52 protein-coding genes and 1 tRNA gene (2 of these 53 running past the window's edge) are annotated in these 56,526 nt (G+C 66.9%); 15 read left to right on the forward strand and 38 right to left on the reverse strand.

The genetic code is table 11. The annotated features are described in order from the left end of the window. Window positions 1-2,012: the 5' portion of a spermidine synthase gene (locus E7T10_RS10260; protein WP_137721709.1), read on the reverse strand. 277 nt of this gene lie to the left of the window's left edge; only the first 2,012 of its 2,289 coding nucleotides appear in the window; it begins with the start codon at window positions 2,010-2,012; its stop codon lies beyond the left edge, outside the window. Window positions 2,013-2,052: 40 nt separating this feature from the next. On the opposite strand from E7T10_RS10260, the gene E7T10_RS10265 reads away from it, so the two are divergent. Beyond that, on the forward strand, window positions 2,053-2,541 hold the full coding sequence (locus E7T10_RS10265) for a CinA family protein (RefSeq protein WP_168189923.1): 489 nt from the start codon (window positions 2,053-2,055) through the stop codon (window positions 2,539-2,541). 59 nt (window positions 2,542-2,600) lie between these two features. Continuing rightward, window positions 2,601-2,789, forward strand: coding sequence for a sulfurtransferase TusA family protein (locus E7T10_RS10270; protein ID WP_371275446.1), 189 nt, complete (start codon window positions 2,601-2,603; stop codon window positions 2,787-2,789). On the opposite strand, the gene E7T10_RS10275 is transcribed toward E7T10_RS10270, so the two are convergent. Then, entirely contained in the window at window positions 2,746-3,594 is an 849-nt protein-coding gene (locus E7T10_RS10275; RefSeq protein WP_371276306.1) for a YihY/virulence factor BrkB family protein, read from the reverse strand. The two genes, E7T10_RS10270 and E7T10_RS10275, sit on opposite strands and share 44 nt — an antisense overlap. Before the next feature lie 297 nt (window positions 3,595-3,891). On the opposite strand from E7T10_RS10275, the gene E7T10_RS10280 reads away from it, so the two are divergent. Then, entirely contained in the window at window positions 3,892-5,199 is a 1,308-nt protein-coding gene (locus E7T10_RS10280) for a diguanylate cyclase domain-containing protein (RefSeq protein ID WP_168189924.1), read from the forward strand. Window positions 5,200-5,205: 6 nt separating this feature from the next. On the opposite strand, the gene mfd is transcribed toward E7T10_RS10280, so the two are convergent. Further along, window positions 5,206-8,655, reverse strand: a complete 3,450-nt coding sequence (gene mfd / locus E7T10_RS10285; protein ID WP_137721714.1) for a transcription-repair coupling factor — start codon at window positions 8,653-8,655, stop codon at window positions 5,206-5,208. Continuing rightward, the gene (locus E7T10_RS10290) at window positions 8,655-8,996 is read right to left on the reverse strand and encodes a succinate dehydrogenase assembly factor 2 (protein WP_052689526.1); all 342 of its coding nucleotides are present in this window, start codon (window positions 8,994-8,996) and stop codon (window positions 8,655-8,657) included. The genes mfd and E7T10_RS10290 overlap by 1 nt, the downstream gene beginning before the upstream one ends. 146 nt (window positions 8,997-9,142) lie before the next feature. Between E7T10_RS10290 and recG the strand changes: the two genes are divergently transcribed. Next, on the forward strand, window positions 9,143-11,230 hold the full coding sequence (gene recG / locus E7T10_RS10295; protein WP_137722609.1) for an ATP-dependent DNA helicase RecG: 2,088 nt from the start codon (window positions 9,143-9,145) through the stop codon (window positions 11,228-11,230). Here the strand turns inward: recG and E7T10_RS10300 are convergent. From E7T10_RS10300 to E7T10_RS10320, 5 genes are read right to left on the reverse strand one after another with little or no spacing between them, the layout of a single operon-like run. After that, a complete protein-coding gene (locus E7T10_RS10300) occupies window positions 11,227-12,021 on the reverse strand; it encodes an MBL fold metallo-hydrolase (RefSeq protein ID WP_137721715.1) in 795 nt (264 codons plus the stop codon). The genes recG and E7T10_RS10300 overlap by 4 nt on opposite strands. After that, the gene (locus tag E7T10_RS10305; RefSeq protein WP_137721716.1) at window positions 12,018-12,800 is read right to left on the reverse strand and encodes a TatD family hydrolase; all 783 of its coding nucleotides are present in this window, start codon (window positions 12,798-12,800) and stop codon (window positions 12,018-12,020) included. Before E7T10_RS10305 ends, E7T10_RS10300 begins: the two co-directional genes overlap by 4 nt. Further along, complete coding sequence (locus E7T10_RS10310) at window positions 12,800-13,789, reverse strand: DNA polymerase III subunit delta' (RefSeq protein WP_137721717.1); 990 nt, start codon at window positions 13,787-13,789, stop codon at window positions 12,800-12,802. The genes E7T10_RS10305 and E7T10_RS10310 overlap by 1 nt, the downstream gene beginning before the upstream one ends. Then, complete coding sequence (tmk, locus tag E7T10_RS10315; RefSeq protein WP_137721718.1) at window positions 13,786-14,418, reverse strand: dTMP kinase; 633 nt, start codon at window positions 14,416-14,418, stop codon at window positions 13,786-13,788. The genes E7T10_RS10310 and tmk overlap by 4 nt, the downstream gene beginning before the upstream one ends. A gap of 49 nt (window positions 14,419-14,467) precedes the next feature. Further along, window positions 14,468-15,316 carry a septal ring lytic transglycosylase RlpA family protein gene (locus E7T10_RS10320; RefSeq protein ID WP_168189925.1) on the reverse strand — a complete coding sequence of 283 codons (849 nt, stop codon included), beginning with the start codon at window positions 15,314-15,316 and terminating at the stop codon, window positions 14,468-14,470. A gap of 105 nt (window positions 15,317-15,421) precedes the next feature. On the opposite strand from E7T10_RS10320, the gene E7T10_RS10325 reads away from it, so the two are divergent. Then, a tRNA-Ser gene (locus tag E7T10_RS10325) sits at window positions 15,422-15,511 on the forward strand. Window positions 15,512-15,584: 73 nt separating this feature from the next. Then, window positions 15,585-16,904 (forward strand): Hsp70 family protein, encoded by a 1,320-nt coding sequence (locus E7T10_RS10330; RefSeq protein ID WP_137721720.1) that lies wholly within the window; start codon window positions 15,585-15,587, stop codon window positions 16,902-16,904. A 10-nt stretch (window positions 16,905-16,914) separates the two neighbouring features. On the opposite strand, the gene E7T10_RS10335 is transcribed toward E7T10_RS10330, so the two are convergent. From E7T10_RS10335 to E7T10_RS10375, 9 genes are all read right to left on the reverse strand, one after another. Then, window positions 16,915-18,033, reverse strand: a complete 1,119-nt coding sequence (locus E7T10_RS10335) for an acyl-CoA dehydrogenase family protein (protein WP_137721721.1) — start codon at window positions 18,031-18,033, stop codon at window positions 16,915-16,917. A 4-nt stretch (window positions 18,034-18,037) separates the two neighbouring features. After that, window positions 18,038-19,219 (reverse strand): acyl-CoA dehydrogenase family protein, encoded by a 1,182-nt coding sequence (locus E7T10_RS10340; protein ID WP_137721722.1) that lies wholly within the window; start codon window positions 19,217-19,219, stop codon window positions 18,038-18,040. Between the two features lie 131 nt (window positions 19,220-19,350). Further along, complete coding sequence (gene rodA, locus E7T10_RS10345) at window positions 19,351-20,505, reverse strand: rod shape-determining protein RodA (RefSeq protein WP_137721723.1); 1,155 nt, start codon at window positions 20,503-20,505, stop codon at window positions 19,351-19,353. Then, on the reverse strand, window positions 20,502-22,532 hold the full coding sequence (gene mrdA / locus E7T10_RS10350) for a penicillin-binding protein 2 (protein ID WP_137721724.1): 2,031 nt from the start codon (window positions 22,530-22,532) through the stop codon (window positions 20,502-20,504). Before mrdA ends, rodA begins: the two co-directional genes overlap by 4 nt. Further along, window positions 22,529-23,047: a hypothetical protein gene (locus E7T10_RS10355; RefSeq protein ID WP_137721725.1), complete on the reverse strand. Its 519-nt coding sequence runs from the start codon at window positions 23,045-23,047 to the stop codon at window positions 22,529-22,531. The genes mrdA and E7T10_RS10355 overlap by 4 nt, the downstream gene beginning before the upstream one ends. After that, window positions 23,044-24,189, reverse strand: coding sequence for a rod shape-determining protein MreC (gene mreC / locus E7T10_RS10360; protein WP_137721726.1), 1,146 nt, complete (start codon window positions 24,187-24,189; stop codon window positions 23,044-23,046). The genes E7T10_RS10355 and mreC overlap by 4 nt, the downstream gene beginning before the upstream one ends. 151 nt (window positions 24,190-24,340) lie before the next feature. Further along, on the reverse strand, window positions 24,341-25,381 hold the full coding sequence (locus E7T10_RS10365) for a rod shape-determining protein (protein ID WP_017504801.1): 1,041 nt from the start codon (window positions 25,379-25,381) through the stop codon (window positions 24,341-24,343). A gap of 220 nt (window positions 25,382-25,601) precedes the next feature. Beyond that, entirely contained in the window at window positions 25,602-26,057 is a 456-nt protein-coding gene (locus E7T10_RS10370; RefSeq protein ID WP_168189926.1) for a hemerythrin domain-containing protein, read from the reverse strand. A gap of 72 nt (window positions 26,058-26,129) precedes the next feature. After that, window positions 26,130-26,843, reverse strand: coding sequence for a TVP38/TMEM64 family protein (locus E7T10_RS10375; RefSeq protein WP_137721728.1), 714 nt, complete (start codon window positions 26,841-26,843; stop codon window positions 26,130-26,132). Window positions 26,844-26,965: 122 nt separating this feature from the next. Between E7T10_RS10375 and E7T10_RS10380 the strand changes: the two genes are divergently transcribed. Further along, on the forward strand, window positions 26,966-28,171 hold the full coding sequence (locus tag E7T10_RS10380) for a pyridoxal phosphate-dependent aminotransferase (protein WP_137721729.1): 1,206 nt from the start codon (window positions 26,966-26,968) through the stop codon (window positions 28,169-28,171). 44 nt (window positions 28,172-28,215) lie between these two features. On the opposite strand, the gene E7T10_RS10385 is transcribed toward E7T10_RS10380, so the two are convergent. The 9 genes from E7T10_RS10385 to serS all read right to left on the reverse strand — a co-directional run bounded on the left by E7T10_RS10385 (window position 28,216) and on the right by serS (window position 36,307). Next, window positions 28,216-28,491 carry a hypothetical protein gene (locus tag E7T10_RS10385; RefSeq protein WP_017504798.1) on the reverse strand — a complete coding sequence of 92 codons (276 nt, stop codon included), beginning with the start codon at window positions 28,489-28,491 and terminating at the stop codon, window positions 28,216-28,218. Between the two features lie 87 nt (window positions 28,492-28,578). After that, a complete protein-coding gene (gene secF / locus E7T10_RS10390) occupies window positions 28,579-29,568 on the reverse strand; it encodes a protein translocase subunit SecF (protein WP_137721730.1) in 990 nt (329 codons plus the stop codon). Then, window positions 29,568-31,160, reverse strand: a complete 1,593-nt coding sequence (secD, locus tag E7T10_RS10395) for a protein translocase subunit SecD (RefSeq protein ID WP_137721731.1) — start codon at window positions 31,158-31,160, stop codon at window positions 29,568-29,570. Before secD ends, secF begins: the two co-directional genes overlap by 1 nt. Window positions 31,161-31,196: 36 nt before the next feature. Beyond that, entirely contained in the window at window positions 31,197-31,508 is a 312-nt protein-coding gene (gene yajC, locus E7T10_RS10400; RefSeq protein WP_017504795.1) for a preprotein translocase subunit YajC, read from the reverse strand. Window positions 31,509-31,610: 102 nt separating this feature from the next. Next, complete coding sequence (locus E7T10_RS10405) at window positions 31,611-32,690, reverse strand: peptidoglycan DD-metalloendopeptidase family protein (protein ID WP_137722610.1); 1,080 nt, start codon at window positions 32,688-32,690, stop codon at window positions 31,611-31,613. 117 nt (window positions 32,691-32,807) lie between these two features. Then, complete coding sequence (locus tag E7T10_RS10410; protein WP_137721732.1) at window positions 32,808-33,206, reverse strand: OmpA family protein; 399 nt, start codon at window positions 33,204-33,206, stop codon at window positions 32,808-32,810. Window positions 33,207-33,242: 36 nt separating this feature from the next. After that, entirely contained in the window at window positions 33,243-33,887 is a 645-nt protein-coding gene (locus E7T10_RS10415) for a protein-L-isoaspartate(D-aspartate) O-methyltransferase (RefSeq protein ID WP_045810751.1), read from the reverse strand. Further along, window positions 33,884-34,678, reverse strand: a complete 795-nt coding sequence (gene surE, locus E7T10_RS10420) for a 5'/3'-nucleotidase SurE (protein ID WP_137721733.1) — start codon at window positions 34,676-34,678, stop codon at window positions 33,884-33,886. Before surE ends, E7T10_RS10415 begins: the two co-directional genes overlap by 4 nt. 174 nt (window positions 34,679-34,852) lie before the next feature. Beyond that, window positions 34,853-36,307: a serine--tRNA ligase gene (serS, locus tag E7T10_RS10425; RefSeq protein WP_137721734.1), complete on the reverse strand. Its 1,455-nt coding sequence runs from the start codon at window positions 36,305-36,307 to the stop codon at window positions 34,853-34,855. Window positions 36,308-37,073: 766 nt separating this feature from the next. Between serS and E7T10_RS10430 the strand changes: the two genes are divergently transcribed. After that, window positions 37,074-38,804, forward strand: coding sequence for a patatin-like phospholipase family protein (locus E7T10_RS10430; protein ID WP_137721735.1), 1,731 nt, complete (start codon window positions 37,074-37,076; stop codon window positions 38,802-38,804). A gap of 1 nt (window position 38,805) precedes the next feature. On the opposite strand, the gene E7T10_RS10435 is transcribed toward E7T10_RS10430, so the two are convergent. Together E7T10_RS10435 and E7T10_RS10440 are read right to left on the reverse strand one after the other, a co-directional pair. Further along, window positions 38,806-40,611 (reverse strand): aminopeptidase P family protein, encoded by a 1,806-nt coding sequence (locus tag E7T10_RS10435; protein ID WP_137721736.1) that lies wholly within the window; start codon window positions 40,609-40,611, stop codon window positions 38,806-38,808. A gap of 9 nt (window positions 40,612-40,620) precedes the next feature. Beyond that, window positions 40,621-41,484: a 50S ribosomal protein L11 methyltransferase gene (locus E7T10_RS10440; protein ID WP_039243620.1), complete on the reverse strand. Its 864-nt coding sequence runs from the start codon at window positions 41,482-41,484 to the stop codon at window positions 40,621-40,623. 184 nt (window positions 41,485-41,668) lie between these two features. On the opposite strand from E7T10_RS10440, the gene E7T10_RS10445 reads away from it, so the two are divergent. From E7T10_RS10445 to E7T10_RS10460, 4 genes are all read left to right on the forward strand, one after another. Beyond that, window positions 41,669-42,271: a hypothetical protein gene (locus E7T10_RS10445; protein ID WP_137721737.1), complete on the forward strand. Its 603-nt coding sequence runs from the start codon at window positions 41,669-41,671 to the stop codon at window positions 42,269-42,271. A 245-nt stretch (window positions 42,272-42,516) separates the two neighbouring features. Further along, window positions 42,517-44,082, forward strand: a complete 1,566-nt coding sequence (locus tag E7T10_RS10450; RefSeq protein ID WP_137721738.1) for a DEAD/DEAH box helicase — start codon at window positions 42,517-42,519, stop codon at window positions 44,080-44,082. Window positions 44,083-44,192: 110 nt separating this feature from the next. Further along, window positions 44,193-45,242 carry a GGDEF domain-containing protein gene (locus E7T10_RS10455; protein ID WP_091746499.1) on the forward strand — a complete coding sequence of 350 codons (1,050 nt, stop codon included), beginning with the start codon at window positions 44,193-44,195 and terminating at the stop codon, window positions 45,240-45,242. 37 nt (window positions 45,243-45,279) lie between these two features. Continuing rightward, entirely contained in the window at window positions 45,280-46,032 is a 753-nt protein-coding gene (locus tag E7T10_RS10460; RefSeq protein WP_137721739.1) for a 1-acyl-sn-glycerol-3-phosphate acyltransferase, read from the forward strand. Between the two features lie 118 nt (window positions 46,033-46,150). Here the strand turns inward: E7T10_RS10460 and E7T10_RS10465 are convergent, their stop codons facing one another. The 8 genes from E7T10_RS10465 to E7T10_RS10500 are packed head-to-tail and all read right to left on the reverse strand — an operon-like array spanning window position 46,151 to window position 53,040. Next, window positions 46,151-46,540, reverse strand: a complete 390-nt coding sequence (locus E7T10_RS10465; RefSeq protein ID WP_137721740.1) for an iron-sulfur cluster assembly accessory protein — start codon at window positions 46,538-46,540, stop codon at window positions 46,151-46,153. A gap of 13 nt (window positions 46,541-46,553) precedes the next feature. After that, complete coding sequence (locus E7T10_RS10470) at window positions 46,554-46,943, reverse strand: SUF system Fe-S cluster assembly protein (RefSeq protein WP_137721741.1); 390 nt, start codon at window positions 46,941-46,943, stop codon at window positions 46,554-46,556. Between the two features lie 4 nt (window positions 46,944-46,947). Next, window positions 46,948-48,186: an aminotransferase class V-fold PLP-dependent enzyme gene (locus tag E7T10_RS10475; RefSeq protein WP_137721742.1), complete on the reverse strand. Its 1,239-nt coding sequence runs from the start codon at window positions 48,184-48,186 to the stop codon at window positions 46,948-46,950. Then, window positions 48,165-49,187: a Fe-S cluster assembly protein SufD gene (gene sufD / locus E7T10_RS10480; RefSeq protein WP_137721743.1), complete on the reverse strand. Its 1,023-nt coding sequence runs from the start codon at window positions 49,185-49,187 to the stop codon at window positions 48,165-48,167. The genes E7T10_RS10475 and sufD overlap by 22 nt, the downstream gene beginning before the upstream one ends. Then, complete coding sequence (sufC, locus tag E7T10_RS10485; protein ID WP_137721744.1) at window positions 49,184-49,945, reverse strand: Fe-S cluster assembly ATPase SufC; 762 nt, start codon at window positions 49,943-49,945, stop codon at window positions 49,184-49,186. The genes sufD and sufC overlap by 4 nt, the downstream gene beginning before the upstream one ends. A gap of 13 nt (window positions 49,946-49,958) precedes the next feature. Continuing rightward, a complete protein-coding gene (gene sufB / locus E7T10_RS10490; protein WP_137721745.1) occupies window positions 49,959-51,425 on the reverse strand; it encodes a Fe-S cluster assembly protein SufB in 1,467 nt (488 codons plus the stop codon). Next, window positions 51,425-52,564, reverse strand: coding sequence for a cysteine desulfurase family protein (locus E7T10_RS10495; protein WP_137721746.1), 1,140 nt, complete (start codon window positions 52,562-52,564; stop codon window positions 51,425-51,427). Before E7T10_RS10495 ends, sufB begins: the two co-directional genes overlap by 1 nt. Further along, entirely contained in the window at window positions 52,561-53,040 is a 480-nt protein-coding gene (locus E7T10_RS10500; RefSeq protein WP_055753471.1) for an Rrf2 family transcriptional regulator, read from the reverse strand. Before E7T10_RS10500 ends, E7T10_RS10495 begins: the two co-directional genes overlap by 4 nt. Before the next feature lie 158 nt (window positions 53,041-53,198). Here E7T10_RS10500 and E7T10_RS10505 point away from each other — a divergent pair, with 158 nt between their 5' ends. From E7T10_RS10505 to E7T10_RS10515, 3 genes are all read left to right on the forward strand, one after another. Then, window positions 53,199-53,849: an alpha/beta hydrolase gene (locus E7T10_RS10505; protein WP_017504016.1), complete on the forward strand. Its 651-nt coding sequence runs from the start codon at window positions 53,199-53,201 to the stop codon at window positions 53,847-53,849. Window positions 53,850-53,934: 85 nt separating this feature from the next. Next, window positions 53,935-54,747: a transporter gene (locus tag E7T10_RS10510; RefSeq protein WP_168189927.1), complete on the forward strand. Its 813-nt coding sequence runs from the start codon at window positions 53,935-53,937 to the stop codon at window positions 54,745-54,747. Window positions 54,748-54,788: 41 nt separating this feature from the next. Then, window positions 54,789-55,043: a YdeI/OmpD-associated family protein gene (locus tag E7T10_RS10515; RefSeq protein ID WP_137721748.1), complete on the forward strand. Its 255-nt coding sequence runs from the start codon at window positions 54,789-54,791 to the stop codon at window positions 55,041-55,043. A 4-nt stretch (window positions 55,044-55,047) separates the two neighbouring features. Here E7T10_RS10515 and ahpF read toward each other — a convergent pair whose 3' ends face one another. Then, window positions 55,048-56,526, reverse strand: the 3' portion of a protein-coding gene (gene ahpF / locus E7T10_RS10520; protein ID WP_137721749.1) for an alkyl hydroperoxide reductase subunit F. 111 nt of this gene lie beyond the right edge of the window; only the last 1,479 of its 1,590 coding nucleotides appear in the window; the start codon falls outside the window, past its right edge — the gene reads right to left on this strand; its stop codon occupies window positions 55,048-55,050.

The following is a 56,526-nucleotide window of genomic DNA, read 5'->3' on the forward strand; positions in this document are numbered from 1 at the left end:
TTCGACAGATGCAGCACCACGACGCCGTCTGGCGCCAGCAGCCGCAGATAGCCGCGGATCGCCTCGACCGTCAGTAAGTGCGTCGGCACGGCGTCGGACGAGAAGGCGTCGATAACCAGCAGGTCATAGGATCCTGCCGGCTCGCGATCCATCGTCAGGCGCGCGTCCCCCAGAACCGTCCGCAACGGCCCATCGGCGCAGCCGTTGATGAAGCTGAACCATTGGGGGTCGCGCGACAGCCGATCCACCATCGGATCGATCTCGAAGAAGGTCAGTTGGTCCTGGGCGCGCTTGTAGGCCGCCATGGCGCCCGAGCCCTGCCCCACCACGCCGACGCGCGCGCCGTCCAGTCGTCTCGTCTGCATCTGCAGCATCGCCTGCCCCAGCGGCGTCGAGGTCGCATAATAGAGCGTCGGCTGACAGCGGTTCGACGGCGCCTGGGCCTGGGCGCCATGCAAGGTCGTGCCGTGCATCAGTACGTGGACCGGCCCGCCCATCAGCGGATCGTCGATCTTGGCCACCCGCATCACGCCAAAGAAGCTGCGCTCCGACAGGGCCCAGTCATAGCCGCGCGCCAGATGATAGCCGGACCAGACGATAACGGCCAAAACGATCGTGAACATCACCGCCCGATCGCGCACCAGGAAGGCGAACAGGGTCGCGATCCCCAGGATGGCTTGCGCGATCCGCACCAGTTCGGCGTCCGGGATGGCCGCGCGAATGTCGGGCGCATAACGAACCGCCTCCATCGACAGCGGCCCCAGAAGGGCGATGATCACGCCGGCGACGCAGCAGATGATTTCCCACGGCCTGATCTCGCCACGGCTCCACGGCCGCAGCAATCCGGCCGCCACCAGCACCAGCGGATATTCCCACACCATGTCGAAAATGGCTGGCGCGATCAGGCCGTTGAACAGTCCGCCGACTACGCCGCCCAGCGACAGCAACAGATAGAATTCGGTCAGCCGATCCGGCGCCGGCCGCCGCGCCGCCAGCCTTTGGTGACACATAAGCGCTGTAAAGAAGAAGGCCGCCAGATTGACGGTGAACACCAGCAGCCATTCACCAGTCCGGAACGCAATCAGGGCGGCGCAGGCCGCTGCCGCCGCCGCCTGCAAACCAAGGCCGATGGCTGGCGAAACAGCCGGCCGGGTCTGGAACGCGATGACAAACGTCAGCAGATAAAGCGCAAGCGGTATGACCCACAGAAAGGGCGCTGAGGCCACATCCGTCGTCAGGTGCGCCGTCACGCCCAGCATCAGACTGGACGGCGCGGCGGCCAGCATAACCAGCATCCCCTTTTCGCGCCAGGCGATCGGCGGGCTGGCCTCAAGCGGCGCGGGCTCCGCCGACCCGATCTCACGACGCCGCCAGACCTGAACGCCCAGCCCCACGACCATCACCACGAACAGCCCATAGCCGACGCTCCACCCCAGGCGCTGATTCGACAGGCTGGCGAGCGGCTCGATCACCACCGGATAGGCGATCAGGGCCAGGAAGCTGCCCAGGTTCGAGGCGGCGTAAAGAACATAGGGGTTCTGGCCGTCTGCGTGTCCCGCCCGCACGCGCGCATACCAAGCCTGAAGCAGCGGCGCCGTCGCCGACAGCACCGCAAACGGCGCGCCGATGGACACCGCCAGCGTCGCCAGCAGCCACATCGCCGGTTGGGACGGATCGGGATCCCCCAACAGGCCGCTGATCTGCAAGGGCAGGAAAAACGCCGCGACGATCAGCAGGCCCAGATGCACCCCGACCTGCGCGCGCATCGTCGCCAGACGTTGCAGCAGGTGCGCGTAGCCATATCCGGCGAGCAGCGCGGTCTGGAAGAACACCATCGACGCGTTCCACACCGAAGGCGATCCGCCCAACGTCGGCAACAGCAGTTTGGCCGCCATCGGTTGAACGACGAAGACCAGACAGGCCGATGTGAAGATGGCGACGGCGAACAGGATCGGCGCGATGCGATCCGACGTCGGGGCTGCGGGGCGTAACGGATCGATAGCCTCGGTCATGCCTCTGGTTAGAGCGGGGTTCGCGGCCTATGAAAAGACCATGTTTTCCCAAGATATCGCGCAGCTGGCGCAACAGATTGTCGCAACGGCCAGCGCGCGCGGCCTAATGCTGGCGACGGCCGAAAGCTGCACCGGCGGGCTGGTGTCCGCTGCGATCACGGCCATCCCCGGTTCGTCAGCGGTCCTGGATCGCGGCTTCATCACCTACAGCAACGAGGCCAAGATCGAGATGCTGGGCGTGTCGCTGGAAAGCCTGTCCGTCCACGGCGCCGTGTCGCAAGCCGTCGCAGTGGCGATGGCCGAGGGCGCAGTGGCGCACTCTCGCGCTTCTGTGTCGGTATCCGTCACGGGCGTGGCTGGACCGGGCGGCGGATCGGTCGATAAGCCGGTGGGTCTCGTCCACTTCGCGGCGTCAGGCCCACAAGGCGTCGTTCACCGTGTCGAGCGGTTCGGCGACCTCGGCCGCGATGGCATCCGCCAAGCCAGCGTTCGCGTGGCGTTGGAAATGCTGGCGGATCGGCTCGCGTGAGCGGCCCTGTCGTTATCGACGCCAGGGGTCACCGCTGCCCCGTTCCAAGCCTGAAGCTGATGAAGGCGATGGAAACCGCTCCGCCCGGGGCCCGGATCGTGCTGCTGGCCACCGATCCGATGGCCCGGATCGATGTGCCGTTTCTGATGTCTCAGAAAGACGGGCGCGTGCTCGAGATCGAGGACGCCGACGGCCTTCTTCGCATTACGATCGAGACCGGCGCCCGGCCCGACGCTCCGACAGATTGACGACATCGGCCGGCGGCGTGTCGGCGATCGCGCGCGCCTTGGCCGCCAGCTCCATCTCGGTGGCGAAGGCGCCGCCGTAGAAGATGGCGTTGACGTTCCACGACAGCCAGATCAGCAGCACCACCACGGCGCCGACCGATCCATAGGTGGCCCCCAGCGGCGCGATCTGCTCGACATAGATGGCGCACAGCCATGACGACACGACCGACATCAAGGTCGCCACCAGACCGCCCGCCGTGGCCGGCAGCCACGCGACCGGCGCCCTGTGGCTCATGGCGTAGCGGTAAAGCAGCGTCAGCCCGATCACCAAGCCGATCGCGGGCAGTAAGGCGTCCAGCGGCGCCATGCCGATTCGCCCGGGCAGGCCGGCGGCCGACGACGACGCATGCGCCATGATCCGCACGGTCACGACCGCGCCCGACACCACAGTGAACAGCGCAAAGGCGAAGATGGCCACGAAGAAGGCCAGCAGATTGAACTTGAAGAAGCCGTGCGGCTCGGTCTCGTCATGGATCAGGTTCAATCCCGCCAATAAGGCCTTGAAACCTCGATGCGCGGCATAGGCGCCGACGAACAGGGCGAAGGCGCTCTGAGCGGAAACCGTCCGCGCCGATGCGTTGCTCAAACGCGTGATTTCGCCCTGGAAAATGGTCTGCGCCGCTTTGGGCAGCAGGTCCGACAAGGCGGTCGCCTGGGCGCTGACTTCGCTGATCGACAGACCCAGCTTGTAGAAGCCGATTAAGATGGCGATCGCCGGAAACACGGCTAACAGGGCGAAGAAGGACACGCCGCCCGTGTAGAGCATGACGTCGCGCCCCCAACTGCGGGTAAACGCTCGCACGGCCAGCCCACCCCAGAACCCGGGCGCTTTCAGGACCGACCGTGTCAGTTGCTCACTCAAATCAGTCCCCACAACCGTTGCACAGGCGGCGGAACCTAGCGGAATTCGTCTGTGGCGAAAGTCTCATCCGCGTGAGGACGATCATTCGCGATCCGGCCGCATCCCTTTGGCCCGACGACATTGCATCCTTAACACCCTCGTCGCTATGGTCCGCGCGTTTCCGGCCGGCTATTGGCGCGGCGACCTTTGGAGACGATGGGCTTGGCTTTCGACGCGCGCGTATTGATCCTGGCGGCTGACGATGGCCGGATCGGGCCGCTCGCTGCGGGTCTGGATGCGCTGGGCTGGACGACGGTGACCGCCCGCGACGTCGTCTCGGCCGAGATGACGCTTCAGGACTTTCCGCTCGAAGCCGCCGTCATCGACATCAACACCTTCGACGCCGACGTGGCGTCACGGCTGTGCGCCGCCGCCGAGCCGCGCCGCCTGCCCATCGTGGTCATCGGCGCCCGCCCCGATTCGGTGAAGGGTGCGGATCTGACCATGTCCACGCCGCCGCATCCGGCCCAGGCTGCCTTGCGTCTGGAGCAGCTGGGCCGGGCCGCCATCGCCGAGGAAGAATATCGGCTGCGCGTCACCACCTTCGCCACGCGCGGGGTCGGCTTGGACAAAAGGACCGACGACGATGGGCCCTTGCGCGTTCTGGCCGCCGGCGTCGCCGACCGGCGCTTTCTCGCCCTGTCGAACGCCCTGACCGCGGCCGGGGTCGAGGTGGTCGCGGCGCCGACGCCCTACACCGCCTTCGACTATCTGCACGAAAGCCCGTTCGACGCCGCCGTTCTGTGGGGCGCCGAAGACCATGCGCCGGCCCTGTCGATTGCGGCGGGCATGAAGCGCAACACGCGCCTCTATCACATCCCGCTGATGCTCTATCTGCGCGGCAGGAACGAGATCAGCCTGGCCGAACTGTTCAACCGCGGCTTCGCAGACGTCGCCTCCGCCGACACGCCCGAGGGCGAAACGGCCGAGCGGATCCTGGCCCTGGCCGGCGCGCACCGCATCCATCTGGGCATTCGCAAGACTCTGGACTCGGTGCGCAGCCTGGACGTGATGGATCCGGAAACGGGCCTGTTCACGCCGGAACTGTTCGCCAGCCACCTGGGCCGCGTCGCCGAGGCCTCGCGCGCGCGCAAGCGCCCGCTGTCCGTCTGCGTCCTGAGAGTGCGCGAAACCGAGTCCGTCACCTGGGCGCGTCAGGGTGGTTGGCTGGATCGCGCCATGCCGCAGATCGGGGCCATGGTTTCGCGCCTGGTCCGCGTCGAGGACACCCCTGCCCGCCTGGCCAAGGAGGTCTTCGCCCTCGCCCTGCCCGCAACCCACGCTGAACCGGCGCGTCTGGCCGCAGAGCGAATCGCCGCCGTGATCGGCTGCACCGCCTTCGATGCCGGTCCGGACCGGTCGCCCTTCGTCGCCGAGTTCGACGTCGGCGCCGCCGAGATGCGCCCCGACGAAAGCGCCGCCGCCCTTTTGGAACGCGCCTCGGCCGACCTGTTCGAAAAGACGCGCTGAGGGGCTTTACGCCCCCGCCACCCGCGCCAGATCAGCGGTGATCCGCTCGGCCACCTTCAGACGTTCCTCCGCCGTCGGCCAATCGCCAGACACGACGATCTTCTGATCCGGCCGAATTTTCCAGAATGCATGGTTCTTCTGAATCAGCCCGACCAATCCCGCCGGATTGGGGAAGCTGTTGTCGCGCAACGTCAGCACCGCGCCGCGCGGGCCGATGTCGATCTTCTCGATGCAGGCCTTGCGGCAGTTCGACTTGATGCCGACGATCTTCAGCAGTTGCTGCGCCTCATCCGGCAGCGGGCCGAAACGGTCGATCAGTTCGGCGGCCAAGGCTTCGCGATCCTCAGCCTGTTCGGCGTCGGAAAGACGACGATAGAGGCTCAGGCGCACGTTCAGGTCCGGCACGTAATCCTCTGGAATTAGAACAGAAGCGCCGACATTGATCGACGGCGACCAACCGCGATCCACCGTCTGTCCCTCGCCCTTCTCACGCAGCTCCGCCACGGCGTCTTCCAGCATCTGCTGGTACAGTTCGACGCCGACCTCGCGGATGTGGCCCGACTGTTCGTCGCCCAGCAGATTGCCGCCGCCGCGCTGGTCCAGATCGTGGCTGGCCAGCTGGAAGCCGGCGCCCAGATTGTCGAGCGACTGCAGAACCTGCAACCGCCGCTCGGCCGACAGCGTCATCGGCTTGACGGCGTCCGTGGTCAGATAGGCGAACGCGCGCGCCTTGGACCGCCCGACCCGGCCCCGGATCTGATACAGCTGCGCTAGACCGAACATGTCGGCGCGGTGCACGATCAGCGTATTGGCCGTCGGGATATCCAGCCCGCTCTCCACGATGGTGGTGGAGACCAGGACGTCATATTCCCCATCGTAGAAGGCGCTCATCACCTCCTCCAGCTGGGTCGCGCTCATCTGGCCGTGGCCGACCACGAACTTCACCTCCGGCACCTGTTCGCGCAGGAATTTCTCGATGGCGGGCAGGTCCTTCAGGCGCGGCGCGACATAGTAGGCCTGACCTCCGCGATATTTCTCGCGCAGCAGAGCCTCGCGCACCAGGACCGGGTCCCACGGCGTGACATAGGTCCGCACCGCCAGGCGATCGACCGGCGGGGTGGCGATGATCGACATCTCGCGGATGCCCGACAGCGCCATCTGAAGCGTGCGCGGGATCGGCGTGGCGGTCAGGGTCAAAAGATGCACATCGGCGCGCAGCGTCTTCAGCTTCTCCTTATGCTTGACGCCGAAATGCTGCTCCTCGTCGACGATGACCAGGCCCAGATCGCGGAAGCCGACCTGTTCGCTCAGCACCGCATGGGTGCCGACGACGATCTCGACCGAGCCGTCCTTCAGCCCGGCGCGCGTCTCCGCCGCCTCCTTGGCGCCCACCATCCGCGACAACTGACGCACCTTCACGGGCCAGCCGGCAAAGCGTTCGCTGAAGGTCTTGTAGTGCTGGCGCGCCAGCAGGGTCGTCGGCGCAACGATCGCCACCTGCTGCCCCGTCATGGCGACGACGAAGGCGGCCCTAAGCGCCACCTCGGTCTTGCCGAAGCCGACGTCGCCGCAGATCAGGCGATCCATCGGCGTGCCCTTGCCCAGATCTTCCAGCACATCGCCGATGGCGTTCAGCTGATCGTCGGTCTCCTCATAGGGGAAGCGCGCGCAGAACTCGGCGAACAGACCCGGCGGCGGCGTGACCGCATCGGTCTCGCGCAGCGCCCGTTTGGCGGCCAGGGCGATCAGCCCCTCGGCCATGGCGCGCAGACGTTCCTTGGCCTTGGCCTTTCTGGCCTGCCAGCCTGCGCCGCCCAGCTTGTCCAGCTGAACGCCCTCGGAATCCGACCCGTATCGAGTCAGAAGGTCAATGTTTTCAACCGGCAGATAAAGTTTGCTCTCGCCGGCGTAGAACAGTTCCAGACAGTCGTGCGGGGCCTGCTGGATCTCCAGCGTTTTAAGCCCTTCATAGCGACCGATCCCGTGATCCAGGTGAACCACCAGATCGCCCGTCGTCAGGGCCGACGCCTCCGCCAGGAAGTTCGAGGCGCGGCGCTTCTTGCGCGGGCGCGCCAAACGGTCACCCAGGATGTCGGTCTCGGAAATGACCGCCACCTCGTCGGTGACAAAGCCATGCTCGACCGGCAGAACGCCGCGCAGATAGAGGTCTTTCGGGGCCGCCTGAACGTCGGCCCAGTCGCGCACGGCGACGATGTGATCCAGCCCGTGGTCGGCCAGCATGGTCGCCAGCCGCTCCGACGACCCTTCGGTCCAGGAGGCGAACAGCACCCGCTTGCCCTCGGCCTTCAGGCCCGCCGCGTGGGCCGCCACCGCCTCGAACAGATTGACGCTGTCCTGCGCCCGCTCGGCCCCGAAGGTCCGGCCCAGACGTCCGCCGGCATCCTCGCCACCCGTGGAAAAGGGCGTGAAGCGCCGCACGGTGCGACCCGCCAGCGCCTGATTCCAGTCGCCGGCGTCCAGATAGAGCCGCTTTGGCGGCAAGGCGCGATTGGCGCTGGCCTGACCCTTGGCCTTGGCCGCCTCGGCGCGCGCATCATAGGCGTCCGCGACCAGATCCCATCGCTCGGCGCGGGCCGTCTCGACTTGGTTATCGAGGAAGATCGCCGCGTCGTCCGGCAGATAGTCAAACAGGCTGTCCAGCGTCTCATAGAACAGCGGCAGCCACTGCTCCATGCCCTGACGCCGCGCGCCCTCGCTGATCGTCGCATACAGCGGATCGTCGCCCGGCGCGCCGAAAAGGTTCAGATAGCCGGTGCGAAACCTCGAGATGGCCGCCGCATCCAGCAACGCCTCCGACACCGGCGCGAGGGACACGGACGTCATCTGGCCGGTCGACCGCTGCGTTTCGGGATCGAAAGTGCGGATGGATTCCAGCTCGGAGCCGAACATGTCCAGCCGGACGGGCTCCTCGAAGCCAGGCGGATAGACGTCGACGACCCCGCCGCGCACCGCGAACTCGCCGCGCTCCGACACGGTCGAGGCCCGGACATAGCCGTTGGCGGCGAAATACCGCTCCAGCGCCTGGATATCGAGATCGCGGCCGACCTTCGTCTCGAACCCTGCCTGTGTCGTGACCGACTTGGGCGGGGTGCGTTGCATGGCCGCCGACACCGTCGTCACGACCAGAACCGGCGCATCGCCGGGCTTGCGCATCGCCAGCCGCGTCAGCGTCGCCATGCGCTGCGCCGCGATACCCGCCGTGGGGCTCAGACGGTCATAGGGCAGACAGTCCCACGCCGGATAATCCAGGACTTCAATGTCTTTCGAGAAGAACTGAAACGCCTGAACAAAGCTGCCGGACCTCTGAAAGTCGCGTGCGACGAACAGGCCGACACCGCCGCCGGCCTTGAGTCGTTCGGCGACGATCAGCGCGTCCAACCCCTCGGGCGCGCCGCCCAGATCGGCGTCGGTTCGGTATTCGACCTTGGCGTCCATCAGCCGATCCCCTTGCCGACTTCGGCCGCGACGTGGGCGCGCATGAAGGCGCGCACCTTGGCCATCACCGGGGTCTCGAACTCGGGCGGCGTCGGGTCACGCTCGATGATCCAGCCGTAAAGCCACTGATCTTCCTCGTCGATCAGCCGTTCGAACTGGTCCAGTTCCGCATCGGTCAGGGTCGGCGCGACCTGATCGGAAAACGGACCCAGCACCATATCGGCCTCGCGAAAACCCCGCCGCCAGGCGCGGAACTGAATGCGGCCCAGCCGCTGCCTGCGCTCAGGCGTCATCTGCTCAGAGGTCATTTCGCTGTCGGGACGCGCGTCGATTTCGGCCACAAGAATCCTTGCCCGTTAGAAATGCCGATGCGCTCATGCAGCGATCCGCCGCGCGGAGAGCGATAGCGCATCAGGAATGTGAGAAGCGCAGATAGCGTTCCTGAACGGACTTCGCCACCCGTCATGGTCACGCTATGTTCACGGCGATGCGTCCGCAGATTCTCTTTCCCCTGCTCGCCGAGGTCTCGACCCTGAAGGGCGTGGGCCCTCGCGTCCTGCCTCTGGTGCAAAAGGTGGCGGGCCCTCTTGTCCGCGATCTGCTGTTCCTCAGCCCGTCCGGCGTCATCGTCCGCCGCCCTGCCGAGGCCGCCACCGCCGTCGATGGCGAGGTGGGCGTCTTCACCGTGACCATCGACCGCCTCTTCACGCCCAGCCGCCCCGGCGCGCCTCTGAAAGTCCGGGCCAGCGACCCGACCGGTTTTGTTCACCTCGTCTGGTTCGGCGGCTCGCCCCAGCACATCGACCGGCTGTTGCCGCGCGGCGAAACGCGGTTGGTCGCGGGCAAGGTCGAAAGGTTCAATGGCGAGGTCCAGATCGTCCACCCGGACATCGTGACACTCGAAAAGGCCGCCGACATTCCGGCGTCCGAGCCCGTCTATCCGGCGACCCAGGGCCTCAGTTCGCGCCAGTTGCGTAAACTGGTTCAGGTCGCCCTCTCCGCCGCGCCCGACCTGCCGGAGTGGCAGGATCCCGCCTGGCTCAAGAAGCAGAACTGGCTGGGTTGGCGCGCCGCTCTGGACGCTCTGCACGCCCCTACAAGCGAGATGGACCTGTCGCCCGACGCCCCCGCCCGCCAGCGCCTGGCCTATGACGAGTTCTTGGCCCATCAGTTGGCTCTGGCCCGTCGTCGCCGGGCCCGCGAGATCAGGCCCGCACCCGTGATCGCTCCCGGCGCGGCGTCCGAACACCTGCTCCAGGCCCTGCCCTTCCAGATGACCAATGCCCAGGCCCAGGCCGTCGCCGAAATCCGTCGTGATCTGGCGTCGGGCCAGCAGATGGGCCGATTGCTGCAAGGCGATGTCGGCTCGGGCAAGACCGCCGTCGCCGCCCTGGCGCTAGCGGACGCCGCTGCCAGCGGTTTCCAGTCCGCGCTCATGGCCCCGACCGAAATCCTGGCGCGCCAGCATTACGAGAAGCTCGGCCCCATGCTGGACGCAGCCGGCGTCGCCGCCATCCTGCTCACCGGCCGCGACACCCCGGCGCAACGGCGCGAGAAACTGGCAGCCCTGGCCTCGGGTCAGGCCCAGGTCGCCATCGGCACCCATGCCCTGTTCCAGGACGCCGTTCGCTTCGACCGCCTGGCCCTGGCCGTCATCGACGAACAGCACCGGTTCGGCGTGAACGAACGCCAGAAGCTGCAAGCCAAGGGCGACCCGCGCCTGGGCGCCGTGCATCTGCTGACCATGTCGGCCACCCCCATCCCCCGCACGCTGGAGCTGACGCAATATGGCGAGCTGGAGGTCAGTCGCCTGCTGGAAAAGCCGCCCGGCCGCACCCCCGTCACGACCGCCGTCCTGCCCTTGGCCCGCATCGGCGAGGTCGCCGCCCGTCTGAAGACCGCCGTCGAAAGCGGCGCCCAGGCCTATTGGATTTGCCCTCTGGTTGAGGAATCCGAGGCCCTCGACCTGGCGGCCGCCGTCGATCGCGCCGACGATCTGCAGCGCCTGCTGGGCGTAGAGGTCGGCCTGGCCCACGGCCAGATGCCGGGCGCCGAGCGCGAGGCCGTCATGGCCGACTTCGCCGACGGCCGCCTGCCGGTCCTCGTCGCCACCACGGTGGTCGAAGTCGGCGTGGACGTGCCCAACGCCTCGATCATGGTGATCGAACACGCCGACCGCTTCGGTCTGGCCCAGTTACACCAGTTGCGCGGCCGCGTCGGTCGCGGCGCAAAGGCCAGTGCCTGCATCCTGCTATACGGCGGTCAGGACGGCGCCTTGGGCGAGACGGCGAAAGAGCGGCTCGAAACCCTGCGTCGCACCGAAGACGGATTCGAGATCGCAGAGGAAGACTTCCGCCTGCGCGGCGGCGGCGATCCCCTGGGCCTGAAACAAAGCGGTTTTCCCGCCTACCGCTTCGCCGACCCGATCCGCCAGCGCAGCCTGATGCTGGCCGCCGCCGATGATGCGCGGCTGATCATGAACCGCGATCCTGATCTGACGTCGGAACGCGGCCAGGCGGTGCAGGTGCTGGAAGAGCTATTCGACTGGAAAAATCACAAGGCCGGCGCAAGCTAGCCGATCACTCGGCTCCAACCATCAAATCCGACCTCGACGTTTTCAGAAACAAGCGCCGACAAGGCCTTGTAATCCATATCGATGTGCAGGTTCGTCAGCACCGCACGCTCCACGTCTGCGGCGGCGATCCACGCCAGGGCCTGGTCCAAATGGGCATGGGTCGGATGGGGCGCGTAACGCAGCGCATCCACGATCCAGAGCTTGCACCCGGCCACCGCCGCCAAGGCCGCCTCGTCCAGATCGGATACATCGCTGGAATAGGCCACGTCGCCCAGCCGATAGCCGACAGAGCGGATCGGCCCGTGCGCCTGGTCAAAAGTCGTGACCGGGATCGCCCCGCCCGCGCCCTCGACCGACCAGGCCGTGCCATGCGGCGGAATGACCCGCCCGTCCAGAAGCGGCGGATAACCGAACTTGCTCTCGAAGATGTAGTCGAACCGATGCGTCAGCGAACCATGCGTCGCCGCATCCATCCATGCCGGAATGCGCTTTCTCGCCCGCGCGGCGAACGTGCGCAGGTCGTCGATGCCGTGGGTCTGGTCCGCATGATCGTGGGTGTAGAGCACCGCATCCACATGCTTCGTACCGCTGGCCAGCATCTGTTCGCGCAGGTCCGGCGATGTGTCGATCAGGACATTGGTCACCCCCTCCGCGCCGGTCTTTTTCGCCAGCATCGAACAGCGCGTGCGCCGGTTCTTGGGCTCGGCCGGGTCGCAGGCGCCCCAGTCGCCGTCCCCGCGCGGCACCCCGCCCGACGACCCGCTGCCCAGAATGACGACTTCGAAACTCATGCAGGTCTGGGTATCCGGTCAAAGAGGCCGAAGAAGGCCTCGGTCGTGATCCGATCCGCCTCTTCGGCGCTCCAGCCGCGGATCTGGGCCAGCTTGTCCAGCACATGACCAATGTAGGCCGGCTCGTTGCGCCGCCCCCGATGCGGAATGGGGGCCAGATAGGGGCAGTCGGTCTCGACGATGATCCGGTCGCCCGGCATATCGCGGATCACCGCCCGCACGTCCTCGGCCGCCTTGAAGGTCGCGATGCCGGAAACCGAAAACCAGGCGCCCATTTCCGCAGCGATTTTCGCCAGTTCCGCACCACTCGTATAGCAGTGCATCAACATCTTGAACGGCCCTGCGGCATATTCCTCGCGCAGGATCGACGCCATCACATCGTCCGCCTCACGCGTATGGATCACCAGCGGCAGACCGGTTTCGCGCGCCGCCGCCACATGCTGCCGGAACACCGCCGCCTGTACCTCGCGCGGGCTGAGGTCGTAGTGGAAATCCAGACCGCATTCGCCGATCCCGACCACTTTGGGCCGCTGGGCCAGTTCGATCAGGGTCGCCGCCGTCAAATCCGCCGCATCCTTGGCCTCGTGCGGATGGACCCCGACCGTGCACCAGATGTCCTCATTGGCCATGGCGATGCCGTGCGTCGCCTCAAAGGTCGTCAGCTTGTCGGAGATCTCCACCATCAGCCCGACGCCCGCCTCGCGCGCGCGCGCGATCACGGCGTCCCGGTCCTCGTCGAACTGCGGCGCGTGCAGGTTCACATGACTGTCGATCAGCATCAGCCCATCCGCTCCTGCTGGGCCTGGACCCGCTTCAGGTCCGCCAGCGCGCCGGCCAGCACATCGGCCTTATCCAGGTTCAGTCCCGCCGCCCGTTCCGGCAGCGGCTGCAGCCGCTCCCATAATTCAGCCCATCGATTGCCGGCCCCCGGCGCGCTCTGCAAGGCGCGCATCCGCACCGCCGCGATCAGCCGGTCCATCAGGGTCTCGAACCGCTCCTGTCCCTCGGCGCCGCGGAACCGGTCGGCGATGGCCAGGGCTTCGGCCCGGTCCACGTCGCCCTCGACCCATCGCCGCGCCAACTGGTCCATCTCGAACGTCGCGCCGGACGCCAGAGCCAGGGCTGCGCCCGGCGATCCGCCCGCCATGATCGCCGCATGTTCGGCGTCCTCACGCTCCGCGCCTGTCCGGTTGCGCACCAGGGTCTCCAGCCGATCCGGCGTCCAGATCGGAAAGCTCAGCCGTCGGCACCGCGACCGGATCGTCGCCAGCAACCGCCCCGGCGCATGGGTCACCAGAAACAACACGCCGCGCTCGGGCGGCTCCTCAAGAACCTTCAGCAAGGCGTTGGCGGCATTCAGATTCAAGTCATCCGCGGCATCAATGATCGCCACCCGAAACTGGGCTTGAGAAGGGCTCTTGGAAAAGAATTCCGGCAGTTCGCGCGACTGATCGACCGAGATCGACTTCTTCGTCTTGCCCCCTTCGACCAGGCGTTCCAGCACCAGCAGGTCCGGATGCGACTGGGCCGAGATCAGCCGGCTGACCGGATCACCGCGCCGCGCGCCCAGCGGCCCGGATGCCGGATCGGGCGTCGCGCCCAGCAACCGCCGCGCCGCGCGATAGGCGAAGGTGGCCTTGCCCGTCCCCTCGACCCCGCACAGCAGCCAGGCGTGGTGCAACCGCCCCCGTTCCCAGGCGTCCAGAAAAGCCGTCTCCGCCGCGGCATCAGGGATCAGGTCGAACCGGTCACGCGGGTGATCGCTCACAGCAGCCGGTCCTGAACCGCCTGCCAGACCCGCGCCTCGACCTCGTCCAGCGATCCGACGGCGTCGATCAGCACGCAACGCTGGGGATTGGCCTCGACGATCCTCAGAAAGCCCTCGCGCAGGCGCTGATGGAATTCCAGACCCTTGGATTCGAACCGCGTCTCGAACAGGCCGCGCCCGAACGCCCGCTCCAGGCCGACCTCGACCGGCAGGTCGAACACCAGGGTCAGGTCCGGCTGGTCGTTCCCGACCACGCCCGCGTCGATCTGTTCGATGAAGCTTTGCGCCACGCCGCCGCCTGCGCCTTGATAGGCGCGGCTGGAATCGGCGAACCGGTCGCACACCACCCAGTCTCCGGCCGCCAGCGCCGGGCGGATGGTCCGCTCCAGATGGTCCGAGCGCGAGGCGTACATCAGCAGGGTCTCGGTCATGGCCGACCACGGCTCGGCGTCCGTGGCCACCACCAGATTGCGGATCACCTCCGCGCCCTTGGACCCGCCCGGTTCGCGTGTGCGCACGACGTTGCGCTCGCCCAGCACCGTCTGCAGCCGCGCGACCAGCCGCCCGACCTGGGTCGATTTGCCGGCGCCCTCGCCGCCTTCGAAGCTTATGAATTGTCCACGGGTCACACGCCTTCATGGCGCGCCGACGCCGCCTGGCGCAAGCCCGCCCGCGCGATCAGCTGCCGGATATCAACAGGGCGCCCGCATAACCTCGCGCCACGACCGACTGACGCGCCGCCTCGGCGGCATTGGCGCTGTCCCACGGCCCCACCACCACATTGAACCGCCCCGCGCCCCGATCGGCCCGCACCCAGCCGCTCAGGCTGTCGGCGATTCGTCCGGCCTCGACCTGATCCGAGAAACTGCCCGCCTGGACCCAGAAGGTCGTCACCTCCGCAACCGCGACCGGCGCGGGGGCGATAACCGGCGCGCTGACGGGCGGGCCGGCCGGGACCGCGCCTCGCGGCGTCGGCGCCGAAGCCCGCAGCAGCGTGCCCCCGCCCTGCTGCGGCGCCCGGCCGAGGTAGCGCACCCGCACCCGCCCCACGCCCTGCGACAGCATCCCCAGTTCGCTCGCCGCCTCGCGCGACAGGTCGATGATCCGGCTGTCCACGAACGGCCCGCGGTCATTGATCCGCACCACCAGTCGCCGCCCGTTCTCCAGGTTCGTCACCTCGACCAGACCGGGCAGAGGCAGGGTCTTGTGGGCCGCCGTCAGGGCATGCATGTCGAACCGCTCGCCGGTCGAGGTCGGCCGCCCGTTGAAGGCGTCGCCGTACCAGGACGCCATCCCCACCTCTTCGTAATCCGGCTGTTCCTTGGGCGTGTACCAGCGGCCGCGCACCTGATACGGCCGCATCGTCCCCGACACGATCGGCGCCGGATCTTTGACGACCGGCGGACGGTCCTCGCCGCGCCCGGCGACCGTCCCGCGCACAACCGCGCCGCCGACAGTGGAACAGGCGGCCAGCAGCGAAAACAGCCCCAGGATCAGCGCGCCGCGCACTCCCTGTCCAAACGTCATCGACCCGCCTCGCAAAAAATACGAAAACAGGATGACCGAAGACATTTCCGCTTTGGTTAATGACCCGTTCGCCTGCTATGGCGTCCGCCTCCGCTGCGGCGGCAAGGAAGTGTGGCCGAGTGGTTTAAGGCACTGGTCTTGAAAACCAGCGACGGTGAGAGCCGTCCGTGGGTTCGAATCCCACCGCTTCCGCCACTATCCCTCGCTTAGCCCTTGCTATTACCCCGTCTGCCGTTAGGAACCCGGCTCCCTTGCCTGGAGCCCTGCCATGACGGCGACGAAACCGATGACGATCGGGATCGATTTCGGCACGACCAATACGGTCGTGGCCCTGACCGATGCGGATGGCCTCGCCCATCTCGTGACCTTTGACGCGGTCGAGGGCCAGACGACCACCTTCCGCTCGGCGCTCAGTTTCCAGACCCATCCGGGCGTGGACGGCCAGCCGCCCGAGCGTGTGGTCGAGGCCGGGCCCTGGGCCATCGCCGCCTATGTCGAGGATCCGCTGGAGACCCGCTTCATCCAGTCGTTCAAGACCTTCGCCGCCAGCGCCGCCTTCACCGAAACCCGGATCGACAACAAGCGCTACGCCTTCGAGGATCTGCTGGCCGCCTTCCTCTTGCGCCTGCGGCACCATGCCGGCGACGCCCTGACAGACGCCCCGCCCGCCGTCATCGTCGGCCGTCCCGTCACCTTTGCGGGCGGCAATCCGGACGAGACCCTGGCCCTGTCGCGCTATCAGACGGCGTTCCAACGGCTGGGCTTCACCGACATCCGCTATGCGCACGAGCCTGTCGGCGCCGCCTTCTATTTCGCGCGCCAGCTGAAGGCGGACGCCACGGTCCTGGTCGCCGACTTCGGCGGCGGCACCAGCGACTTCTCGATCATCCGGTTCGAACATACGCACGACGGCCTGCGCTCGACGCCGCTGGCCCGCTCGGGCGTCGGCGTGGCGGGCGACGCCTTCGACTACCGGATCATCGACCAGTTGGTCTCGCCCGAACTGGGCAAGGGCGGTCTGTACAGCTCCGTCGGCAAGCAACTGCCGATTCCCCAGCGGTATTATTCCGCCTTCGCCCGCTGGGATCAGCTGGCCCTGCTACGCGCCTCGCGCGACATGCGCGACATTCGCGCCCTGGCCCGCACCGCGCTGGAGCCGGAGAAGATCGAGAGTCTGATCGAGGTGCTGGACGACAACCACGGCCATGACCTGTACCGCGCCGTCTCCACGCTGAAGATGGCCCTGTCGGCCGACGACCAGGCGACCTTCCTGTTCCAGGCCGGCGGCGTCCATATCGAAAAGCCGGTCGCCCGCGCCGATTTCGAACGCTGGATCGCGCCGGAACTGGCCGCCATCGAAGGCGCGGTGGATCAGGCGATGGCTCGCAGCGGCCTGGCGCCCGACGCCATCGACCGCGTCTTCCTGACCGGAGGCACCTCCTTCGTGCCGGCCGTGCGGGCGCTTTTCCAGAACCGCTTCGGCGCCGAGCGGATCGAGACGGGCGGCGAGTTCGAATCCATCGCCGCCGGCCTGGCGCTGATCGGGCGCGAGGCGGATCTGGACCTGTGGAGCGAAAAGGCGGTCTAGAATCCCGACCCTAGAACCCTTGCGCCCGCGCCACCCGTCCGGCGTGAAACCCGGCGTCGCCCAGCAGCTCGTTGAGCACACGCACCCGCTTCATGAACAGGCCGACGTCGAATTCGTCGGTCATGCCGACGCCGCCATGCATCTGCACCGCCTCCTGCACCGCCAGTTCGGCGACCCGCCCTGCCTTGGCCTTGGCGATGGAGGCCGCAAGCGACGCGTCCTCGCGCCCCTCGTCTAGGGCGATCTGGGCGCCGATCGTCGCCGCGCGCGCCAGTTCCAGCTCCGAGAACAGATGCGCGGCCCGGTGTTGCAGCGCCTGGAACTCGCCGATCAGCTTGCCGAACTGTTTGCGGGTCCGCAGATAATCCATCGTCGTCTTGAACGCCTGATCGCCGGCGCCGGTCAGGCTGGAGGCCGCGCAGGCCCGCCCCAGGTTCAGTGCGCCGTCCAGCAGCGCCTCCCCGCCCCCGACCGCGCCGATCACTGCATCGGCGTCGACCGTCACATCGGTCAGCGTGATCCGCGCCGCATTGTGCGCGTCCACCATCACCGTGCGCTCGACCGCGACGCCCGCCGTCGCCGGATCGACCAGGAACAGCGTCACGCCCTCCTCAGCCGTCGCGACGACGATCAGGGCGTCCGCCACATGGCCGTCCAGCACGAAGGCCTTGGCCCCGTTCAGCCTGAAACCATTGCCCGCCCGCTCGGCCCGCGTGGTGATCCGCGACGGCGCGTGTTTCGCGCCCTCGTCCACCGCCAGCGCCAATATCGCCTCGCCCGCCGCGATCCTGGGCAGCCAGGCCTGCTGCGCCTGCGATCCGCCGTCGATCAGCACCTTGGCCGACAGGATCGACGATCCCAGATACGGCGACGGCGTCAGGGTGCGGCCCAGGCTCTCGGCGATCACCCCGGCCTCGACCGCGCCCAGCCCCATGCCGCCCAGCGCCTCGGGGATGATGACGCCGGCGAAACCCATCTCGCCAAAGGCCCGCCACAGGTCGCGCGACACCCCGTCGGCGTCCCGCTCGTCCCGCAGCTTCCTCAGATGCGCGATCGGCGCCTGTTCGTTCAGGAAGCCGTCGGCGGCGTCCTGCAACATCGTCTGTTCTTCGGTCAGGATCAGCGGCATCGTCTCACGCTCCCGGCAGTTGCAGCAGGTGTTTGGCGATGATGTTCAACTGAACCTCGCTGGTGCCGCCCTCGATGGAATTGGCCTTGGTCCGCAGCCAGTCGCGCGCTGCCTTGCCATCGTGCGACCGCTCGCCCTCCCATTCCAGCGCATCAGCCCCGCCCGCCGCCATAAGCAGCTCATGGCGCCGCTTGTTCAGCTCGGAGCCATAGTATTTCAGCATGGAGGCGATGGCCGGATGCGCCTGTTTGGCCTTCACCTGATCGCCGACCCGCTCCATCGCCAGCCGGAAGGCGGCGGCGTCGATCTCCAGGTCCGCGATCCGCGCGCGCAGCATCGGCTCGTCCAACCGCCCCGCGTCGTCGGCGCCGATGGCGTCCAGCGCCACCTGCCCCACCGGCCGCCCGCCGCCGACCTCGCCCATCGCGCCGATCATGGTCCGCTCGTGCGCCAACAGATATTTGGCGACGTCCCAGCCCCGGTTCAGCGTCCCGACTAGGTTTTCCTTCTCCACCCGCACGTCGTCGAAAAAAGTCTCGCAGAAGGGCGACTTGCCTGAAATCAGGGTGATCGGCCGCGTCGTCACGCCCGGCGTCTTCATGTCGAAAAGCACGAAGCTGATGCCCAGATGTTTGGGCGCCTCGGGGTCCGTGCGCACCAGGCAGAAGATCCAGTCGGCCTTGTCGGCGTAGGAGGTCCAGATCTTCTGGCCGTTGACGATCCAGTGGTCTCCTCGATCCTCGGCCCGCGTCTGGATGGACGCCAGATCCGACCCCGCGCCCGGCTCGGAATAGCCCTGGCACCAGCGAACCTCGCCGCGCACGATCTCCGGCAGAAAGCGCTTCTTCTGCTCCTCGGTCCCAAAGGCCAGCAACGCCGGGCCCAGCATCCAGACGCCGAAACTGGCCAGGGCCGGTTGGGCCTTGATACGGCGCAGTTCGGAGGCCAGCACCTTGGCCTCCTCGCGGCTGAGGCCGCCCCCGCCGTATTCCTGGGGCCATTCCGGCGCCGTCCAGCCCCGCGCGCCCATCCGCTCCAGCCACAGCTTGTGCGCCGGGGTCTTGAAGGTGGGGTTTCGCCCGCCCCAGATCATCTCGTCGTCGGCCATCGGCCCGCGACATTCGGCCGGGCAGTTCGCCTCCAGCCAGGCGCGCGTCTCAGCGCGGAATTGCTCCAGATCGGTCATTCCTCGTCTCCCATGGCGTGCGTCGCTGACCGGCCGAAACCGATGCGAGACATCGTTGGGAATGACCTTATCCAGGAAATCCCCGCCTTAGAAAGCGAAACCTGAATGGCGATCACTTAGCTGACGTAACGTCAGATCAGGCCGTGACCCTTGGGCAGTTCGGCATAGCGGTGAACCCGCGTCGCCATCACCAGGCCGAAGCCGATCATCACCGTCAGCATCACTGTGCCGCCATAGGACAAGAGCGGCATCGGCACGCCCACGACCGGCGCCAGACCCATCACCATCGCCCCGTTGATCAGCACATAGAGCGCGAATGTCGCGGTCACCCCCGACGCCGCCAATCGCCCGAAGTGACTGTGCGACAGCGAGGCGATCCTCAGCGAGATCAGGATGATGGCGGCGTAAGAAGCCAGAAGCGTGAAGGTGCCCACAAAGCCGAATTCCTCGGCGAAGGCGGCGAAGATGAAGTCGGTCTGGCGTTCGGGCAGGAACTCCAGCTGGCTCTGGCTGCCCAGGCCGAACCCGCGTCCCAGCGGCCCGCCCGACCCCATGGCGATCTTGGACTGCACGATCTGATAGCCCTTGTCCGACATGTCGGCCTCGGGGTTCAGGAAGGTCAGCACCCGATGACGCTGATAGTCATGCATGCCGAACATCACATAGGGCGGCACCAGCACGGCGGCGGCGATGATCAGCGGCAGGATGATCCGCCAGCTCAGCCCGGCGACGAACATGATCGCCGCCCCCGTCAGACCGATCAGCATGGCCGACCCCAGGTCCGGCTGGTGCGCGACCAGCAGGAATGGCAGGCCGATGATCCCGACCGGGAAGATCAGCTTCCAGTGTAAGCTCGCCTCCTTGGCCGTGGCCCCGTGATACCAGCGCGCCAGGGCCAGCACGACGCCGATCTTCATGATCTCGGACGGCTGGATGCGGGTGAAGCCCAGGTCCAGCCATCGCGTGGCCCCCAGCGCCGTATAGCCCAGCGGCGTCTCCACCAGCGCCAGCATGAACAGCGCCATCCCGTAGATGGGATAGGCCAGGGCGAACCAGTAGCGGATGCTGATCAACGACAGCATCAGCATCAGCGCCAGACACATGCCGAACCGGATCAGGTGCTTCATCGCCCACGGCGACCACGATCCGCCGGCCACCGAATACAGCATCAGGGCGCCGGTGCCGGACACCACGCACAGCAAGGCCGTCAGCCGCCAGTCGATCTGGCCCAGCTTGGTCGAGACGCGTTCGCGCTCGCCGGGACGTGACAGGGCCGAGGCGGTCAACGGCCGGGCTCGGACAGATAGGGACGCGGGCCGCTGGTCGCAGACGGCGCGGGGCGGCTCGGCTGCGGCGGAGCCACGACATCGGGCTCGGGCGCGGCGCCGACCACCCCGTCCTCGACGATCGCATCGCCGGTCGGTTCGGGCGGCAGCGGCCGTTCGATGCGGGCCCGCATGTCCGGATCCTTGAGCAGCACGGTGCGCATCACCTCGCGCGCACGCGGCGCGCCGGCGGTCGCCCCGCCCTTGCCCCCGTGTTCGACGATGACGGCGACCGCATATCGCGGTGCATCCACCGGCGCGAAGGCCACGAACAGATTGTGGTCCTTCAGCGCCCAGATATTGCTCTTGCGCGAGCCGGAGCCGTAGTTCCGGACCTGCGCGGTGCCGGTCTTGCCGGCCATCTGGATGTCGCCCAGGCCCAACTGGCTCTGGCGATAGGCGGTGCCGGATCGATCGTTGGCCACGGCGATCATGCCCTGGCGCACATATTCGACGTGGGCCGGATCGAACGGCAGATCCGGCGCCTCGGCCCCGCTGGGCTGTTCGACGCCGCCGATGGACTTGATCAGGCGCGGCTGAAGCTGCTTCTTCCCGTTGGCCAACCGCGAGGTCATCACCGCCAGTTGCAGGGCGTTCACCGTGATCGCCCCCTGCCCGATCGCGACAGAGGTCGTCTCCCCCGGATGCCAGACCGGATCGCGCGGGAAGGTCCGCGCCTTCCATTCGGTGGACGGCAACAGGCCCTTGCGCTGGTTGCCGACGCCGATGTCGAACTCGTGCTCGAAGCCCAGCGCCAGCCCGGCCTTGCGGATATTGTCCACGCCCGCGCGGTTGCACATGGCGTAGAAATAGACGTCGCAGGAGTTCTTGATCGCGTCGTGCATGTTCTGGGTGCCATGCCGGCCCCAGCACCGCTGCACGCGGTTGCCGGTGCGATAGGCGCCGCTGCAGAACACGGTCAGGTTTGGATCGACGCCCGCTTCCAGCAGGGCCAGAGCCGTCGTCGGCTTGAAGGTCGATCCCGGCGGGAAGGTGCCGTTCAGCGTCTTGTCCAGCAGCGGCTTGCGCTCATAGTCAGCCAGCGCGCGATAGGTCTTGGTCGGCACCCCGCCGACGAACAGGTTCGGATCGAACGACGGCGCCGAGACCATGCACAGAATGTCGCCATTGCGCACGTCCATGACGACGCAGGCGCCCGACTCGTCGCCGAACACCTCCAGCGCCCGGTTCTGAACGTCGGCGTCCAGCGTCAGAATGACTTCCTTGCCCGGCACGGCCGGCCGCGATCCTCCGATGTCCTCGGCGACGACGCGCCCGCGTGCATCCACCTCGACGCGGTTGCCGCCCGGCTCGCCGCGCAGCGAGGTATCCAGCGCCTTTTCGACGCCCTGGCGACCGATGCGGAAGCTGGGGTTGAACAGCAGGGCCGGCGGCTGCTCGCCCTTGTCCCGGATCGCCTTGACGTCCCGATCCGACACCTTGGCCACATAGCCAATGACGTGGGCGAACGATCCGCCGAACGGATAGTATCGCGCCTCGTTCATATCGACCATCACGCCAGGCAGCTCGTTGGCGTACTGATTGACCTTGGCGAACTCCTCCCAGGTCAGGTCGCTCTTGACCGGCACAGGGTTGAACTTGGACGCCGCATTGACGTCGCGGATAATCGCGCGACGACGCTCCAGCGTGTCGGGCAACAGCCGTCCCAAAAGGTCCAGAGTCTGGTCCAGGTCCTTGGTCTCGTCGCGCACCACCAGCACACGGAAGCTGGGGCGGTTGCCGGCGATGACGACGCCGTTGCGGTCCTTGATCAGGCCGCGCGGCGGCGGGACCATGCGAAAGTTGAACTGGTTCTGCGACGACAGGGTCGCATATTCCTGAGCCTGAACGACCTGCAGCTGGCCCAAGCGTCCGATCAGCGCGGTAATCCCCAGCGCCGTCGCCCCGCCCAGCACGAAGGTGCGCCGCAGGAAGGACCCCTGACGCTCATTCACATCGGCAAAGAAGATGGAGGGCTCGCCGCTCATCGGAACCGAATATCCCCGTCGTCGAATCGCTCAAGCATCCATTTGGCGATCGGATACAGCAGCAGCGTCGGCGCGACCTGTCCGACCAGCGGCAGAATCGCTGGCGCGTTCGTCGCCCGCATCGTCACCACAAGATAGGCCAGAAAGAAGGCGCCCAGCGTACAGGCGGCATAAGCTCCAAAGCGGATCATTCCCTCATGCCCCGCCAGCAGATTGCGTGACAGCAGCACCGTCCCATAGACGCCCATCAGACACAGCGCCCACAGCCCCAGCGGCGTATTCCAGAACAGATCAAGGAACAGGCCGATCAGAAACAAGACCGCCGGCGCCAGCATCGACGGCCGGATCAAGGGCCAGGCGAAAGCAAGGATCATCGGAATGACCGGCTCGGGCAGATGCAGACCGAACAGCTGGAGCGGCGTTCCCAGAACGACCGTCGCGGCGAGGACGAGCAGGGCCGGATAGACGATCCACTGCAGAGGCCCGACAACGCGAACCGCAACGGGCCGTCTCACGCCGCGCCTCCCGGAGCGGGCGCCGGCGCAGGGCTGGGCGCAGTCGGTGCAGGCGACGGGGTCGAAGCCGCCGGCCTCGCAGACGTCACGGCCGGACTGGCCGCCGTCGGCGCAGCGGCGGGCGCAGGCGTTGGCGCTGGCGTCGCCGCCGCTGCACGCGCCCGCTCGGCCTGGGCCTGCTGCGCCGCCGCGCGACGGGCGGCCGCGTCACGGATCGCTCCGACCTCGGCCGCGCTCGGCTCCGGCGCCGTCGTCAGGCCTGCAAGCGGCGCCGCGTTCAAGGCGGTCGGGCTGACCAGCTGTCCAAAGCTCTGGAACAACAGCACGCGGACATAATCGATCGCGCCGTGATCGCTGAACAGCTTGACCCGCCAGGCACCGTCCACACCCTTGGCGGCGACACCGATCGGCAGACCACGCGGCAGACCGCCGCCGTCTCCCGAACTCAGAATGCGGTCGCCCGCCTTGATGGAACCTGATCCCCGAATGAATTCTAGACGCGGGCTGTCGCCGCCGTCGCCGGTCAGCATGGCGCGCGCATCGGTGCGCTCGATCATAACAGGGGTGCGCGACGCCACATCCGTCAGCAGCACGACGCGGCTGACGCCGCCCGTCACGCCGGTTATGCGCCCGACCAGTCCATGTTCGGTCACGACCGGGTTGCCGATCCGCACGCCCTTGGCCGAACCGACGTCGATCAGCTTGGCGTTAGAAAAGGGACCGCGCGATTCCGAAATCGCCCGCCCCGTCGCCATGGGCACCGGCGGCTCGGTGCGCAGACCCAGCAGGGCCTCGTATCGGCCGTTGATGTTCTTTTGTGCGATCGCTTCGTCGCGCCAGCCGCGCAGTTCGGCGATCTCGGCCTTCAGGCGGCGGTTCTCGCCGATGGCGAAGAAATAGCCGCCGACATAGTCGCGCGCGGCCCCGGCCCAACGCACCGGCGCGGCGAAGACCCCGCCGACCGGCCCGGCCGCCGCTTCGAAACCGCCGCGCGCGGCGCCCATGGTCGAGCCGCCCTCGGACGTGGTCCGGTCGCCCAGCAACAAAACGATCGCGCCGATCACGGCCACGACGACGACGACCGCGGCGGTCCACGCCAGCGGCACCTTGATGTTTTCAAAAGGGCCGTCGCGAAACGCCACGGGCGACCTTCCACTCAAAGGGGTTGGAATCGGCAGGACGCCCCCTGCCGCTGAGCCTGCCTATCGCAAAATCAAGGCCGGAATGGAACCGTGATCACGCAGGCGACACAAGGATTTGCAGCCAAGCTTTCACCTGGCCGCAACGGACGGATCAGAGCGCGGAGTCGAGCACGCCCTTCATCCAGCGCGGGTGCTCCAGCACGCGGCCGCAGCCGATGGCCACGCACGACAGCGGATCGTCGGCGACCGAAACCGGCAGGCCGGTGTGATCGCGGATCTCGACGTCCAGACCGCGCAGCAGGGCGCCGCCACCCGTCAGCATGATGCCCTTGTCGGCGATGTCGGCGGCCAGTTCCGGCGGGGTGGCTTCCAGCGCGACCTTCACGGCCTCGATGATCTGGGTGACGGGCTCGGCCAGGGCTTCCGCCGCCTGGCGCTCCGAAATGCGCACCTCGCGCGGCACGCCTTGCATCAGGTCGCGACCCTTGACCTCGATCGACAGGCCTTCGCCGTCGGCCGGAATGCGGGCGGTGCCGATGTCCTTCTTGATGCGTTCAGCGGTCGTTTCGCCGATCAACAGGTTATGGTTGCGGCGCATGTAGCTGATGATGCTGTCGTCCATCTTGTCGCCGCCGACGCGGACGGAACGCGAATAGACGATGCCCGACAGCGACAGGACGGCGACTTCGGTCGTACCGCCGCCGATGTCGACGACCATCGAGCCGGTCGGCTCATGGATCGGCAGGCCGGCGCCGATCGCGGCGGCCATGGGCTCGTCGATCAGGCCCACGCGGCGCGCCGAGGCGTTCAGGCAGCTGTCGTTGATCGCACGACGCTCGACCGCCGTGGCGCCGGACGGCACGCAGACGATGATCTTGGGGTTCACGAAGCCCTTGCGGTTATGAACCTTGCGGATGAAGTGCTTGATCATCTCTTCGGCGACTTCGAAGTCGGCGATGACGCCGTCGCGCATGGGGCGGATCGCCTCCATGTGGCCCGGCGTGCGGCCCAGCATCTGCTTGGCTTCAATCCCGACGGCGTGGACGACCTTGCGCCCCCCGACGTTTCTCAGCGCCACGACCGACGGCTCGTTCAGGACGATGCCCTTGCCCTTCATGTAGATCAGGGTGTTGGCGGTGCCCAGGTCCATCGCGATGTCGTTGGAGATCGCGCCGAAAAGGGAGAAGCTCATGGGAATCGATACCGTTGTTAGCTGGCAGGGCGTCTAGATGTCTCAGTCGACCTGGCGACGCCCCAACTGCCCTGACATCCCCACGCCGGACAGTTCCTGATCGTCTTCGCCACGCCTACTAGCGGCGGGTTTGCCCGTATGAAACCGGGATTACAAGCCCCGATGACAGTGTCGTCATATGCAGAGGGCTATCGAGGCGCGACGCCTGTGGACGTCATGACTAGAACGCCGCCCTGCTCCGCCCGTGTGCGCCGACATCGAAATTCGTGGCGGCCAGCATCGTCGGATACAGCGTGTCTTCCTCGCGCGCGACCCTGTGCGCAAGCGCGCCGATCAACCCCTTGGTCACACTGGCGAACCGGTCACGATCCGCTAGAATCCGGGCCTGCGTCCATTCCATGAAATAGTGCGCCCAAACCCCGCTGAGCGCGCCCATATCCTCGACGTAATGCTGAGCGAGGTCACGAACCGACACATCGTTGGACTCCATCAGGACGGGGTAGAGTTCACCGTCCTCGATCGCCAGATGCTCGGTCAGGGCGATGTTCAGCGCGCTCATCAACTCGCGGGCGCGTGTCGCATCATCCGATGTTTTCAGAACAGCGGCGGTCCCGCCCAAGGCGCTGGCCAATCGTATGATCCGGCCGTGCTGCACTTTTAGAACCTCGACATCCATAGCGATGCCTCCCACAGCCATAATGCAACCTGCGGGTGAACGGAATCTAAATAGCAGGCTAAGCAAATTCCCTCAGTCGCCGCGTGCGATCTCGCGCCGCTTCACCAGTTCGCGCACCAACAGCATCAGCGCCAGCCAAGCCAGCGCCACCCCAGCCAATATGGCCGAGGTCCAGATCCCGTCGCCGCTGACCGCCGTCATGAAGGATCCGCCGAAGAAGGCGACCAGCGCGGTCTTCGGCAATACGCCCAGCGCGCACCCCGCCAGAAAGCCCGGAAATGACGCCCTCGCCGCCCCGAACGCCATGTTGACGACGATGAATGGCGCAGACGGCACGTTGCGGATCATGAAGCTGGCGTAGAAGGCGTTCTTGCCGACGAACCGCGTCAGCCGCCCGACCGTCTTGCCGCCGTGCCGCGCCAGCAGCCGCGCCGTGGGTCCGCGTCCCAGCCAGTAGGTCACGCCCGCAGACACGACCGTCGCGATCCAGCTGTAGAGGAAGCCGAACCACGGCCCGAACGCCACGACGCAGGCGGCGATCAAGATAAACTGCGGCGCGCCGAAGAAGGCCGAGACTGTGAACACCACGATGGCGGCCACCAGACCCCAAGGCCCCTGACGAAACCCGCCCAGCCAGTCTTCCAGCCGCCCTTCGGCCTCTAGCCCCAACTGGCTCTTGCCCACGGCGAACAGGGCGATCATCGCGCCCAGCAGCAGGGCCGTCGCCAGCACGGCGCGCCAGCGACGCGCCTCCATGTTCGACAGGAAATCGATGATCCAGCGCATCAGAGCCGCCGCTTATCATCCCATCTCTGCATTAGCGAGCATCAGCGCATTGTCCCGAGGGACGACGCCGCGTAAACAACCCCGCCTCCCCGGCAAAAACTTCCAAAACCACGGGATAGTTCATGTCCAGCCTGCAATCTTCCGCCCTCGCTCGCGTCAAGCCCTCGGCCACCATCGCCGTCACCGCGCAGGCCCGGAAGCTGAAAGCCGAAGGCCGCGACGTGATCGGCCTGGGCGCCGGCGAGCCGGACTTCGATACGCCTGAAAACATCAAACAGGCGGCGATCGACGCGATCCGCCGCGGCGAGACCAAATACACCGACGCGGACGGCATGCCCGAGCTGAAGGCGGCCATCGTGGCCAAGTTCAAGCGCGAGAACGCTCTCGACTATACGGCGGCCAATATCCACGTCGCGCCGGGCGGCAAGCCCGTCATCTTCAACGCCCTGGTCGCCACGCTGAACCCCGGCGACGAAGTCATCGTGCCCGCCCCCTACTGGGTCAGCTATCCCGACATGGTGCTGCTGGCCGGCGGCGAGCCCGTGACCGTGGTTGGCGAGGAGAAGGACGGTTTCAAGCTGCTGCCGGCCGTGTTGGAGGCCGCGATCACGCCCCGCACCCGGTGGCTGATCCTGAACAGCCCGTCCAACCCCACCGGCGCCGCCTACACCCGCGCCGAGCTTGAAGCCCTGGCCGAGGTCCTGCGTCGTCACCCCCACGTGTGGGTGCTGACCGACGACATGTATGAGCACCTCGTCTACGGCGACTTCGAATACACCACCATCGCCCAGGTGGCGCCGGACCTGATCGACCGTACCCTGACGGTCAACGGCGTGTCCAAGGCCTACGCCATGACCGGCTGGCGCATCGGCTACGCTGGCGGCCCCAAGCCGCTAATCGACCTGATGCGCAAGGTGGCCAGCCAGACCACGTCCAACCCGTCCAGCATCAGCCAGTGGGCGGCTGTCGAGGCGCTGAACGGCCCGCAGGAATTCATCCCCGAGCGCAAGGCCGCCTTTGAAAAGCGCCGCGATCTGGTCGTGTCGATGCTCAACCAGGCGGCTGGCGTCACCTGCGCCACGCCCGAGGGCGCCTTCTACGTCTACCCGTCGATCGCCGGACTGATCGGCAAGACGACGGAAAAGGGCGTCGCCATCGACGGCGATTCCACCTTCGCCGCGGAACTGCTAAACGCCGAGGGCGTCGCAGTCGTTCAGGGCGAGGCCTTCGGCCTCAGCCCCTATTTCCGCATCAGCTACGCCACCTCGGACGCCGTGCTGGAAGAAGCCTGCACCCGCATCCAGCGCTTCACGGCCTCGCTGCGCTGATCGATCCAGGGCGGAGGTTTTAGGCCTCCGCCCGCCATCCGATCCTATTTGCTGGGCTGCATATAGACCACGCGGCAATCGCCATCGATCGTGGTGTAGCGGTTGTTCGACGCATCGACGAACGAGATCCGGCCGCCGTCGTCATATTCGACCTTGCCGGTCGAGCGTCCCTTGAAATTCTCCACCCCATAGGTCCAGCAGGTGATGTCCGCCGGCTTGTCGCCCCAGGTGGCGTCGTTGCGCGCCCGCTTGCTGTCGGTGCAGGCGGAAAGTCCGCCGGTCAGGGCGAGGGCAACGGCGGTATAGACGAGCGCTTTCATAGCGCTCAGCCTTGCACGGACGCCGTTCAAGGAAAAGGCCGCCCCGGCGATGCCGGGACGGCCTAACTTTCCACGCCGGCGCTCGACCTACGGCCGGCTGGCCATGCCCAGCTTGACCGGCTTGGCGTCGTCAGCCAGGGCGCCGCGCTTGACGCCCCACAACAGGATGATCGGCGCGCCGACATAGATCGACGAATAGGTGCCGATGATGATGCCGAACATCAGGGCGATCGAGAAGCCGAACAGGGCCTCGCCGCCGAAGATGGCCAGGGCCGCCAGCACCATGACGGCGGTCACGCCGGTGATGATGGTCCGCGACAGGGTCTCGTTCAGCGACAGGTCGATCACGTCGCGCAGCGGCATGGTCTTGTACTTGCGCAGGTTCTCGCGAAGGCGGTCGAAAACGACGACGGTGTCGTTCATCGAATAGCCGATGACGGTCAGGACGGCGGCGACCATGTTCAGGCTGAACTCCAGCTTGAACAGCACGATCAGCCCGAACGTCAGGATCACGTCGTGCAGCAGACCGACCACGGCGCCGAACCCGAACTGCGGCTCGAACCGGAACCAGATGTAGAGGAACATCAGGCCGATCGCGACGCCCAAAGCCAACAGCCCCGAGGTGAACAACTCGCCCGACACCTTGGAGCCGACGACGCTGACGCCCGAATAGTTGACCTGACCGACCGCGCCGCTGATGGCGCCCTCAACCTGATTGACCACCTGGGTCTGATCGCGGCCTTCCGGCACCTGGAAGCGAAGAATCGCGGTCGAGCCGTCATCGACATTGGTGTCGCGACGCGCAATGCCCTGGACCTGAACATCGCCCAGGTTCAGGCCGTTCACGGCCTCGCGGACCCGATCCAGCTCGATCGTCTGACCCGCAGGCTTGGACACTTCCATCGAGGCGCCGCCCCGGAAGTCGATGCCCATGTTCAGGCCGGGATAGAAGCAGGCGATGATCGACGCGACGCACAGGATCACCGACAGGACGCCGGCGAACCGCGCATATTTGACGAAGTGGAAGTTCGTCTTCTGCGGCAGCAGTTTGATGAGGGGCCATCCACGCATCGCCATCACTCCGCGATCGGCAGTTTTTTGGGCTTGGCCGTCTTGAGCCAGTAGCCGAGCAGGACCTGGGCGACCAGGACCGAAGAGAAGACCGAGGTGAACACACCGATGGTCAGGGTCCAGGCGAACCCGCGAACCGGGCCTTCGCCAAACACGAACATGATGCCCGCCGCGACCAGGGTGGTCAGGTTGGCGTCGACGATGGTGCCCATGGCCTTGTTGAAGCCGGCGTCCATCGAGGCGATGACGCTGCGGCCCGCACGGGCCTCGTCACGCATCCGCTCATAGATCAGCACGTTGGCGTCCACCGCGACCGCGAAGGTCAGGATCAGACCGGCGATGCCGGGCAAGGTCAGCGTCGCCTGGGTCAGCGACATGGCCGCCACGATCAGCACGCCGTTCAGCACCAGGCCGACCACCGACACGCCGCCGAACAGCAGGCCGTAGGCCAGGATCATGAACAGCACGATGATGGCGAAGCCGACGGCGGTCGACAGGGCGCCGGCCGCGACCGCGTCGGCGCCCAGTTCGGCCGTCACGGTGCGGCGCTCCTCGACGTTCAGCGGCGCCGGCAGGGCGCCCCCGTTCAACAGGTTCACCAGCGTCGAGGCTTCCTGGATCGTGAAGTTGCCGGTGATCTGGCCCGAGCCCGAGGTGATCGCGCTCTGGATCGTCGGGGCCGAAATGACCTTGCCGTCCAGGATGATGGCGAAGGGCTTCTGAAGGTTTGCGGCGGTGGCTTCGCCGAAGCGGCGTGCGCCGGCGCCGTCGAAGCGGAAATCGATGGCCGGGCGGCCGCTCTGGTCCGAACCGACGCCGGCGCGGGTCAGGTTCTCGCCCGACACCAGCACGCGCTTCTTGACCAGATAGGGCGTGCCGTCCTCGCCTTGCAGCAGTTCGGAATCGGGCGGCACCCGGCCGGCCAGGGCGTCCTGGACCGAGTTCTCGACATCGACCATCTGGAAGGTCAGCTGCGCCGTCTGGCCGATGACTTCTTCCAGCTTGCTCGGATCGCTCTCGCCCGGCGCCTGGACCACGATCCGGTCGGCGCCCTGGCGGGTGATGGAGGGTTCGCGTGTGCCCAGGCTGTCGATCCGGCGGCGCACCACCTCGATCGACTGGTCCACGGCCGTCGCGCCCATGCCGTTCAGCGCGGCGTCGGTATAGGCGAAGCGGATGCGGTTGTCGCCCAGGCGCGTCGCGGTGCGTTCGGCCTGGCCGCCCGGTCCGACCTGACCGCCCAGTTGTTGCAGCGCCTTGAACGCGGCATCGCCCTGGGCCGGATTGGCCAGGGTGACGACCACGCCGCCGGCTTCACGCTGGAAGCCGTTGGTGGCGACGCCGGCGCCGTTCAGCGTGACCCGAACGTCTTCGATCAGGTTGGTGACGCGCTTTTCGCGCATCGCCGGCACATCGACTTCCAGCAGCAGATACGAACCGCCCTGAAGGTCCAGCCCCAGGTTCAGCTTGTTCTTGGGCATGAAGCCGGGCAGCGCCTCGCGCTGCTGATCCGACAACAGGTTCGGGAACGCCAGCAGACAGCCGAGAACGGCCGAGACGACGACGAGAATGACTTTCCAGCGCGACAGCTGAATCATGAGGGCGGTCCAGGTATCGGCGGATACGCGAGCGTATCAGGCCTTGGAATCGTTGGCGGCGATGGCGGTGCGGTTGCGCACCTCGGCGATCATGGCCTTGACCACGCGCACATTGACGCTGGGCGCGATCTCGACGTTGACCTCGGCCTCTTCGACGCGGGTGACCTTGCCGATCATGCCGCTCCCCAGGACGACGGTATCGCCACGCTTGACGGCGGCGATGGCGGTCGCGTGCTCCTTGGCGCGCTTCTGCTGCGGACGGATCAGCAGGAAGTAGAACAGGATGAAAATACCGATGATGGGCGCAAACCCGATCAACTGCGCCGTCAAGCCGCCTTCAGCGCCCATGGGTCGTCTCCGAACATAGAAGGGTAGCCCTCGTCGGCCCCCCATTAAAACGAGGCGCGGAACCTAGGGCCGCGCCTCGCAGATTGCAACGCGGCGAAAGCGCTACCTGGGCAACACTGTCAAAGGATCGACGGCGACCGGATCGTCGCCGCGCATCTGACGGGTCTCGAAGTGGATCGAGGGGCGTCCGTCGCCGGCCGTCAGACCCACGGTGCCGATCTGCTGGCCCGCGCGCACGTCGTCGCCGTCCTTGACCGTCGCCGAACCCAGATGGCCGTAGACCGTGCGCCAGCCGTTGGCGTGTACGATCAGCACCGTCAGCCCCTGCCCCACCAGATCGCTGCCGACATAGGCCACGCGCCCGGCCGCAGAGGCGCTGACCGTCGCGCCGGCCGAGGCGCCGATGTTGATGCCGTTGTTGCGCTCGCCCATGCCGACCGGGCCGAAACGCCGCACGATGTCGCCGCGCACGGGCCACAACAGGTTCGGCTGACCGGCAGCGGCGCCGGCGGCGTTGGTCTGTTCGACAGGCCGCGTCTGGACCGGCAGCGCCGCATTGCCCGAGGGCGGCGGCGGGGGCGGCGGCACGGCGCCGTTGTTGGGCACCAAGACGCCGACGGGCGAAGCGCCGGTCGCGTAAGGGTCGCGGCCGGTATCCACCGCCGCTTCAGGCAGGATGATTCGCTGGCCCGTCGTGATCGCCCCGCGCGGTCCCAGGCCGTTCAGATCGATCAGTGTCTGCACCGGGGTCTGGAAGCGGCGTCCCACGCCCGAGATCGTGTCGCCCGGCTGGATCACATAGGCCGCGCCCGGACGCACCGGGGCCGACGACGACGGATAGGACGGCGGCGTATAGGCGGGCGGCTGCGACGCCGGCGGCTGATAGGTCGGTTGGCTCGGACCGACATTGACCGTCGGCGGCAAGGCCCCGCCCTCCACCTGGCCGATCGGCGCGGTCGCGGGCGGCGGCGATTCATAGGGGGCCGGCCGATAGGGCTGGTTCGAATTCTGACCGGCGTTCGGATAGGGCGGCTGCTGCGGATAGGCGCCCTGCCCCGGACCATAGGCCGGCGCCGGATTCGCATGCGTCGAATAGCGCGGCTCCGAAGGATAGCTGATGCAGGCCGCCGTGCTCAACGCCGCCCCCGCGACCAGAACCGCTCTCATCCAGCCCGAAATCATCGCCACCGGCTGCTCCCATTCGTGGTTAAATTCGCCCGCCCGGTGTGCCCGCTCGCGCCCCATAAGCCAACCCCGCAATCATCGCGGAATTGGGGCGCGAAGGTTAACGGCCGTGGCTTAGAAGTTAACATCCACACTTAGGCGTCGGTTCAGTTGCTCCCGCACATCGACGGCTGTGGGCCTGGCCAGAGCCCGCGTTCCGTAAGGCCTCATCTCAATTCTAGCAGGGTCCAAACCGAGCGCTACGAGCTCAGTCGCCATAGACTGGGCGCGTCTCGCGGAAAGCTCGTCGCTGAACTCCTGCCCTTCTGCCGTGTCCATATGAGCAGCGATCACCACCCGATAGCTGTCAGGCCCATAACGCTGGACATAGCCGGCCACCTCTCTGGCCGTCTGATATCCCTTGGGTGAGAGATCGGCTTTGCCATAGGGAAAATAGTCTAGGAACTGATGCGCCATCGCCGGAGACGACAAGGCGATGGTGGAAAATGCAAAGAAGGCAGGCAGCCATTTCATTTCGTGACGTTCGCCCGAAAGCGCTGTCGAAACAAGTCATCCCTCCTTCGCCGTCCCCTCGACCAGGGGAACGAACCGTACCTCGGTCAGGCTTTCGCGGTGGAACGACCCGTCTCCCTGCCCGACGTAGCGATGCAGCATCTGCACCGACGTGCGTCCCACAGGCGCGACCAGCACCCCGTTCGGCTTCAGCTGTTTCAGCAGTTCGGTCGGCTCGGTCGGCGACGCGGCCGTGACCATGATCCGGTCGAACGGCGCCTGTTCGGCCCAGCCCAGGCCGCCGTCGCCGTGCTTGGTGATGACGTTCTCGATCTTCAGCACCCGCAGTCGTGCTTCGGCCTCGACCAGCAGACTGCGATACCGCTCCACCGAATAGACATAGCGCGCCAGCCGGCTCAGCACCGCGCACTGGTATCCGCTACCCGTACCGATCTCCAACACCCGGTGACGCGCTTGCACCTCCAGCGCCTGGGTCATCAGTCCGACGATATAGGGCTGGCTGATCGTCTGGGCGCAGTCGATTGGCAGGGCCTGATCCTCCCACGCCTGATCCAGGAACTTTTCGTGCACGAAGACCGCGCGGTCGATGCTCTCCATCGCCTTCAGCACGCGCGGGTCCGTGACCCCCTGCTGCCGCAGCGACAGGATCAGCCGCCCGGCCCGGTCGTCGTGGAGGTTCATGCGGCAGTCGCCACGCTCTTTGGCGGCGCCCCGCCCAGCACCTTCTTCAGGTCATGCACGCTGGTCATGTGCGTCAGGTCGATATGCAGCGGCGTGACCGAGATCCGCCCCTCTTCGATGGCCCGCAAATCCGTGCCCTCGGCATGCTCCTGCTTCTCGCCCCGGAAGCTCATCCAGTAATAGTCCCGCCCGCGCAGGTCCGTGCGCCGCACCGCGTGCATCTCGCCGACGTTGCGGAAGCCCTGAGTCGTCACCTCGACCTGATCGACCGCTTCGGGCGGCCGGTTGGGGAAGTTCAGGTTCATCACCACCCCGTTCGCCCATTTCTGGTCCAGCAAGCGACTGATGATCGCAGGCGCAAAGGCTTCCGCCGTCTCCCAGTGCGCCACCACCTCGTCGTGGAACCGCTCCAGGCTCTGGCTCAGGGCGATAGAGCGGATGCCGAACGCCATCCCCTGCAAGGCGCCCGCCACCGTGCCGGAATAGCTGACGTCCTCGCCGATATTGTGCCCGCGATTGACGCCCGACAGCACCAGATCGGGCTTCTCCGGCATCAGGTCATTGACCGCCAGCACGACGCAGTCGGTCGGCGTGCCCGTCACCGCGAACCGCTTCTCGCCCAGGTTCAGCACCCGCAGCGGCTCGGTCAGGGTGATCCCCCGCCCCTTGCCCGACTGCTCGACGGCGGGCGCACACACCCACACGTCGTCGCTCAGCGTGCGCGCAATCCGCTCCAGGCATTCCAGACCTTCGGCCTCGATGCCGTCGTCGTTGGTCAAAAGAATACGCATATTGTCTTTCGTCATCCTCCGGCGAGCGCAGCGAGACCGGGGGACCCAGCGGCGCCGAAGGCGAAATGGTTTGGCAGCAGGATGCCGGAAGATTGGATTCGCGACAGGTTCGCGCTTTCGCGCGCCGCTGGGTCCCCCGGTCGCTTCGCGCCGGAGGATGACGAAAGCGAGGCGTCACCCCACATGCGTCAACCCGCCCATATAGGGCTGCAACACCGCCGGCACGGCGATCCGCCCGTCGTCCTGCTGATAGTTTTCCATGATCGCCACCAGCGTCCGGCCGACCGCCAGGCCCGAGCCGTTCAGCGTATGGACGAACTCGGTCTTTTTCTCGCCGGCGCGCTTGAACCGCGCATCCATGCGCCGCGCCTGGAAGTCCCCGCAGTTCGAGCAGCTGCTGATCTCGCGATAGGTCCCCTGGCTGGGCAGCCAGACCTCCAGGTCGAAGGTCTTCTGCGCCGAAAAGCCCATGTCGCCCTTGCACAGCAGCATCCGCCGGAACGGCAGCTCCAGCGCCTTCAGCACCGCCTCGGCGCAGGCCGTCATCCGCTCGTGCTCGGCGTCTGAGTCTTCCGGCCGTGCGATGGACACCATCTCGACCTTCGAGAACTGGTGCTGGCGGATCAGCCCGCGCGTATCGCGCCCCGCCGACCCCGCTTCAGCCCGGAAGCACGGCGTCAGCGCCGTCATCCGCATCGGCGTGGCGAGGTCGTCCTCGGACAGGATGGTTTCGCGCACGAGATTGGTCAGGGAGACTTCGGCGGTGGGGATGAGGAACAGCTTGAGATGTTCGCTGACCTCTCCATCAAATGTTTTTCTCCAAGAAGGCAGAAGTCGAGTGAAAGTCTCCTGCAACATCTCAAGAGTCGCACCTTCCGGAAGGCCACGCCGAGCCCCTTCGAACCCACCTTTGATTAACTCATCAAACATCGAGTCGGCATCGGATTTGCTCCGCGTCGTAGAGAACAAATCTTCTTCGAATTTTGGAAGCTGGCCTGTTCCATACATCGTCGAATTTCGCACCAGCAACGGCGGGTTCACTTCCAGATAGCCGTGCTGGTCCGTCTGCATATCCAGCATGAACTGGCCCACGGCCCGCTCCAGCCGCGCCAACTGCCCCTTCAGCACCGCGAACCGCGCGCCCGACATCTTGGCCGCCGCCTCGAAGTCCAGCATGCCCAGGGCCTCGCCCAAGTCGGCGTGGTCCTTGGCCGGACCGGTGCGACGCGGCTCGCCGCAGGTCGAGACCTCGACATTGCCCGCCTCGTCCTCGCCGTCCGGCACATCCTCGGCCGCCAGGTTCTTCTGCGCCGCCAGCAGGTCGCGCAGTTCCTTGCCGACACGCGCCTCGACCTCGGCCGCCGCCGCGATATCGCCTTTCAGCGCCTCGACCTCGGCCTTCAGCCGGTCGGCCTCGGCCATGTCCTTGCGACCCATGGCGGCGCCGATCAGCTTGGAGGCCGCATTGCGCTTGGCCAGGGCGTCCTGCCCCGTCGTTTGGGCGTGACGCAGTTCGCCGTCCAGCCGCAGGATGTCCGCCACCAGCCCATCGGCCTCGTCCACCCCGCGCGACGACCAGCCCGCCACGTAAACCTGGGGGTTCTCGCGAATGGCTCTGATGTCGTGCATGGTCTGAAACTTCGGCTGGGCGGGAGAAGCCGAACGCTCTACCCGCCCACGCGGAATCGGGCAACGCGAGAAGCTTAATGTCTCCTCCCCATGCAATGGGGAGGGGGACCGCGAAGCGGTGGAGGGGTTCTAGACGCCGCTTGAACGCCGGTATCCGCTGAAGAGCCCCTCCGTCTCTCCGCTACGCTTCGAGCCACCTCCCCATGAGTGGGGAGGAGACGATGCCCAGCCATCGCAATGCCGCTGGTCCATCCGCAGTGATTTCAACCGCTTGCCAATTTATGTCGCCCGTCTTCCATCCACGGGGTCAAACGGCCCCATAATGCCCCCGTCTCGTCGCATGGAGGGCTCGCCTGGCCTGCGACCTTGCGGCGGCGAGAGCGGAGGAAACGGGGGCGATGGTGAAATCCCATCGCGGCGCCGGGGCTGATCGGTCGGGGAATCGCCCCGGCGTCCGCAGTCGCGTCGCAGGGTCGAGGGGGATACTCGGCCGCACTCGGGACGGTCCTCGCAGGGACCGCCGACCCGTCGCAGGCTTATGGGGTTAGGCGATAAGACCGCCACCGCTCGGCGCCCCGAGCTTGCAGGCCAACCTTCCGCGCGGAGCGTCACACCCTTCGTCGAAACGGTACTTACAAACTCACACTCCGGGCGAAGGCCCGGCGCTCCGCCCAGCCCTCCAGACTTCGCTGCGCCCGCGCGAAGGCGCCGTCGCACGTCCAAACATCCCATTCACCCGCCCCAGAATCGCGCCTACAAACGCATCATGGCCACGCTTCGCCCCGACACGCTGGCGACCTCGCTCGCGCGCATCTTCGAAGGTCGCATGGTCGACCGGGCCAGCTGGTTCGCGCTGACCGGCGGCGAGCCGCTGTTCACCGAGGGCGATCCCGCCGACACCCTGTATCTGGTCCGGTCCGGCCGTCTGGGCGTGTTCCGGATGGAGGCGGATCAACCGCCGCACATGCTGGGCGTGGTCAAGGCGGTCGAGCCGGTGGGCGAAATGGCCATGCTGGCCGGCACGCCGCACACCGCCACCGTCGTCGCCCTGAGGGACAGCGAGATTCTGGCCCTGCCGCGCGAAGCCTTCTTCGAGGCCGCCCGCACCGAGCCGGACCTGATGGTCGAGCTGTCGCGGCTGATGATCCACCGCGCCCGCGAACGCACCGCCGGCGCATCCGAGCCCAGCGTCTTCGGCTTCGTCTCGGCCCGTCCCCGCCCCATCCGCGCCTTCGTCGAACGCATCGGCGCCGCCATCCAGGCCATGGGCTTCACCTGTCAGGTCATCGACCAGTCGGCCCTGGCCTCGGCGTCCGAATGGTTCAGCCGGGTGGAGGGCGACCACGACTACGTCCTCTATGTCGCCGAACAGGATCAGCCCGCCTGGGCCAGTCTGTGCGCGCGTCAGGTGGACCGGATGTTCATCGTCGGCAGCGGCCTTCTGGCGCCGCCGTCCGCCGTGCCGCGCCGCCAGGGCTTCGGCGACGGCCGCCGCCTGACCGACCTGATCCTGTTGCGCGATCCGCGCATGCATCATCCGGCCAACACCCGCGTCTGGCTGGATGCGTTGCAGCCCGATCGCTGGTTCCATTGCGTCGAGGGGCTGGCCAAGGACGCCGAGCGGATCGCCCGCGTCGTCACCGGCACGGCGGTCGGCCTGGTCCTGTCCGGCGGCGGCGCGCGGGCCTATTGCCACATCGGCGCGATCCGGGCGCTGGAAGAGGCCAAGGTCCCCATCGACTTCGCGGGCGGCGCCTCCATGGGCGCGGTCGTCGCCGCCGGCCCGGCCCTGGACTGGTCCTTCGAACGGCTGGATTTCGAGATCCGGCGCGCCTTCGTCGAGTCCGATCCGCTGTCGGACCTCGCCGTGCCGATCATCGCCATGTCCCGCGCCCGCAAGGTCGCCCGTCTGCTGGAACAGGCCTACGGCGACATCGACCTGGCGGACCTGGCCCTGCCCTTCTTCGCCGTCTCCTCGAACCTGACCTCGGGCCGGATCGAGGCGCATCGCACGGGCCTGATGCGTCGGGCCATGCGCGCCTCCATCGCCATTCCCGGCGTCCTGCCGCCGGTCGTGATGGACGGTCAGGTGCTGGTGGACGGCGCCGTGCTGAAGAACTTTCCCACCAGCGTGATGCGCCAGCTGAACAGCGGCCCGATCATCGGCGTCGACATGTCCCAGACGCGCGGCGTCGATCCCCAGGCGCTGGAAAATCCGCCGTCCTGGTGGAAATGGGTCCTGTCCGGAGCCTGGAAGGCCGGCCCGCCCATCGTCTCCATCCTGATGCGTTCGGCGACCATCACCACCGACGCCGAGATGACCCAGTCGCGCGCCGACGCCGACATTCTGGTCCTGCCTCAGGTCGCCGGCAGCGACATTCGCGACTGGAAGACCTACGACGGCCCCGTCGCCACAGGCTATGAGGCGATGAAGGCCGCGCTGGCCGAACTGACGGTCCCCGTCACCCACCTGCGGCGACGAGTTCCGGTGCTTTAGGTCAAAGCGGCGCGCAGGCCCGCTTCAGCCAGTCCAGCGCCTCGCCATCCATCAACGGCCCGACCTTGGCCAGTGTTTCGGCGTGATAGGCGTCGACATAGGCCCGCTCGTCCGGCGTCAGCATCTCGACCGCGATCAGCTTGCGGTCGATGGGCGCGAACGTCAGCTGCTCGAACCCGTGCATCGGGCGCTCGCCGCCCTCGGGGACCACGGCCGGCGTCACCACCTGCAGGGTCTCGATGCGGATGCCCCAGTGGCCTTCGCGGTAATAGCCGGGCTCGTTGGACAGGATCATCCCTTCCAGCAGCGGCTGGGACGTGCCCCATTTCGCGATCCGCTGCGGCCCCTCGTGGACTCCCAGATAGCTGCCGACGCCGTGGCCGGTGCCGTGATCGTAATCCAGCCCCGACGCCCACATCGGCGCCCTTGCAATGGCGTCCAGCGCCATGCCGCTGGTCCCGGCCGGGAAGCGGATCGTCGCCATGGCGATATGCGCCTTTAGCACCAGGGTGAACTTGTGGCGCTGGTCCTCGCTCGGCTCGCCCACCGCCATGGTGCGGGTCACATCGGTCGTGCCGTCCAGATACTGACCGCCGCCGTCCACCAGCAGCAGCGAGCCCTTCTCCACCTTGCGAATGCTGGCGCCCACCGGCTTGTAATGCGGCAAGGCCCCGTTCGGCCCGGCCCCGGCGATGGTGTCGAAACTCAGGTCCTTCAGCGCCCCGGTCTCCTCGCGAAATCGCTCCAGCGCCTCGACCACTTCGCGCTCGTCCGGCAGGGTCTCCTGCACCTCGGTATCGACCCAGTGCAGGAACCGGCTCAGCGCCGCCCCGTCGCGGATATGCGCCTGACGGCTGCCCTCGATCTCCACCGCATTCTTGGCCGCCCGGGGAATGGCGCAGGGGTCCATCGCCCGCACCACCGTCGCGCCTGCCGCGTCCAGCCGGTCGAAATACCAGGCCGAGGACAGCGACGGATCGATCATGACCTTCTGGCCCGACAACCCGTCCAGCGCAGCCGGCAGCTGCTCGGTCGCCTCGATGCGAACATCGTCGCCCAGCCAGCCCGGCAGGGCATTCGTGACCTTGGCCGGATCCAGGAACAGCCGCGCCTTGCCGTCCGCCGCCAGGATGGCCTGGCCGATCGGCAGAGGCGAACGGATCACATCCCCGCCGCGCACATTGAACAGCCAGGCGATCGACATCGGCGCCGTCAGCACCACCGCGTCTGCGCCGGCGTCAGCTACGGCCTTGCCGATCCGCGCCCGTTTCGACGCGTGGCTTTCGCCGGAATAGACGTCCTCGTGCGGTACGACCGGCGCCGTCGGCTGGGCGGGACGATCGGCGCCCCAGGCCAGATCCAGCGGATTGGCGTCCACGGCGCGCAACTCGGCCCCCGCCTTCTGCGCCGCCGCCTTTAAGGCGACCAAGGCATCCGGGCTGTGCAGACGCGGATCGTAACCGATCACCGCCCCCTTCGCCGCCGTCTCGAGATAAGCCGCCACGTCGTTGAGGTCGCGCCGCTCGAACAGGGCCGGATCGGTCTGGGCCTTGACCTGAACGGTGTAGCGACCGTCGGTGAACATGCTGGCGCGATCCTGAAACACCACCGCCGCCCCGGCCGAGCCGGTGAAGCCGGTCGCCCAGGCCAGGCGCTCATTGGCGTCCGGCAGATATTCGTTCTGATGCTCGTCCTCATGCGGGATCAGAAACCCGTCCAGCCCCTGCTTGGCCATTTCGGCGCGCAGCAGCGGCAGGTGCTTGGCCCCGAAGGACGGGTCGGTCGTCTCATCGAAAGTCTGGCGCATTATCGATCCTCAGCCCTTGCGCAGTTGCAGGGCGCTCCAGGCGTCATGATGGATGGTCTGCTCGACCGTGAAGCCCAGCGGCAGATAGGCCTCCAGCACCCGCTCCTCCTGCGTGCGCAGCAGGCCCGACAGGATCGCGACCCCGCCGCTCTTCAGCGCCGCCCCGATCTCGGGCGCCAGATGCACCAGCGGCGCGGCCAGAATGTTGGCGAACACCAGATCATACGGCTGATGCTGGGCGATGCGCGGATCGCTAAGACCATCGGCGAAATAGAAGTCGCACTTGGCCTCGTTGATCTCGGCGTTCTCATTGGCGATCCGGGCCGAGGGCTCGTCGATGTCGGTGCCGACGGCGATGGGCGTGCCCGTCTTGGCCGCCGCGATCGCCAGCACGCCCGTGCCGCACCCCACGTCCAGCACCTTCTCGAAGCTTTCAGTCTCCAGCAGCTTGTCGAACGCCTCCAGGCAGCCGACCGTCGTGCCATGGTGGCCCGTGCCGAAGGCGGCGCCGGCGTCGATCTTCAGCGTGACGCGACCCTCGGGCACCTTGCCCTGATCGTGCGCGCCGTAGACGAAGAACCGTCCGGCCTCGACGGGCGGCAGACCCGACAGCGACATGGCCAGCCAGTCAGCGTCCGCCAGCTTCTCGACCAGCACCGTCACCGGATAGCCCGCCAGCACCGCCTTCAGCCCCTCGACCTCGTCGTCGGTCGTGGGGAAGGCGTCGATGCGCCAGACGTCATTGTCCTCGTCCTCTTCCAGGATCGAATAGGTCGCGCCTTCCAGTCGCGGATCGGCGTCTACGGCCTCTGCGGCGGCCTCTGCGGCTGCGCGCGGACCGCGTGCGATTATCTGAAGTGCGGACTCGGACATTTTTCAAACACCGGTAATATGGCGAATCGTAGCGATCCGGTGCTGAACACCCGTCGCCGCCGCGTTTTTATCAAACCGAGGGGTCGGGGAATACATGGCCAAGTCACCGTCTACGTCTAAACCAGCGTCGCCAAAGCCGGCGACCGCCGCTTCCAAGCCTAAAGCCGCGCCGAAGTCGAGCGCCGTGAAGACCGTTGCCGAGAAAACCGCCGCGCCCAAGGCCGCTGCCAAGCCGGCAGCCGCTGCGCCGAAGGCCGCCGCCGCGAAGGCTGTCGCGCCCAAGACTGCGACGCCCAAAACCGCCGCCCCCAAGCCTGCTGCTAAGCCGGTCGCCGCCAAGGCCGCAGCCAAGCCGAAAACCGCCCCTGCCCCCAAGGCTGCTCCAAAAGCCGCTCCCAAGGCTGCTGCACCCAAACCGGCCGCAGCCAAGCCCGCCGCCGCCAAGACGGCAGTGAAGCCTGCAGCTTCGAAAGCGGCCGCACCGAAGGCGACGGCGGCAAAGCCTGCAGCGGCCAAAACTCCTGCGCCGAAAGCCGTCGCTTCGAAACCCGCCGCCGCCTCGAAGGCCGCGCCTGTCGCCAAGCCGGCCACAGCGGCGCCCAAGCCTGCCGAGCCCGTCGCCGCGCCCAAGCCCGCCGCTGCGCCCGCCGCTGCGGCGCCCGCGCCGACGCCGGCACCCGCTGCCAAGCCGGTCGAAGCCCCCAAGCCGGCGCCGGCGCCCGCCGCCAAGCCCGAGGAAAAGGGCTTCTTCGCCAAACTGGGCGACATGATCTTCGGCAAGCGCTGATCGCCCTTCCTCTCTGATCCAGCAGATCGCCGGACGGCTCGCCCGTCCGGCGATTTTCGTTTGCGGGCCGAAATTTACGGCCTGCGCTCGCCTGGGCTAAAAACCACGAATACTTGACTTCTGCGCAGGGGCTTCTATATGCCCCCCAGCCTCGGGACAGGTCTGCGATACGCGCCGCCCGCTCGCCCAAAGAGGGGCGGTTCCGTTGCTGCTATGCACGCAGACGCTTTCTCTCCCAAGGATTCATGACCGAATTTTCCCAACTGGGCCTTTCGCCCACGACCCTTCAGGCCGTCGCCGACACCGGCTACACGACCGCCACGCCTATTCAGGAACAGGCGATCCCCGTCGCCCTCGCCGGCCGTGACGTGCTCGGCATCGCCCAGACCGGCACCGGCAAGACCGCCGCCTTCACCCTGCCCCTGGTCGATCGCCTGTCCACCGGCCGCGCCCGCGCCCGCATGCCGCGCGCCATCGTCCTGGCCCCGACCCGTGAACTGGCCGACCAGGTCGCCGAGAGCTTCGCCAAATACGCCAAGGGCACCAAACTGAGCTGGGTCCTGCTGATCGGCGGCGTCTCCATGGGCGACCAGGTTGCGGCGCTGAACAAGGGCGTCGATGTCCTGATCGCCACGCCCGGCCGCCTGCTGGATCTGTTCGAGCGCGGCAAGATGCTGCTGACCGGCGTCGAGATCATGGTCGTCGACGAGGCCGACCGGATGCTGGACATGGGCTTCATCCCCGACATCGAGCGCATCTTCAAACTGACGCCGCCGCGCCGCCAGACCCTGTTCTTCTCGGCGACCATGCCGCCGGAGATCACGCGCCTGACGACAGCCTTCCTCAAGGATCCGACCCGGATCGAGGCCTCGCGTCCGGCGATGACCGCCGACACCATCACCCAGTACATCGTCCGCATCCCGACCTCGGACCCCAAGGCCAAGCGGACCGCTCTGCGCGCCCTGGTCGGTCGCGAGGACGTGCGCAACGGCATCGTCTTCTGCAACCGCAAATCCGAAGTCGATATCGTCGCCAAGTCGCTGAAGACCCACGGCTTCGACGCTGCCCCGATCCACGGCGACCTAGATCAGTCGCACCGGATGAAGACCCTGGCGGACTTCCGCTCGGGCGCGCTCAAGATTTTGGTGGCGTCAGACGTCGCCGCGCGCGGACTGGACATCCCGGATGTCAGCCACGTCTTCAACTACGACGTCTCGCACCACGCCGACGACTACGTCCACCGCATCGGCCGCACCGGCCGCGCCGGCAAGCTGGGCCAAGCCTTCATGATCGTGACCCCGGCCGACGACAAGTCGCTGGATAAGGTGCTGAAGCTGATCAAGAAGGATCCGGAAGAGCTCGTTCTGGACGGCATCGACTTCGCCGCCATCAAGGACGGCCCTCGCCGCGACGACAAACGCTCGGGCGAACGCGGTCGCAGCCGGTCGCGCACCAGCAGCGCGCCCACCCCGTCCGCCGAGCCTGTCGACATCGCCCCAGTCACCGCCGCGCCATCGTCTGAAGAGGCCGCAACGCCCCGCAGCCGCAGCCGCCGCAAGGCCCGCCCCGAGACGCCGGTCGAAGTTGCGGTTCCTGTCGCCGCCGCAATCGAAGCGCAGCCCATCGTCGAGCCTGTTGAGACCGCTCACGCCGCACGCCCCGACCGTGCAGACCGCGAACCGCAGCTGCTGCAATCCGATCGCCGCGGCGACCGCAAGGCCGACAAGGCCGATACTCAGCGCCAGGGCGTGCGTGGCTTCGGCGACGACATTCCGGCCTTCCTGCGCCGGCCCGTCGTCATTCGCGCTTGAATTTGTACACAACGGCGCGGTGAGACGCCGCGTCGTTTACCCTGCATTACGGAACATCCCGTAGTGTGCGCCCCGACACAGCTCCAGAACAGGAGCCCAGGGGAACAAGAATGTCGAAAAAAGTCGAGACGGCGCTAAGAGCTCCTCAAGCCTATGCTTTGGCGCGCAACGTCATCGGCGAAATGGAAAAGGCCGGCGTGTGGCCCACGCCGCTGAACTTCGAGCTCTGGCTGCACTACATCAGCGACCCTGACGGCCCCCTGGCCCAGGAAATCCGCCGTCTTCTGGCGCAGTCTGCGGTCATCACTGACAAGACGTCCGAAATGCTGGCCGCCGAGTTCCTGCCGCGCGGTCGCCTGCCGGATCAGATCCGCGACGTCGGCGCCGTGCTTGACCGCGAATTGGCCAGCGTCGCCAGCGCCATCGCCATGGCGCACAAGACCCAGCACGACTATGGCGAAACCCTCGCCGACGCCTCGCAGTGCATGGAAACCGTCGATGATCCGTCGTCGCTGAAGGATCTGGTCGGCGGCTTGTCGACCGCGACCAACCGCGTGCGTCGGGAAACGGCGATCCTGGAAAAACGTCTGGAAAAGTCCAACAAGGAAGTCATCCGCCTGCGCGAAAACCTGGAACAGGTGCGCCGTGACGCCATGACCGACGCCCTGACCAATCTGGCCAACCGCAAGGCCTTCGACGAACGGCTCGAGGCCGCCTGCGCCGAGGATGACGGCGCGCCGCTCAGCCTGGCCATCCTGGACATCGACCACTTCAAACGGTTCAACGACACCTGGGGCCACCAGACCGGCGACCAGGTGCTGCGCTATGTCTCCACCGTCCTGTCCAACATCTGCGGCAAGACCCGATTCGCCGCCCGGTTCGGCGGTGAGGAGTTCGCCATCATTTTCCCGGGTGAAGGCGCCGGCGTCGTGATGGCGGCGCTTGAAAGCATCCGCAACGACGTGGCGTCACGCGCGCTGCGCCGTCGTTCGACCAATGATGACCTGGGCTCAGTCACGGTCTCTGCCGGCTTCGCCCAGCGCCAAAAGGGCGAAACCGCCGCCAGCCTGCTGGAACGCGCCGACGCCGCCCTGTACGAATCCAAGCGTGCGGGCCGAAACTGCGTCACGCCGGCGTCATCGCTCGAAAAGGCGGCTTAGGGTCTGACAGGACCAAGCTTTCTGCCATAGTCGCTCCATGCGCAGCTTCGCCTTCAATGTCGCCTACTGGATCCTGTCGATCGGTTACGGGCTGACCGCCGCCTTCGCCGCGCTGGCGCCCGGGCGCGGCCCGGCCAGCTGGGTCATCCGTCGCTATGTGAAACGCATGGTCCAGGCCATGTCGATCTTCGCCAACATCAAGCTGGACGTTCGCGGCAAGGATCGACTGCCCCCGGGCGCCTTCATCATCGCCTCAAAGCATCAAAGCTGGGGCGACGGCTTTGCGACCTATGATCAGTTCGACGACATCGCCTTCGTCACCGGCGATCATCTGGAAAAGTTTCCTCTGCTGGGCGGCGTACTGAAGAAGCTGGGCGCCATCGTCGTTAACTCCTGCGGCGGCCACGAAGCCCGCAAGGCCCTGGCCATGCGCGCCGCCGAGGCCCGCGCCGAGAACCGCAAGATCCTGATCTATCCCGAGGGCCATCTCGCGCCTGTCGGCAAGAAGTTCAAATATCGCTCTGGCGTCTGGCACATGTACCGCGACTTTGACGTGCCGGTCGTGCCGCTCGCCACCAACCTCGGCCTCTTCTGGCCAGAGGAAAAGTACGAAAAACACCCCGGCACGGCGACGCTGGAGTTCCTCGACCCGATCCCCGTCGGCCTGCCCAAAGACGAGTTCCTGGCTCGCCTCGAAGCCGTCATCGAGACCCGCACCGCCGAGCTCGTCGCCCAGGCCACGGGTCAGCCCGTGACGCCGGCCGTGCTGATCGAGGCGCCGACGAAGTAGTGCGATTCAGCGTCTTTCCCGACGCCTTCTTCACCGCTGCGTCCAGGCGACGGCTTCGTCGGGACTATCCAGGACCGCGTCGGTCAGTGTCCAGCAGCCCATCAGATCGGGATTTGCCTCAGTCGGCGGCGACCGGCACGATGGTCACGCTCTCGCCGCAGCCGCAGGCGTCGGTCTGGTTCGGATTGTTGAACACAAACTTGGACGCCAGCCGCGTCGTCTCATAGTCGATCTCGGTGCCGATCAGGAACAGCACGGCCCGGGGCTCGATCAGGATGGTGACGCCCTTGTCCTCGACCACCTCGTCCATCGGTCCGATCTCGTCGGCATAGGCGAAGGTGTATTCCTGCCCCGCGCAACCGCCGTTCTTAACCCCGATCCTCAGGCCGATGTGATCGTTCTCGGCATTGTCCAGGATCTCTCGCACCCGATCTGCGGCCGCGTCCGTCAGGGTGACGGCCTTTGGGCGCGGGCGACGCGGACGGGATGTGGCTTGAAGCTCGCTCATCAGAACATATCCATCAGAACATATTCAGGGCCAGCTTGGCCTCGTCGCTCATCTTGGAGGCGTCCCACGGCGGATCGAACACCAGATTGGCCTTGGCGCTGCGCACGCCCTCGACCTTCTCGACCGCCGTCTCCACCCAGCCCGGCATTTCGCCGGCGACCGGACAGCCCGGCGCCGTCAGGGTCATGTCCACCACCACGTCGCGATCGTCGTTGACGTCCACGCGATAGATCAGGCCCAGCTCATAGATGTCGACCGGGATTTCCGGGTCATAAACCGTCTTCAGCGCCTCGATCAGCTGATCGGTCAGCGTGTCCAACTCGGCCTGCGACAGGGCGCTCTTCTGGGGTTCGTCCCAGGCGTCCTTGAAGGCGTCGCTGTCTTGAATCGGTTGATCTGTCATCGGCTTATACGAAGAAGTTCCGCGCCTTGATCAGCGCATCCACGAAGGCGTCGGCATCCTCCACGGTGTTATATAGGGCGAAGGACGCGCGGGTGCTCGACGTCACTCCCATTCTTTTCGCCAGCGGCTCGGCGCAGTGCAGACCCGCGCGCACCGCGACCCCGTAACGGTCCATGATCTGGGCCACGTCATGGGCGTGCGCGCCCTCGACGGCGAAGGTCAGGATCGCGCCCTTGCCTTCGGCCTGCCCCAAAACCCGCAGCCAGGTCTGACCCTGAAGTCGGTCGACAGCGTGCTGATAGAGGGCATGCTCATGCGCCTGCACCGCCGCCCGCTCGTATTGCGCCAGCCATTCCAACGCCGCGCCCAGGCCGATGGCCTCCAGGATCGGGGGCGTCCCCGCCTCGAACCGGTGAGGTGGCCGGGCGTAGGTCACGCGGTCCTGCGCAACCGTCTCGATCATCTCGCCCCCGCCCTGATAGGGCGGCAGCGCCTCCAGCGCCTCGGCCTTGCCGTACAGGGCGCCGATGCCAGTGGGCGCAAACAGCTTGTGCCCGGTCAGGACGTAGAAGTCGCAGCCGATGGCCTGCACGTCCGGCGTCGCATGGACCGCCCCTTGGCAACCGTCGATCAGCACCTGAGCGCCCGACGCATGGGCCAAGCGGCTGATCTCGGCGACCGGATTGATGGTCCCCAGCACGTTGGACATATGGGTGACGGCGACCATCCGCGTCCTGGGCCCCAGCAGGTCGGCATAGGCCGCCATGTCCAGCGAGCCGTCGTCCTTGACCGGAATCCACTTGATCACCGCCCCGCGTCGTTCACGCAGCAGATGCCACGGTACGATGTTGGAGTGATGCTCCATCTCCGAGACGAGGATCTCGTCGCCCGGCTCGATGCTGAGGCCCAGCCCGTTGGCCACCAGATTGATCGCCTCGGTCCCGCCCTTGGTCCAGACCACCTGTTCGGCGCTCTCGGCGTTGAGGAAGCGGGCGACGATCTCGCGCGCCTTTTCGAAGGCCTCGGTCGCCTCGTTCGACAGGGTGTGCAGGCCTCGGTGGACGTTGGCGTAGCCGCCTTCCATCGTCGCGACCAGGGCGTCGATCACCGCGCGCGGCTTCTGGGCCGAGGCCGCGTTGTCCAGATAGACCAGCGGCTTGCCGTTCACCTGTCGCGACAGGATCGGGAACTGCGCCCGCACGGCATAGGGATCGAAGGTGTTCACAACCGCGCCGTCAGCCATTCCCGCGCCACCTCTCTCGCGCCCTCATGCTCGATCCGGTCGATGACCTCGATCAGGAAGGCCTGGGTCAGCAGGGCGCGGGCCTCGTCGGCCGGAATGCCGCGCTGCTGCATGTAGAACAGGGCGCTCTCGTCCAGCGTCCCCACGGTGTTGCCGTGCGCGCACTGCACGTCGTCGGCATAGATGATCAGCTCCGGCTTGGCGTCGATCTCGGCCCGCTCGGAAGCGATCAGGGCGTGGTGGCCCATGCGCGCATCGGTGCCGTCGGCGCCGCGCTCGACCACAATCTTGCCTTGGAAGACGCCGCGCGCCGTGTCGCGGGCCACGCCCTTGATCAGTTGCGAGGTCGCGCCGTCGTGTTCCACATGACGCACCACGCTGGTCAGGTCCGCATGGCGCGATCCGTTCAGCAGATAAAGGCCGTCGGCCTGAACCTGAGCGCCCTGGGCATAGTGGGTGATGCGCGTCTCGATCCGCTGCAACTTGGCGCCGGTCGTGACGATGGTTTGGCGATAGACGCCGCCCGCCTCGACCTTCACATGGGCCTCGGCGATGGAGATGGCGTCTTCCGGCTCCTCGACCAGCACGACGCGCGTCACCTCGGCCCCGGCCGCCACGTCCAGTTCCAGCGTATTGTGCGCGACGTAGGCCGAGCCTGCGCCCTCATGCGTTTCCAGCAGCAGCAGCCTGGCGCCCGCGCGCGCCGAAACCCGCGCGCTGGCCGTGTGGCCCGTGCCGACGGCGTCCGACACATAGCGCAACCGCAGCGTCCGCTCGCCCGAGGCGATGAAGTCGGTCACGCCGACGGCGCGTCCGTTGGCGAAGACGATCGCCTCCCCGCCCAGATCGTAAAACGGTCCCGGCGGCCCGACCTCAGCCGTGCCTGACGGCTCCGGCGCGGCGCGAAGGTAGCGCTTCAGGTCGCTGTATTTCCACGCTTCCGTCCGTCGCGACGGATAGGTCTCGGCGTCGGTCAGGTCGATGGCGAAGGCCGCGGTCATGCGGCCCCCTCTAGGACGGGCGGCAGATACTTGTCGTACCCTTCCGCCTCCAGCTCCAGCGCCAGTTCCGGCCCGCCCGACGCCACGATCCGACCGCCGGCCAGCACATGCACCCGGTCCGGTTTGATGTAGTCGAGCAGGCGCTGATAGTGGGTGATGACCAGCATGGCGCGGTCGGGCGAGCGCAGCGCGTTGACACCCTCCGACACGATGCGCAGGGCATCGATGTCCAGGCCGGAATCCGTCTCGTCCAGGATCAGCAGCGACGGCTCCAGCAGGGCCATCTGCAGGATTTCCATTCGCTTCTTCTCGCCGCCGGAGAAGCCGACGTTCAACGGCCGCTTCAGCATGTCGAAGTCCATCTTCAACGCCTTGGACGCCTCACGAACCAGCTTCAGGAAAGCGGGCGCCGCCACCTCTTCCTCGCCCCGCGCGCGCTTCTGCGCATTCAGCGCCGTCCGCACGAAGGTCAGGGCCGGCACGCCGGGAATCTCGATCGGATACTGGAACGACAGGAAGACGCCCTTGGCCGCCCGCTCGGCCGGGTCCAGCGCCAGCAGGTCCTCGCCCGACCATTCGACAGACCCTTCCGTCGCCTCATAGCCCGGCCGTCCCGATAGAGCGTAGCCGAGCGTCGACTTGCCGGCCCCGTTCGGCCCCATGATGGCGTGCACCTCGCCGGCGGGAACGTCGAGCGTCAGCCCCTTGAGAATCGGCTTTTCGCCGACAGAGACATTGAGGTTGTTGATGTTAAGCATTGTTTCTTCTTGATTATCCAACCGAGCCTTCAAGGCTGATCGCCACCAGCTTCTGCGCCTCGACGGCGAATTCCATCGGCAGTTTCTGCATCACGCCGCGCACGAAGCCGTTGACCAGAAGGGCCACCGCCTCCTCCTGCGACAGCCCCCGCTGCTGGGCGTAGAACAGCTGGTCGTCCGACAGGCGCGTCGTCGTCGCCTCGTGCTCCAGTTGGGCCGAGCCGTTGCGCGCCTCGATATAGGGGATGGTGTGCGAGCCGCACTCCTTGCCGATCAGCAGGGAGTCGCACTGGGTGAAGTTGCGCACGCCCGTCGCCTTCGGATGCACCGAGACCAGGCCTCGATAGGTCGAATCCGACCGTCCCGCCGACACCGCCTTGGCGATGATCCGCGACTTCGAATTCTTGCCCAGGTGGATCATCTTGGTGCCGGTGTCGGCCTGCTGATGCCCGTTGGTGATGGCGATGGAATAGAACTCGCCGGACGACTCCTCGCCCTTCAGGACGCAGGACGGATATTTCCAGGTCACGGCCGAGCCGGTCTCGACCTGGGTCCAGCTGACTTTGGACCGATCGCCCCGGCAGTCGGCGCGCTTGGTCACGAAGTTGTAGATGCCGCCCTTGCCCTCGGCGTCTCCGGGGTACCAGTTCTGGACGGTCGAGTACTTCACCTCGGCGTCGTCCAGGGCCACGATCTCGACCACGGCCGCATGCAGCTGATTCTCGTCGCGCATCGGCGCGGTGCAGCCTTCCAGATAGGAGACGTAAGCCCCCTTGTCGGCGATGATCAGGGTCCGCTCGAACTGGCCCGTCTGGCTCGCGTTGATGCGGAAATAGGTCGACAGCTCCATCGGACATTTGACGCCCGGCGGGATGTAGACGAACGAGCCGTCCGAAAAGACCGCGCTGTTCAGCGCCGCGAAATAGTTGTCCGAGACCGGCACCACCGATCCCAGATATTGCCGCACCAGATCAGGATATTCGCGCAAGGCCTCGGAAATCGGCATGAAAATCACGCCGACCTTGGCCAATTCCTCTTTGAAGGTCGTGACCACCGACACGCTGTCGAACACGGCGTCCACGGCGACCTTGGGCGCGCCCTGCACCCCGGCCAGCACCTCCTGCTCCTTTAGCGGAATGCCCAGCTTCTTGTAGATTTCCAGGATTTCGGGATCGACCTCGTCCAGCGACTTCGGCCCGTCCTTCTTCTTGGGCGCCGCATAGTAGAACAGGTCCTGATAATCGACGGGCTCGTAACGGACCGCCGCCCAGGTCGGCTCCTCCATCGCCAGCCAGCGCTCATAGGCGGCCAGACGCCATTCCAGCATCCATTCCGGCTCGCCCTTCTTTTCGGAAATGAAGCGCACGATCTCGGCGCTCAGTCCCTTGGGCGCATATTCCGTCTCGATGTCGGACGTGAAGCCGTGCTCGTACTTCTCCAGCGCGGCGACGGCGTCGATGGTTTCCTTGACGGCGGCCATCAGGCGACCTCTCTCACGCGCTCGGCGGCGCGCGTCTTGTGCTTGTTGTAGGCGGCGACCCAGGCGTCGGCGAACCTTGCCCAGTCGCCCTCGACCGTGCCCCAGCCGCCGGAGACGCGCACGCCCCCGGTCGCCAGCGCATTCAGGCCCATGGCGCTGATGGTCTTGGACGGCTTCACCTTGCCCGACGAACAGGCCGAGCCGGCCGACACCATGACCCCCGTCAGGTCCAGGGTGATCAGTTGCTGCGGGCTGTCCCAGCCCTCGACCGCCATGAACAGGGTGTTGGGCAGACGCGCCACGCCGCCGCCGATGATGGTCGCGCCTGCGGACTTGACCTTCGCCTCGGCCGCATCGCGCCAGGCGACATGCGAAGCCATCGTCTCCAGATCCCGCGCGGCGCAATCGGCTGCGACGCCGAACCCGGCGATGCCCGGCACGTTCTCGGTCCCGGCGCGCAAGCCCCGCTCCTGCCCCGCGCCGTGCAGGATCCGCACGCCCGACAGACCTTCCTTGAAGATCAGGGCGCCGACGCCCTGCGCCCCACCCAGCTTGTGCGCCGACAGGGTCAGGGTGTCCGCGTCCAGCGCGCGCATATCGACCGCGATCTTGCCCGCCGACTGGATGGCGTCGACATGCAGCCAGCCGCCCGCCGCCCGCACCAGCGCCGCCGCCTCGGCGACCGGCTGGATGACGCCGCTTTCGTTGTTCGCATGATGGATGGCGACCACGGACCGGCCCGGGCGGCTCAGCGCCTCCGCCAGCCAGTCCAGATCGACCACCCCGTTCGCATCGACCGGCAGAACCTCTACGGCTACGCCCGTGTTCGCGGCCGCTTCGGCCACGCACGGATGCTCGGTCGCCGACACGATCAACCGTTCGCAACCGGCCGCCAGCGCGCTTGCGACGCCCTGGGCGTTCGCCTCGGTGCCGCCCGAGTTGAACACCACCGCCGTCGGATCGGCCCCGACCAAGTCCGCGACCTGCGCCCGTGCGGTCTCGACCCGCGCCCGCGCCCGCCGGCCCGCCGCATGGACCGCTGAGGGATTGCCATTGTCGGCCAGGGCCCTGGCCATGATCTCCAGCACCTCCGGCCGCACTAGGCCCGAGGCGTTGTAGTCCAGATAGACGCCGGTCATGCCGCCACCCCCACGGCAGAGGGCTCGACGTTGCGCCGACGCTGGCCCGTGCGGTTCATCACCACATCCTCCAGCGACACGCCGGCCAGATAGCGATGGATTTCGTCGCCCAGGTCTTCCCAGAGATTGTGGGTAATGCAGCGTTCCCCGGCCAGCATGCAGCCCTTGGGCGAGCCATGCGCCACGCATCGCGTCGCCCGGATCGGTTCATCCACCGCCAGCACGATCTCGGCGACCACCGTCTCGTGCGCCGCCTTGGCCAAACGGTATCCGCCGCCCGGTCCGCGCACGCTCTTGACCAGTTCGCTCTTCCTCAGACGGGCGAACAACTGCTCTAGATAGCTCAGCGAAATCTCCTGGCGCGCGGCGATCTCGGCCAGCGAAACCGCCCGGATTTCACCGCTCTCGCCGCGTCCGTTCTTCGCCAGATCGGCCATCGCCATCACGGCGTATCGTCCCTTGGTCGACAGACGCATTTCGCACCTTCAAAAATTGCGCGCTTTTCGGGGCTCCTGTGCTAGAACCCGCGCCTTCGCAAAGGCGGTGCGCTTGCGGAGGGACTTAGAAAGTCCCACCTCTGCGGTCAAGTATTACGCACTCGCGAAATGACAGTTGAACGGATTCCAGAGCCCCTATGCCTGAAGTCATCCTGCCCGGCGCCTCCGGTCGCATCGAAGGCCGCTATTCCCCGGGCAAGCGCCCGAACGCCCCGATCGCGCTGATCCTGCATCCGCACCCCAAGGCGGGCGGGCACATGAACAACCCGGTCGCGGTCACCCTGCACCAGCTGTTCCAGCAGCGCGGCTTTGCGACCCTGCGCTATAACTCGCGCGGCGTCGGCAAGTCGCAGGGCGAGTTCGATTCGGGCATCGGCGAGCTGGCCGACGCGGCCACCGCCCTCGACTGGCTCCAGGCCAACAATCCCGGCGCCAGCCAGACCTGGGTCGCCGGCTATCAGTTCGGCGCCTATATCGGCATGCAGCTTCTGATGCGTCGCCCCGAAACGGACGGCTTCATCTCGGTCTCGCCGCCGTCGAACATGTACGACTTCAGCTTCCTGGCGCCTTGCCCGGCGTCCGGCCTGTTCCTGCACGGCACGGCCGACACCATCGTCCCGCCGGTCGAGGTCGAGCGCGTGGTCAACAAGCTGCGCACCCAAAAGGGCATCATCATCGACTACGAACTGGAAGAGGGCGCCAGCCACTTCTGGCAGGACCACATGAGCGCGGTCGAAACCCGCGTCGGCGCCTATCTGGACAAGCGTCTGGAAGAAAAGCCGGCCTGACATCCGGCCTGTTATTCGGCTTGGCGTCACGGCTGATTAAGGCGCGGGCGGCATGATCGGGCGAGACATCGCTGCGAGATCCGCCATGCGCCCGCCCCTTCTGATCGCCTTGATCGCCTGCCTGGCCTCGCCCACTGTGGTGGCGGCTCAGTCTGCGCCAGAGCGCGATTTCTGCGCCGATCGCCCCGGCAAGGGCACGCCGACCTGCATCCTCGACAAGGGCCGCTGGCAGGTCGAACTCGGCCTGTTCGACGGCGCGCGTCAGACGGACGACGCCACACGGACCGACACCTGGGACGCCGGCGATCTCTTCGTGCGCTATGGCCTGACGGGCCTGACCGAGCTTCAACTCGGGCTCACGACCTGGAATCGCGAACGGATCCTCGACCGCGCGACCGGCGACCGTGAGGTGGCTGAGGGCGTCGGCGATCTCAGTATCGGCCTGCGCCACTCGCTGAAGAACCCTGACGGCTCGGGCCTGTCCGTCGCGATTTCCGGTTTCGTCACCGCGCCGACGGGTGCGCGCGATATTCGCGCCGACGGTTTCGAGGGCGGCGTCATCTTGCCGGTCTCCATCCCGCTGAACGACGACTGGAGCCTGAGTCTGTCGCCCGAGATCGACTGGGTCTCGGATGCGGACGGCGACGGCCGCCACGGCGCCTATACGATGGTCGCCGGCGTCGGACGCGGCTTCGGCCAATGGGATCTGGGCGCGGAGGTCTGGATCAGCCGCGACGATGATCCCGTCGCGCCGACCACGCCGTCCACCTTCGACCTGACCGCCGTCTGGTCGCCCCCGGACCTGCCCGACGCCCAGCTGGACTTCGGCCTCAACTTCGGCCTGAACGACGACAGCCCAGATGTGGAGTTTGGCGTCGGTCTCGCACGGCGGTTCTAACGCGCCGTTGTGGACCCGACGTGTCGCTGCGACAAACGGCCATGACCGATGCGACCGACATCCCGGGCGGCGTGGTTCACGACCTGCCTGACGACCTGCGCGAGACTTTGGTCGCCGCGCCCGACGCCCTGGCGACCTGGCGCGACATCACGCCCCTGGCCCGCAACGAATGGATCTGCTGGATCGAGTCCGCCAAGAAGGCGGACACCCGGCGCAAACGGCTGGATTGGGGCCGGGCGAGCTTGACCGACGGCAAGCGCCGCCCCTGCTGCTGGCCCGGCTGCCCCCACCGTTAGGCGATCAAGCCGGTTCGGCCACGGCCTCTTTCGCCGGCTCGGTGCGGATCATGTAGTCGAAGGCCGACAGACCCGCCTTGGACCCCTCGCCCATGGCGATGACGATCTGCTTGTAGGGCACGGTCGTCGCGTCGCCCGCCGCAAAGACGCCCGGCTGCGAGGTCTCGCCGCGGTGATCCACCTCGATCTCGCCGCGCGGGGTCAGGCCCACCGCGCCGTGCAGCCATTCGGTGTTCGGCACCAGACCGATCTGCACGAAGATGCCTTCCAGATCGACGTCGTGATGGGCGTCAGAGTTGCGGTCCTTGTAGGACAGCCCTGTCACCTTCTCGCCGTCGCCATGCACCTGGGTCGTCAGGGCCGAGGTCACGATCCGCACGTTCGGCAGGGTCGCCAGCTTGCGCTGCAGCACCGCATCGGCCCGCAGCTCGCTGTCGTATTCGATCAGGGTCACATGGGCGACGATGCCCGCCAGGTCGATCGCCGCCTCGACGCCCGAGTTGCCGCCGCCGATCACCGCCACCCGCTTGCCCTTGAACAGCGGTCCGTCGCAGTGCGGGCAATAGGCCACGCCCTTGTTTTTGTACTGCTCTTCGCCCGGCACGTTCATCTGGCGCCAGCGCGCGCCGGTCGACAGGATGATGGTGCGCGATTTCAGCGATGCGCCGTTCTCCAGCACCACCTCGTGTAGGCCGCCTGGAACCTTGGCCGGGATCAGCTTGGCCGCCTTCTGCAGGTTCATCAGGTCCACGTCATACTCGCGGACGTGCTGCTCCAGATGGGCCGCCAGCTTGGGTCCCTCGGTGTAGGGGACCGAGACGAAGTTCTCGATCGCCATCGTGTCCAGCACCTGACCGCCGAAGCGTTCGGCGACCACGCCCGTGCGAATGCCCTTGCGCGCCGTATAGATCGCCGCCGCCGCCCCGGCCGGCCCGCCGCCGACCACCAGAACCTCGAACGGATCCTTCGACTTCAGACGCTCGGCCGCGCGGGCTTCGGAGCCGGAATCCAGCTTGGCGACGATCTGCTCCAGCTCCATCCGGCCCTGACCGAACAGTTCGCCGTTCAGGAAGACCGTCGGCACGGCCATGATCTTGCGTTCTTCGACCTCGTCCTTGAACAGGCCGCCTTCGATGGCGACGTGTTTGATGCGCGGATTGATCACGCTCATCAGGTTCAGCGCCTGCACCACGTCCGGGCAGTTCTGGCACGACAGCGAGAAATAGGTCTCGAACACATAGTCGCCGTCCAGGTCCCTGACCTGCTGGATCACCTCCTGCGCCGCCTTGGACGGATGGCCGCCAACGTGCAGCAGGGCCAGCACCAGCGAGGTGAACTCGTGGCCCAGCGGAATGCCCGCGAATCGCACGCCGATGTCCGTGCCCTTCCTGCGGATCAGGAAGCTGGGCTGGCGTTCGTCATCATAGTCGCGGCCCATCTCCACCTTGCCGTGCGAGACCGAGACGATCTCCTCCAGCAGAGT

It is taken from the genome of Brevundimonas sp. SGAir0440 (assembly GCF_005484585.1).
Classification (GTDB): domain Bacteria; phylum Pseudomonadota; class Alphaproteobacteria; order Caulobacterales; family Caulobacteraceae; genus Brevundimonas.

Excerpts from the sequence above, each read along its gene's own strand:
- E7T10_RS10265 (WP_168189923.1), top strand. The coding sequence starts at position 2,053 with ATGTTTTCCCAAGATATCGCGCAGCTGGCGCAACAGATTGTCGCAACG.
- E7T10_RS10270 (WP_371275446.1), top strand. The coding sequence starts at position 2,601 with ATGAAGGCGATGGAAACCGCTCCGCCCGGGGCCCGGATCGTGCTGCTG.
- E7T10_RS10275 (WP_371276306.1), bottom strand. The coding sequence starts at position 3,594 with ATGCTCTACACGGGCGGCGTGTCCTTCTTCGCCCTGTTAGCCGTGTTT.
- mfd (WP_137721714.1), bottom strand. The coding sequence starts at position 8,655 with ATGGACGCCAAGGTCGAATACCGAACCGACGCCGATCTGGGCGGCGCG.
- recG (WP_137722609.1), top strand. The coding sequence starts at position 9,143 with ATGCGTCCGCAGATTCTCTTTCCCCTGCTCGCCGAGGTCTCGACCCTG.
- E7T10_RS10300 (WP_137721715.1), bottom strand. The coding sequence starts at position 12,021 with ATGAGTTTCGAAGTCGTCATTCTGGGCAGCGGGTCGTCGGGCGGGGTG.
- E7T10_RS10305 (WP_137721716.1), bottom strand. The coding sequence starts at position 12,800 with ATGCTGATCGACAGTCATGTGAACCTGCACGCGCCGCAGTTCGACGAG.
- E7T10_RS10320 (WP_168189925.1), bottom strand. The coding sequence starts at position 15,316 with ATGACGTTTGGACAGGGAGTGCGCGGCGCGCTGATCCTGGGGCTGTTT.
- E7T10_RS10330 (WP_137721720.1), top strand. The coding sequence starts at position 15,585 with ATGACGGCGACGAAACCGATGACGATCGGGATCGATTTCGGCACGACC.
- E7T10_RS10335 (WP_137721721.1), bottom strand. The coding sequence starts at position 18,033 with ATGCCGCTGATCCTGACCGAAGAACAGACGATGTTGCAGGACGCCGCC.
- E7T10_RS10340 (WP_137721722.1), bottom strand. The coding sequence starts at position 19,219 with ATGACCGATCTGGAGCAATTCCGCGCTGAGACGCGCGCCTGGCTGGAG.
- mrdA (WP_137721724.1), bottom strand. The coding sequence starts at position 22,532 with ATGAGCGGCGAGCCCTCCATCTTCTTTGCCGATGTGAATGAGCGTCAG.
- E7T10_RS10365 (WP_017504801.1), bottom strand. The coding sequence starts at position 25,381 with ATGAGCTTCTCCCTTTTCGGCGCGATCTCCAACGACATCGCGATGGAC.
- E7T10_RS10370 (WP_168189926.1), bottom strand. The coding sequence starts at position 26,057 with ATGGATGTCGAGGTTCTAAAAGTGCAGCACGGCCGGATCATACGATTG.
- E7T10_RS10375 (WP_137721728.1), bottom strand. The coding sequence starts at position 26,843 with ATGCGCTGGATCATCGATTTCCTGTCGAACATGGAGGCGCGTCGCTGG.
- E7T10_RS10380 (WP_137721729.1), top strand. The coding sequence starts at position 26,966 with ATGTCCAGCCTGCAATCTTCCGCCCTCGCTCGCGTCAAGCCCTCGGCC.
- E7T10_RS10385 (WP_017504798.1), bottom strand. The coding sequence starts at position 28,491 with ATGAAAGCGCTCGTCTATACCGCCGTTGCCCTCGCCCTGACCGGCGGA.
- secF (WP_137721730.1), bottom strand. The coding sequence starts at position 29,568 with ATGGCGATGCGTGGATGGCCCCTCATCAAACTGCTGCCGCAGAAGACG.
- secD (WP_137721731.1), bottom strand. The coding sequence starts at position 31,160 with ATGATTCAGCTGTCGCGCTGGAAAGTCATTCTCGTCGTCGTCTCGGCC.
- yajC (WP_017504795.1), bottom strand. The coding sequence starts at position 31,508 with ATGGGCGCTGAAGGCGGCTTGACGGCGCAGTTGATCGGGTTTGCGCCC.
- E7T10_RS10405 (WP_137722610.1), bottom strand. The coding sequence starts at position 32,690 with ATGATTTCGGGCTGGATGAGAGCGGTTCTGGTCGCGGGGGCGGCGTTG.
- E7T10_RS10410 (WP_137721732.1), bottom strand. The coding sequence starts at position 33,206 with ATGAAATGGCTGCCTGCCTTCTTTGCATTTTCCACCATCGCCTTGTCG.
- E7T10_RS10415 (WP_045810751.1), bottom strand. The coding sequence starts at position 33,887 with ATGAACCTCCACGACGACCGGGCCGGGCGGCTGATCCTGTCGCTGCGG.
- surE (WP_137721733.1), bottom strand. The coding sequence starts at position 34,678 with ATGCGTATTCTTTTGACCAACGACGACGGCATCGAGGCCGAAGGTCTG.
- serS (WP_137721734.1), bottom strand. The coding sequence starts at position 36,307 with ATGCACGACATCAGAGCCATTCGCGAGAACCCCCAGGTTTACGTGGCG.
- E7T10_RS10430 (WP_137721735.1), top strand. The coding sequence starts at position 37,074 with ATGGCCACGCTTCGCCCCGACACGCTGGCGACCTCGCTCGCGCGCATC.
- E7T10_RS10435 (WP_137721736.1), bottom strand. The coding sequence starts at position 40,611 with ATGCGCCAGACTTTCGATGAGACGACCGACCCGTCCTTCGGGGCCAAG.
- E7T10_RS10440 (WP_039243620.1), bottom strand. The coding sequence starts at position 41,484 with ATGTCCGAGTCCGCACTTCAGATAATCGCACGCGGTCCGCGCGCAGCC.
- E7T10_RS10450 (WP_137721738.1), top strand. The coding sequence starts at position 42,517 with ATGACCGAATTTTCCCAACTGGGCCTTTCGCCCACGACCCTTCAGGCC.
- E7T10_RS10455 (WP_091746499.1), top strand. The coding sequence starts at position 44,193 with ATGTCGAAAAAAGTCGAGACGGCGCTAAGAGCTCCTCAAGCCTATGCT.
- E7T10_RS10460 (WP_137721739.1), top strand. The coding sequence starts at position 45,280 with ATGCGCAGCTTCGCCTTCAATGTCGCCTACTGGATCCTGTCGATCGGT.
- E7T10_RS10465 (WP_137721740.1), bottom strand. The coding sequence starts at position 46,540 with ATGAGCGAGCTTCAAGCCACATCCCGTCCGCGTCGCCCGCGCCCAAAG.
- E7T10_RS10470 (WP_137721741.1), bottom strand. The coding sequence starts at position 46,943 with ATGACAGATCAACCGATTCAAGACAGCGACGCCTTCAAGGACGCCTGG.
- E7T10_RS10475 (WP_137721742.1), bottom strand. The coding sequence starts at position 48,186 with ATGGCTGACGGCGCGGTTGTGAACACCTTCGATCCCTATGCCGTGCGG.
- sufD (WP_137721743.1), bottom strand. The coding sequence starts at position 49,187 with ATGACCGCGGCCTTCGCCATCGACCTGACCGACGCCGAGACCTATCCG.
- sufC (WP_137721744.1), bottom strand. The coding sequence starts at position 49,945 with ATGCTTAACATCAACAACCTCAATGTCTCTGTCGGCGAAAAGCCGATT.
- sufB (WP_137721745.1), bottom strand. The coding sequence starts at position 51,425 with ATGGCCGCCGTCAAGGAAACCATCGACGCCGTCGCCGCGCTGGAGAAG.
- E7T10_RS10495 (WP_137721746.1), bottom strand. The coding sequence starts at position 52,564 with ATGACCGGCGTCTATCTGGACTACAACGCCTCGGGCCTAGTGCGGCCG.
- E7T10_RS10500 (WP_055753471.1), bottom strand. The coding sequence starts at position 53,040 with ATGCGTCTGTCGACCAAGGGACGATACGCCGTGATGGCGATGGCCGAT.
- E7T10_RS10505 (WP_017504016.1), top strand. The coding sequence starts at position 53,199 with ATGCCTGAAGTCATCCTGCCCGGCGCCTCCGGTCGCATCGAAGGCCGC.
- E7T10_RS10510 (WP_168189927.1), top strand. The coding sequence starts at position 53,935 with ATGCGCCCGCCCCTTCTGATCGCCTTGATCGCCTGCCTGGCCTCGCCC.
- E7T10_RS10515 (WP_137721748.1), top strand. The coding sequence starts at position 54,789 with ATGACCGATGCGACCGACATCCCGGGCGGCGTGGTTCACGACCTGCCT.